This is a genomic window from Haloactinopolyspora alba (genome assembly GCF_003014555.1).
Classification (GTDB): Bacteria; Actinomycetota; Actinomycetes; order Jiangellales; family Jiangellaceae; genus Haloactinopolyspora; species Haloactinopolyspora alba.
The window spans coordinates 1-56199 of sequence record NZ_PYGE01000012.1 but is presented as its reverse complement, the minus strand read 5'-3'; the positions used below and the strand labels follow the sequence as shown (position 1 = coordinate 56199).

At 69.7% G+C, this 56199-nt stretch carries 58 protein-coding genes and 2 pseudogenes (1 of these 60 only partly in view); 23 read left to right on the top strand and 37 right to left on the bottom strand.

Annotated features, from left to right (window positions below):
• Positions 1-1410, bottom strand: partial view of an ABC transporter family substrate-binding protein gene (locus CLV30_RS16285; protein ID WP_106538289.1) — the 5' portion only. It extends 363 nt beyond the left edge of the window; the window shows 1410 of its 1773 coding nt (coding positions 1-1410); it begins with the start codon at positions 1408-1410; its stop codon lies beyond the left edge, outside the window.
• A gap of 540 nt (positions 1411-1950) precedes the next feature.
• On the opposite strand from CLV30_RS16285, the gene CLV30_RS16280 reads away from it, so the two are divergent.
• From CLV30_RS16280 to CLV30_RS16260, 5 genes are all read left to right on the top strand, one after another.
• Entirely contained in the window at positions 1951-2244 is a 294-nt protein-coding gene (locus CLV30_RS16280) for a hypothetical protein (RefSeq protein WP_106538288.1), read from the top strand.
• Positions 2244-3041 carry a hypothetical protein gene (locus tag CLV30_RS16275; RefSeq protein WP_106538287.1) on the top strand — a complete coding sequence of 266 codons (798 nt, stop codon included), beginning with the start codon at positions 2244-2246 and terminating at the stop codon, positions 3039-3041. Before CLV30_RS16280 ends, CLV30_RS16275 begins: the two co-directional genes overlap by 1 nt.
• Positions 3042-3084: 43 nt before the next feature.
• The gene (locus tag CLV30_RS16270) at positions 3085-4887 is read left to right on the top strand and encodes a fumarate reductase/succinate dehydrogenase flavoprotein subunit (protein WP_106538286.1); all 1803 of its coding nucleotides are present in this window, start codon (positions 3085-3087) and stop codon (positions 4885-4887) included.
• Between the two features lie 64 nt (positions 4888-4951).
• The gene (locus CLV30_RS16265; protein WP_106538285.1) at positions 4952-5740 is read left to right on the top strand and encodes a succinate dehydrogenase/fumarate reductase iron-sulfur subunit; all 789 of its coding nucleotides are present in this window, start codon (positions 4952-4954) and stop codon (positions 5738-5740) included.
• Between the two features lie 104 nt (positions 5741-5844).
• Positions 5845-6138: a 4a-hydroxytetrahydrobiopterin dehydratase gene (locus CLV30_RS16260; RefSeq protein WP_106538284.1), complete on the top strand. Its 294-nt coding sequence runs from the start codon at positions 5845-5847 to the stop codon at positions 6136-6138.
• Between the two features lie 21 nt (positions 6139-6159).
• On the opposite strand, the gene CLV30_RS16255 is transcribed toward CLV30_RS16260, so the two are convergent.
• Entirely contained in the window at positions 6160-6765 is a 606-nt protein-coding gene (locus tag CLV30_RS16255; protein WP_106538283.1) for a class I SAM-dependent DNA methyltransferase, read from the bottom strand.
• A 148-nt stretch (positions 6766-6913) separates the two neighbouring features.
• Between CLV30_RS16255 and CLV30_RS16250 the strand changes: the two genes are divergently transcribed.
• Both CLV30_RS16250 and CLV30_RS16245 read left to right on the top strand, forming a co-directional pair.
• Positions 6914-8641 (top strand): ABC transporter transmembrane domain-containing protein, encoded by a 1728-nt coding sequence (locus CLV30_RS16250; protein ID WP_205740998.1) that lies wholly within the window; start codon positions 6914-6916, stop codon positions 8639-8641.
• Positions 8638-10443, top strand: coding sequence for an ABC transporter ATP-binding protein (locus CLV30_RS16245; protein WP_106538281.1), 1806 nt, complete (start codon positions 8638-8640; stop codon positions 10441-10443). The genes CLV30_RS16250 and CLV30_RS16245 overlap by 4 nt, the downstream gene beginning before the upstream one ends.
• A 44-nt stretch (positions 10444-10487) precedes the next feature.
• Here the strand turns inward: CLV30_RS16245 and CLV30_RS16240 are convergent, their stop codons facing one another.
• Positions 10488-10889 carry a glutaredoxin domain-containing protein gene (locus CLV30_RS16240; protein WP_106538280.1) on the bottom strand — a complete coding sequence of 134 codons (402 nt, stop codon included), beginning with the start codon at positions 10887-10889 and terminating at the stop codon, positions 10488-10490.
• Positions 10890-10988: 99 nt separating this feature from the next.
• The gene (locus CLV30_RS16235) at positions 10989-11381 is read right to left on the bottom strand and encodes an ArsR/SmtB family transcription factor (RefSeq protein WP_106538279.1); all 393 of its coding nucleotides are present in this window, start codon (positions 11379-11381) and stop codon (positions 10989-10991) included.
• 116 nt (positions 11382-11497) lie between these two features.
• On the opposite strand from CLV30_RS16235, the gene CLV30_RS16230 reads away from it, so the two are divergent.
• Entirely contained in the window at positions 11498-12739 is a 1242-nt protein-coding gene (locus CLV30_RS16230) for an MFS transporter (protein ID WP_106538278.1), read from the top strand.
• A 7-nt stretch (positions 12740-12746) separates the two neighbouring features.
• Here the strand turns inward: CLV30_RS16230 and CLV30_RS16225 are convergent, their stop codons facing one another.
• From CLV30_RS16225 to CLV30_RS16200, 6 genes are all read right to left on the bottom strand, one after another.
• Positions 12747-13454 carry an SDR family oxidoreductase gene (locus CLV30_RS16225; protein WP_106538371.1) on the bottom strand — a complete coding sequence of 236 codons (708 nt, stop codon included), beginning with the start codon at positions 13452-13454 and terminating at the stop codon, positions 12747-12749.
• Between the two features lie 97 nt (positions 13455-13551).
• The gene (locus tag CLV30_RS16220) at positions 13552-13974 is read right to left on the bottom strand and encodes a TA system VapC family ribonuclease toxin (protein ID WP_106538277.1); all 423 of its coding nucleotides are present in this window, start codon (positions 13972-13974) and stop codon (positions 13552-13554) included.
• Positions 13971-14201, bottom strand: a complete 231-nt coding sequence (locus tag CLV30_RS16215) for a hypothetical protein (protein WP_106538276.1) — start codon at positions 14199-14201, stop codon at positions 13971-13973. The genes CLV30_RS16220 and CLV30_RS16215 overlap by 4 nt, the downstream gene beginning before the upstream one ends.
• A 121-nt stretch (positions 14202-14322) precedes the next feature.
• Entirely contained in the window at positions 14323-15417 is a 1095-nt protein-coding gene (locus CLV30_RS16210) for a class I SAM-dependent methyltransferase (protein WP_106538275.1), read from the bottom strand.
• 113 nt (positions 15418-15530) lie between these two features.
• Entirely contained in the window at positions 15531-16133 is a 603-nt protein-coding gene (locus CLV30_RS16205; protein WP_211300071.1) for a DinB family protein, read from the bottom strand.
• 83 nt (positions 16134-16216) lie between these two features.
• A complete protein-coding gene (locus tag CLV30_RS16200) occupies positions 16217-16795 on the bottom strand; it encodes a hypothetical protein (RefSeq protein WP_106538274.1) in 579 nt (192 codons plus the stop codon).
• A gap of 227 nt (positions 16796-17022) precedes the next feature.
• Here CLV30_RS16200 and CLV30_RS16195 point away from each other — a divergent pair, with 227 nt between their 5' ends.
• The 3 genes and pseudogenes from CLV30_RS16195 to CLV30_RS27910 form a co-directional block, all read left to right on the top strand.
• The gene (locus CLV30_RS16195; protein ID WP_106538273.1) at positions 17023-17475 is read left to right on the top strand and encodes a DUF2867 domain-containing protein; all 453 of its coding nucleotides are present in this window, start codon (positions 17023-17025) and stop codon (positions 17473-17475) included.
• A complete protein-coding gene (locus CLV30_RS16190) occupies positions 17465-18133 on the top strand; it encodes a TetR/AcrR family transcriptional regulator (protein WP_106538272.1) in 669 nt (222 codons plus the stop codon). The genes CLV30_RS16195 and CLV30_RS16190 overlap by 11 nt, the downstream gene beginning before the upstream one ends.
• Positions 18130-18252 (top strand): annotated as a pseudogene (locus CLV30_RS27910) (DUF2867 domain-containing protein); the annotation flags it as partial. The gene CLV30_RS16190 and the pseudogene CLV30_RS27910, both read left to right, overlap by 4 nt.
• Before the next feature lie 108 nt (positions 18253-18360).
• Here CLV30_RS27910 and CLV30_RS16180 read toward each other — a convergent pair.
• Positions 18361-18762: a VOC family protein gene (locus tag CLV30_RS16180; RefSeq protein ID WP_106538271.1), complete on the bottom strand. Its 402-nt coding sequence runs from the start codon at positions 18760-18762 to the stop codon at positions 18361-18363.
• A gap of 71 nt (positions 18763-18833) precedes the next feature.
• Here CLV30_RS16180 and CLV30_RS16175 point away from each other — a divergent pair, with 71 nt between their 5' ends.
• Positions 18834-19238 carry a type II toxin-antitoxin system VapC family toxin gene (locus tag CLV30_RS16175; protein ID WP_106538270.1) on the top strand — a complete coding sequence of 135 codons (405 nt, stop codon included), beginning with the start codon at positions 18834-18836 and terminating at the stop codon, positions 19236-19238.
• 88 nt (positions 19239-19326) lie between these two features.
• Here CLV30_RS16175 and CLV30_RS16170 read toward each other — a convergent pair whose 3' ends face one another.
• The 3 genes from CLV30_RS16170 to CLV30_RS16160 form a co-directional block, all read right to left on the bottom strand.
• Positions 19327-20046 carry a VOC family protein gene (locus tag CLV30_RS16170; protein WP_106538269.1) on the bottom strand — a complete coding sequence of 240 codons (720 nt, stop codon included), beginning with the start codon at positions 20044-20046 and terminating at the stop codon, positions 19327-19329.
• 86 nt (positions 20047-20132) lie between these two features.
• The gene (locus CLV30_RS16165) at positions 20133-21038 is read right to left on the bottom strand and encodes a S66 peptidase family protein (protein ID WP_106538268.1); all 906 of its coding nucleotides are present in this window, start codon (positions 21036-21038) and stop codon (positions 20133-20135) included.
• Between the two features lie 97 nt (positions 21039-21135).
• Positions 21136-21729, bottom strand: a complete 594-nt coding sequence (locus CLV30_RS16160; protein ID WP_211300070.1) for a TetR/AcrR family transcriptional regulator — start codon at positions 21727-21729, stop codon at positions 21136-21138.
• Between the two features lie 75 nt (positions 21730-21804).
• Between CLV30_RS16160 and CLV30_RS16155 the strand changes: the two genes are divergently transcribed.
• Positions 21805-22620: an SDR family NAD(P)-dependent oxidoreductase gene (locus CLV30_RS16155; protein ID WP_106538266.1), complete on the top strand. Its 816-nt coding sequence runs from the start codon at positions 21805-21807 to the stop codon at positions 22618-22620.
• A gap of 529 nt (positions 22621-23149) precedes the next feature.
• Here CLV30_RS16155 and CLV30_RS27905 read toward each other — a convergent pair.
• Positions 23150-23555 (bottom strand): annotated as a pseudogene (locus CLV30_RS27905) (transposase); the annotation flags it as partial.
• Positions 23551-24456 carry a LysR family transcriptional regulator gene (locus CLV30_RS16140; protein WP_165358699.1) on the bottom strand — a complete coding sequence of 302 codons (906 nt, stop codon included), beginning with the start codon at positions 24454-24456 and terminating at the stop codon, positions 23551-23553. The gene CLV30_RS16140 and the pseudogene CLV30_RS27905, both read right to left, overlap by 5 nt.
• A gap of 52 nt (positions 24457-24508) precedes the next feature.
• Here CLV30_RS16140 and CLV30_RS16135 point away from each other — a divergent pair, with 52 nt between their 5' ends.
• Entirely contained in the window at positions 24509-25732 is a 1224-nt protein-coding gene (locus CLV30_RS16135; RefSeq protein WP_205740997.1) for an MFS transporter, read from the top strand.
• 101 nt (positions 25733-25833) lie between these two features.
• On the opposite strand, the gene CLV30_RS16130 is transcribed toward CLV30_RS16135, so the two are convergent.
• The 4 genes from CLV30_RS16130 to CLV30_RS16115 all read right to left on the bottom strand — a co-directional run bounded on the left by CLV30_RS16130 (position 25834) and on the right by CLV30_RS16115 (position 28394).
• Complete coding sequence (locus CLV30_RS16130; protein WP_106538263.1) at positions 25834-26259, bottom strand: type II toxin-antitoxin system VapC family toxin; 426 nt, start codon at positions 26257-26259, stop codon at positions 25834-25836.
• Positions 26256-26489 (bottom strand): FitA-like ribbon-helix-helix domain-containing protein, encoded by a 234-nt coding sequence (locus CLV30_RS16125; protein ID WP_106538262.1) that lies wholly within the window; start codon positions 26487-26489, stop codon positions 26256-26258. Before CLV30_RS16125 ends, CLV30_RS16130 begins: the two co-directional genes overlap by 4 nt.
• 198 nt (positions 26490-26687) lie before the next feature.
• Positions 26688-27710 (bottom strand): LLM class flavin-dependent oxidoreductase, encoded by a 1023-nt coding sequence (locus CLV30_RS16120; RefSeq protein WP_106538261.1) that lies wholly within the window; start codon positions 27708-27710, stop codon positions 26688-26690.
• Positions 27711-27734: 24 nt separating this feature from the next.
• Positions 27735-28394, bottom strand: coding sequence for an NADPH-dependent F420 reductase (locus tag CLV30_RS16115; RefSeq protein ID WP_106538260.1), 660 nt, complete (start codon positions 28392-28394; stop codon positions 27735-27737).
• Between the two features lie 66 nt (positions 28395-28460).
• Between CLV30_RS16115 and CLV30_RS16110 the strand changes: the two genes are divergently transcribed.
• Positions 28461-28829 (top strand): winged helix-turn-helix transcriptional regulator, encoded by a 369-nt coding sequence (locus tag CLV30_RS16110; protein ID WP_165358698.1) that lies wholly within the window; start codon positions 28461-28463, stop codon positions 28827-28829.
• A 182-nt stretch (positions 28830-29011) separates the two neighbouring features.
• On the opposite strand, the gene CLV30_RS16105 is transcribed toward CLV30_RS16110, so the two are convergent.
• Genes CLV30_RS16105 through ychF form a run of 4 tightly spaced genes read right to left on the bottom strand, consistent with a single transcriptional unit; the run spans position 29012 to position 31171 of the window.
• Positions 29012-29491 (bottom strand): NUDIX hydrolase, encoded by a 480-nt coding sequence (locus CLV30_RS16105; protein WP_205740996.1) that lies wholly within the window; start codon positions 29489-29491, stop codon positions 29012-29014.
• Entirely contained in the window at positions 29488-29808 is a 321-nt protein-coding gene (locus CLV30_RS16100; RefSeq protein WP_106538258.1) for a HigA family addiction module antitoxin, read from the bottom strand. The genes CLV30_RS16105 and CLV30_RS16100 overlap by 4 nt, the downstream gene beginning before the upstream one ends.
• Entirely contained in the window at positions 29783-30064 is a 282-nt protein-coding gene (locus CLV30_RS16095) for a type II toxin-antitoxin system RelE/ParE family toxin (protein ID WP_106538257.1), read from the bottom strand. The genes CLV30_RS16100 and CLV30_RS16095 overlap by 26 nt, the downstream gene beginning before the upstream one ends.
• Before the next feature lie 33 nt (positions 30065-30097).
• On the bottom strand, positions 30098-31171 hold the full coding sequence (gene ychF, locus CLV30_RS16090; protein ID WP_106538256.1) for a redox-regulated ATPase YchF: 1074 nt from the start codon (positions 31169-31171) through the stop codon (positions 30098-30100).
• A gap of 119 nt (positions 31172-31290) precedes the next feature.
• On the opposite strand from ychF, the gene CLV30_RS16085 reads away from it, so the two are divergent.
• The 3 genes from CLV30_RS16085 to CLV30_RS16075 all read left to right on the top strand — a co-directional run bounded on the left by CLV30_RS16085 (position 31291) and on the right by CLV30_RS16075 (position 34434).
• A complete protein-coding gene (locus CLV30_RS16085) occupies positions 31291-32754 on the top strand; it encodes a DNA recombination protein RmuC (RefSeq protein WP_205740995.1) in 1464 nt (487 codons plus the stop codon).
• 172 nt (positions 32755-32926) lie between these two features.
• Entirely contained in the window at positions 32927-33373 is a 447-nt protein-coding gene (locus CLV30_RS16080; RefSeq protein ID WP_106538255.1) for a DUF1707 SHOCT-like domain-containing protein, read from the top strand.
• A gap of 170 nt (positions 33374-33543) precedes the next feature.
• Complete coding sequence (locus CLV30_RS16075; protein WP_106538254.1) at positions 33544-34434, top strand: class I SAM-dependent methyltransferase; 891 nt, start codon at positions 33544-33546, stop codon at positions 34432-34434.
• 77 nt (positions 34435-34511) lie between these two features.
• Here CLV30_RS16075 and CLV30_RS16070 read toward each other — a convergent pair whose 3' ends face one another.
• The gene (locus CLV30_RS16070; protein WP_106538253.1) at positions 34512-35486 is read right to left on the bottom strand and encodes a 4-hydroxy-3-methylbut-2-enyl diphosphate reductase; all 975 of its coding nucleotides are present in this window, start codon (positions 35484-35486) and stop codon (positions 34512-34514) included.
• Between the two features lie 47 nt (positions 35487-35533).
• Here CLV30_RS16070 and xseA point away from each other — a divergent pair, with 47 nt between their 5' ends.
• From xseA to CLV30_RS16055, 3 genes are all read left to right on the top strand, one after another.
• Positions 35534-36775 carry an exodeoxyribonuclease VII large subunit gene (gene xseA, locus CLV30_RS16065; protein WP_106538252.1) on the top strand — a complete coding sequence of 414 codons (1242 nt, stop codon included), beginning with the start codon at positions 35534-35536 and terminating at the stop codon, positions 36773-36775.
• Positions 36776-36838: 63 nt separating this feature from the next.
• Complete coding sequence (locus tag CLV30_RS16060) at positions 36839-37249, top strand: nitroreductase family deazaflavin-dependent oxidoreductase (protein WP_205740993.1); 411 nt, start codon at positions 36839-36841, stop codon at positions 37247-37249.
• 55 nt (positions 37250-37304) lie between these two features.
• The gene (locus tag CLV30_RS16055) at positions 37305-37529 is read left to right on the top strand and encodes an exodeoxyribonuclease VII small subunit (RefSeq protein ID WP_106538250.1); all 225 of its coding nucleotides are present in this window, start codon (positions 37305-37307) and stop codon (positions 37527-37529) included.
• A 45-nt stretch (positions 37530-37574) separates the two neighbouring features.
• On the opposite strand, the gene CLV30_RS16050 is transcribed toward CLV30_RS16055, so the two are convergent.
• From CLV30_RS16050 to CLV30_RS16000, 11 genes are all read right to left on the bottom strand, one after another.
• Complete coding sequence (locus CLV30_RS16050; RefSeq protein WP_165358697.1) at positions 37575-38105, bottom strand: DUF4245 domain-containing protein; 531 nt, start codon at positions 38103-38105, stop codon at positions 37575-37577.
• Positions 38106-38226: 121 nt separating this feature from the next.
• Positions 38227-39279 (bottom strand): sulfate/molybdate ABC transporter ATP-binding protein, encoded by a 1053-nt coding sequence (locus CLV30_RS16045; protein ID WP_106538248.1) that lies wholly within the window; start codon positions 39277-39279, stop codon positions 38227-38229.
• Positions 39279-40082, bottom strand: coding sequence for an ABC transporter permease (locus CLV30_RS16040; protein ID WP_106538247.1), 804 nt, complete (start codon positions 40080-40082; stop codon positions 39279-39281). Before CLV30_RS16040 ends, CLV30_RS16045 begins: the two co-directional genes overlap by 1 nt.
• A complete protein-coding gene (modA, locus tag CLV30_RS16035; protein WP_205740992.1) occupies positions 40079-40894 on the bottom strand; it encodes a molybdate ABC transporter substrate-binding protein in 816 nt (271 codons plus the stop codon). Before modA ends, CLV30_RS16040 begins: the two co-directional genes overlap by 4 nt.
• Positions 40891-41295: a TOBE domain-containing protein gene (locus CLV30_RS16030; protein WP_106538246.1), complete on the bottom strand. Its 405-nt coding sequence runs from the start codon at positions 41293-41295 to the stop codon at positions 40891-40893. The genes modA and CLV30_RS16030 overlap by 4 nt, the downstream gene beginning before the upstream one ends.
• A gap of 141 nt (positions 41296-41436) precedes the next feature.
• Positions 41437-42153 (bottom strand): DUF1707 SHOCT-like domain-containing protein, encoded by a 717-nt coding sequence (locus CLV30_RS26550; RefSeq protein ID WP_165358696.1) that lies wholly within the window; start codon positions 42151-42153, stop codon positions 41437-41439.
• Positions 42146-42775, bottom strand: a complete 630-nt coding sequence (locus tag CLV30_RS16020) for a DUF1707 SHOCT-like domain-containing protein (protein WP_106538245.1) — start codon at positions 42773-42775, stop codon at positions 42146-42148. Before CLV30_RS16020 ends, CLV30_RS26550 begins: the two co-directional genes overlap by 8 nt.
• Positions 42776-42884: 109 nt before the next feature.
• Positions 42885-44156 (bottom strand): ABC transporter ATP-binding protein, encoded by a 1272-nt coding sequence (locus CLV30_RS16015; protein WP_106538244.1) that lies wholly within the window; start codon positions 44154-44156, stop codon positions 42885-42887.
• Between the two features lie 27 nt (positions 44157-44183).
• Entirely contained in the window at positions 44184-45032 is an 849-nt protein-coding gene (locus CLV30_RS16010) for a carbohydrate ABC transporter permease (protein WP_106538243.1), read from the bottom strand.
• Positions 45032-45988 (bottom strand): carbohydrate ABC transporter permease, encoded by a 957-nt coding sequence (locus tag CLV30_RS16005; protein ID WP_106538242.1) that lies wholly within the window; start codon positions 45986-45988, stop codon positions 45032-45034. Before CLV30_RS16005 ends, CLV30_RS16010 begins: the two co-directional genes overlap by 1 nt.
• Positions 45985-47271, bottom strand: coding sequence for an extracellular solute-binding protein (locus CLV30_RS16000; protein WP_205740991.1), 1287 nt, complete (start codon positions 47269-47271; stop codon positions 45985-45987). Before CLV30_RS16000 ends, CLV30_RS16005 begins: the two co-directional genes overlap by 4 nt.
• Before the next feature lie 125 nt (positions 47272-47396).
• On the opposite strand from CLV30_RS16000, the gene CLV30_RS15995 reads away from it, so the two are divergent.
• Both CLV30_RS15995 and CLV30_RS15990 read left to right on the top strand, forming a co-directional pair.
• The gene (locus tag CLV30_RS15995; RefSeq protein WP_106538240.1) at positions 47397-48080 is read left to right on the top strand and encodes a spermidine synthase family protein; all 684 of its coding nucleotides are present in this window, start codon (positions 47397-47399) and stop codon (positions 48078-48080) included.
• 192 nt (positions 48081-48272) lie between these two features.
• Positions 48273-54788: a metallophosphoesterase gene (locus CLV30_RS15990; protein ID WP_129711066.1), complete on the top strand. Its 6516-nt coding sequence runs from the start codon at positions 48273-48275 to the stop codon at positions 54786-54788.
• Positions 54789-55068: 280 nt separating this feature from the next.
• On the opposite strand, the gene CLV30_RS15985 is transcribed toward CLV30_RS15990, so the two are convergent.
• Positions 55069-55863, bottom strand: coding sequence for a ferritin-like domain-containing protein (locus tag CLV30_RS15985; protein WP_106538238.1), 795 nt, complete (start codon positions 55861-55863; stop codon positions 55069-55071).
• Between the last annotated feature and the right edge of the window lie 336 nt (positions 55864-56199).

Here is a 56199-nt window from a genome sequence, read left to right as displayed (position 1 = left end):
GTCCGGCGGGGTGAAGTCCTTGATGTTGAACCCGACCTTGTCGCACTCGCTCTTCACCAGCGCCGAGAGCTGGTTACGGACCGGGTCGTCGGCGTGCATCAACCTGACGTCGATCGGCGTCTGGACACCGGACTGCTGGATCAGCTGCCTGGCACCGTCGAGGTCCTGCTCGCCGTACATGTCCGCGGGGAACGCCTGCTCGCGGGCCTGGTCGTACATCGGGTCGACCGGGAAGAACTCGCGCATGTCGAGGACGATGGCCTCCGGGTTGGCCGGCTTGACCAGGTTGTCCACGATCAGCTGCCGCGGGATGCACTTGGCGAACGCCTGGCGGATCTCCAGGGGTTCGAAGACGTCGCCCTTGCCCTGCTGCATGTCGATGTGGCTCCAGGTCAGGCTTTCGCCGGACTCGGTGGTGATTTGGCCTTGCTGGGCGAGTTGCTCCAGCTGGGCAGCCACGTCCGGGGTCGGGTTGCCCGGGTTGATGATGTCGACCTCACCGTTCTGCAGCGCCGCGACCTGCTGGGCGGGGTCGAGAAGCCGCAGAACGATCGTCTCCGTCTTCGGCGGCGTGCCGTAGAAGTTCGGATTCGCCTTGAGGGTCAGGGACTGCCCGGCGTCCCAGGAGTCGATGAGGTACGGCCCGGACGACGGGATCATCTCCGGCGGCGGGAGTTCGCCGGGGTTGAACTGCCACCCGGTGTTCCAGAACTTCGCGACCGGCTTCAACGCGGCGATGTCGTCCTCGGCGATGGCGGTGATGAGCTCCTCGGAGGTCAGCCCGCCCTGCTCGGCCGCGATGTGCGCCGGGATGGCGCCGCCCTGGAAGATCAGCTCCCAGTCGATGTACGGCTGCTCGTAGACGACCGTGATCGTCTTGTCGCCGGGCTGGCACTCCGGCTTCTGCACCAACTCGTAGCCGTTGGTCGACGACTGGTCGAAGATGTCCTCGCCGGAGCCGTCGACCATCTTGCCCGACATCGCCGCCCACTCGAGCAGGAAGTCGTCGCAGTCGATGGGCTCGCCGTCGGACCACACCGCCTTGTCGCTGTAGGTGTACTCCACCGTCAGCGGATCGTCGCTGGTCTTCTCGTACGTGCCGAACTCCTCCTCACGCACGATGGAGCCGTCGGCGCCGTACGACCAGAAATTGAGCTTGGCACCGTTGTGGACGTAGGTGTTCCAGGTGCCATTGCCTTCCGCGGTGAGGTCGTTGTAAGCGGTGTACTCCGAGTCGACGGCCACCGTGATGGTGCCGGACTGGGTGCCTTCCTCTTCCGTCGGCTCCTCGGTGCGGTTGGCACCGGGCTCTTCCGATCCGCCGCCGTCGTCGCCGCCGCAAGCGGTGAGCGCCAGGGCCCCCGCCGTCAGCACCGCGAACAACGTCGCGCCCTTGCGCTTGCTCGTCAAGGTGACTCCTCCACTGTGTCCGGATCACACGAAGATCCATGTCGAGAATTTCCTAACGACACCATCGCTGCTGACACAGACACAAGCGAGCCGCACTCGCTGTTACGGACCTGCAACCCAATCCGGGCAGGAAATGACGAAACCACAACAGAGAGGGCGCAGCCTCCCCCGCAATTCCTCCTGTTCAACGGCCGTTCGACAGGACGAAGGGAGAGCCGGAGCGTCGAGCCCCGCCGCGAGGCCCTCCACACCGGCCACCACCGACGGAGGTCGCGGGTCGGCTCGCGCCAGGACGCCGGCGGCTAACGGCCCCCGGGACGGCATCCGGGAGGTGGCATCACCAGGCGTCTGCACGCGTCACGAGGTCTGCAAGGGTGGTGACGCATGGGATTCCATGCGGGACGTGATCATTCACGCGCGGCGCGCCGGAAACGGTGGCGGCTGAGAGATAGACCTCGATCCGGGGGAAGCTCTGGATTCGTGACGCCAGCCGTGCCAAGCTGCGCCCTATCGCGACCGTCGACGTTCGCGGGAGGCAGTATGGGAGTGTCCGAGAGCCGCGCCGCGGTGGCCGAGGCCATCACGGGTCTTGACGCGGCCGTGGTCGAGCTACGCCGTCAGTACGGCGACACGCTGGGCGTGCGCCGGCTCATGACGGACACGGCGCGACTGGCCGACGACCTCGACGAGCTGGGCGATCCGCTTCCGGGGCAGCGCTCCGGCACGCAGGAGCGCCAGCATCTCGAAGTCGTCCCGGACGACCCGTACGACCCCAGCATGTGGGCCGACGCCGAGGACGAGGGCCTCGGCGCTCCCGATCGGCGCGCGCCGTAGTGGCCGCTCCGACCGGCACCCAGGCACCGTCGCGCGCCCGCATCACCGAGCGGACGCTGCGCACGGACCGCTGGTGGATCACGCCCGCACTGACCGTCACCGGCCTCGTCGCCTGGCTGGCCTACGCCACCTTCCGGGTGTTCCAGCAGGCCGACTACTGGGTCGCCGAACACCATTACCTGACGCCGTTCTCGTCGCCGTGCGTCTCCAACGGCTGCGTCGACGGGGCCGCGCACTTCGGCACGTTCCTGCCGGACCACCCGCTGCTCCCGTACGCGGCGCTGAGCCTGCCGTTGCTGCTGCTGTTCCGGCTGACCTGCTACTACTACCGCAAGGCGTACTACCGCAGCTTCTGGCTGTCGCCGCCGGCCTGCGCGGTCGCCGAGCCGCACCGGCGCTACACCGGCGAGACCCGGCTGCCGCTCATCCTGCAGAACGCGCACCGGTACACGTTCTATGCCGCGCTGATCATCACACTGATCAACACCTACGACGCCATCCTCGCCTTCGACGGCGCCGACGGCTTCGGCGTGGGGCTCGGCAACGTGATCCTCGTCGGCAACGTGGTCATGCTGTGGTGCTACACGTTGTCGTGCCACTCGTGCCGGCACATCACCGGCGGCCGGTTGCGCTCGTTCTCGCGGCACCCCATCAGGTACCGGTGGTGGACCTTCGTGTCCAAGCTGAACACACGGCACATGCAGTTCGCGTGGATCACGCTCGGCACCCTGGCGCTGACCGACTTCTACATCTGGATGGTGGCGTCGGGAACGTGGTCGGACCTGCGTTTCTTCTGACGCCAGTGGATCCAGCCGACCGAACGACAGCGTGAGGGAGTTCATGACCGACCCGAGCAGTATCGAACGGCACAGCTTCGACGTCCTGGTCGTCGGGGCCGGCGGTGCCGGGCTGCGCGCGGCCATCGCCGCACACGACGCGGGCGCGAAGGTCGGCCTGGTGTGCAAGTCGCTGCTGGGCAAGGCGCACACCGTGATGGCCGAGGGCGGCATCGCCGCGGCCATGGGCAACGTCTGGTCCGACGACAACTGGCAGGTGCACTTCCGCGACACCATGCGTGGCGGCAAGATGCTCAACCACTGGCGGATGGCCCAGCTGCACGCCCAGGAGGCGCCCGACCGCGTCCGCGAGCTCGAAGAGTGGGGCGCACTGTTCGACCGCACGCCGGACGGTCTGATCTCGCAGCGCGACTTCGGCGGTCACCGTTTCGCCCGGCTCGCGCACGTGGGCGACCGCACCGGCCTCGAGCTCATCCGCACCCTGCAGCAGCGCGCCGTCGCACTGGGCATCTCGGTGTTCATGGAATGCACCGTCACCCAGCTACTCAAAGAGGGCGACCGGCTGTCCGGCGCGTTCGGCTACTGGCGCGAGTCCGGCCGGTTCGTCGTCTTCGAGGCACCCTCGGTGGTGCTGGCCACCGGCGGCATCGGCAAGTCGTACAAGGTCACGTCGAACTCGTGGGAGTACACCGGCGACGGCCACGCGCTCGCGCTGGACGCCGGCGCGGACCTGGTGAACATGGAGTTCGTCCAGTTCCACCCGACGGGCATGGTCTGGCCGCCGTCGGTCAACGGGATCCTGGTCACCGAGTCGGTCCGCGGCGACGGCGGGGTGCTGCGCAACAACGAGGGCCGCCGGTTCATGTTCGATTACATCCCGGAGTTCTTCAAGGCCGAGACCGCCGACTCCGAGGACGAGGCCGACCGCTGGTACGACGACAAGGCCAACAACCGCCGCCCGCCCGAGCTGTTGCCCCGCGACGAGGTCGCGCGCGCCATCAACGCCGAGGTGAAGGCCGGCCGCGGCTCGCCGCACGGCGGCGTGTTCCTCGACATCGCCTCCCGGCGATCGCCCGAGTACATCCAGCGCCGGCTGCCGTCGATGTACCACCAGTTCAAGGAGCTGGCCGACGTCGACATCACCGCCGGCCCGATGGAGGTCGGCCCGACCTGCCACTACGTCATGGGCGGCGTGGCCGTCGACCCGGACACCGGCGAGTCCGGCGTGACCGGGCTCTACGCCGCCGGTGAGGTCGCCGGCGGCATGCACGGGTCCAACCGGCTGGGCGGCAACTCGCTGTCCGACCTGCTCGTCTTCGGCCGCCGCGCAGGGCTGAACGCCGCGTACGCTGCGGCCCGCGTCCGTTCCGCCCCGGCGATCGCCGACGACGACGTCCGCAACGCGGCCACGGCAGCGCTGGCCCCGTTCGACGGCACCGGCGACGAGAACCCCTACACCGTCCAGCACGACCTGCAGGACGTCATGCACAAGCTGGTCGGCATCATCCGCAACGCCGACGAGATGCGCGACGCGCTCGACAAGCTGGTCGAGTTGCGTGAGCGGACCACACGGATGACGGTGGAGGGACACCGGCAGTACAACCCCGGGTGGCACCTCGCGCTCGACCTGCCCAACATGCTGCAGGTGTCCGAATGCATCGCGCGGGCGGCGCTCGAACGGACCGAGAGCCGTGGCGGGCACACCCGCGACGACTTCCCGGGCACCGACGACACGTGGGGCTCGGTCAACCTGCTCTGCCACCTCGACGACGACGCCGTCGCCGTCCGGCGGCAGCCGTTGCCGTCGATGCCCGACGAGTTGCGCCGGCTTTTCGACGAGACATGAGACGTCAGCGGCACCGTGCGCCGGCCGGGCCGGTGACGACACGAACGATCGCCGAGGAGGCGTGATGGGATACGACCTCGACATGAAGGTATGGCGCGGTGACGCGTCGGGTGGTGAGCTCGTCGACTACACCGTGCCGGTCGAGGAGGGTGAGGTCGTCCTCGACGCGCTGCACCGCGTGCAGGCCACCCAGGCAGGCGACCTCGCGGTCCGGTGGAACTGCAAGGCCGGCAAGTGCGGGTCGTGCAGCACCGAGATCAACGGGCAGCCGCGGCTGGCCTGCATGACCCGGCTGTCCACGTTCGAGCCCGGCGAGACGGTGACGGTCACGCCGCTGCGGACGTTCCCGGTGATCCGTGACCTCGTCGCGGACGTGTCGTACAACTACGAGGCCGCCAAGAAGGTCCCGACCTTCGCGCCCGAGCCGCGCGGCGCCGACGGCGAGTACCGCATGCAGCAGGAGGACGTCGAGCGCGGGCAGGAGTTCCGCAAGTGCATCGAGTGCTTCCTGTGCCAGACGGTGTGCCACGTGATCCGTGACCACGAGGAGAACAAGCAGTCGTTCTCGGGCCCGCGCTACTTCCTGCGCTACGCCGAGCTCGAGATGCACCCGCTGGACACGAACGACCATCGGCAGCTGGCCAAGGAACAGGCCGGCATCGGGCTGTGCAACATCACCAAGTGCTGCACCGAGGTGTGCCCCGAGGGCATCAAGATCACCGACAACGCGATCATCCCGGTGAAGGAACGCGTGGTCGACCGCTCCTTCGACCCGGTCACCTGGCTCGGCCGCAAGATCTTCCGCCGCGACCAGCTCCCCGAGTCCCAACCCCCCGACCAGCCCCAGGAATGATCACGTTCACCATGGAATTCCCTGCGTCACCACCCTTGCAGACCTGGTGACGCGGGGACGATCCTGGTGATGGCAGCCGCCGTGGCCCGCGAACGGAGGCACCGATGACACTGCTCGACACCGACGACATACGCTCCGCGCTCGACGGCCTACCGGAGTGGAGCGGCGACACCTCCGGCATCACCCGCACCGTCGAGGCTCCGGACTTCCCGACCGGCATCGCCGTCGTCGACGACGTCGCCGAGGCAGCCGAAGCCGCGGATCACCATCCGGACATCGACATCCGCTGGCGCACCCTCACGTTCGCGCTCGTCACCCATTCGGCCGGCGGCGTGACCAGGGCGGACGTCGACATGGCCCACGCCATCGACCGGATCGTCGCACGGCACACGGAGTAGCCCGCCCGGCACCGCTGCCGATCACCCCGCAGCGTGCCGCAGCACCGTCACCGCGAAGTCGGCCTCGTCGTGCCACGCACGCAGATCCCACGTCGCGAACCGGTGCTCCACCCGCAGCCCCGCCGCGGCGACGCACCGGTCGAACTCGTCGAGCGACAGATGCCGGTCGACGTGGAAGCCGACGATCACGAACCCGTCGCCGGCGACGTGCGCGCCGACGCGACGTAGCACCTCGGTCTCGGTGCCGGGCGCGACGAAGACCATCACGTTGCCGGCCACGACCGCGGCGTCGAACGGCTCGGCGACACCCTGTGCTGGCAGGTCGAGCTCGGCCAGGTCGGCGACCAGCCACCGCGGACCGGGGTGGTCGGCGACGGCGGCGTCGATCAGTACCGGGTCGGCGTCGACCCCGACGAGCTCGTGCCCGCGAGCGTGCAGCTCGGCGCCGATGCGGCCGGTACCGCACCCCGCATCGAGGATCCGTGCCTTCCGGCGCACCATCGCGTCGACGAGCCGCGCCTCACCTGCGAGGTCGTCGCCCTCGGCAGCCATCCGGCGGAACCGCTCGACGTACCAGTGCGAGTGGCCGTCCTTGGTGTCGGTCTCCCAGCGGGTCGGTTCGGCCACGCGACTCACTGTACTGCGGTGACCGCGGCGTCATGCCTCCGGCCCATCGGTGACGGGCAGCTCGACCGCCATGCCGTCCCGGGCCGCCAGGACAGCGGCACAAAACCGGTTGCCCGTTCCGGGGGCAACGTCTACGGTCTTGACTTCCGTGCGCCAGTTTCCTGACCCGGACCCTGGGCAACCAGATCTTCGGTCCCCCGGTAGCTACCTCACCCGCCTCGCCGGCGCCAACCGCGTCATCGTCGCCCTGGGCGTCGTCTACTCGACCGTCAGCGTCGTCGCGAATGCGCTGATCCCCGCGGCCATCGGCCGCGCCGTCGACGACGGGCTCACCGAACGCGACCAACGGGCCCTGTTGCTGTGGGGCGGGGCCGTCCTGGCGCTGGGAATCCTCCAGGCCGTCACCGGCATCCTGCACGACCGATGCGCGCTGACCGCCTCCCTCGGCGGCAGTTTCCGCACGCTCCAGTTCGTCACCGACCACGCCACCCGACTCGGCGCGAGTCTGCCCCGGCGCGTGTCCGCCGGCGAGGTCATGAGCGTCGGTGTCGCCGACGTCGGGCAGATCGGCAACGCGCTCGCCTTCGTCTCCCGTGCCGTGGGCGCCGTGGCCGCGGTCGTCGTGGTCGCCGCGATCATGCTGGTCACCTCGTGGCAGCTGGGACTGGTCGTGCTGGTCGGCGTGCCGGTGATGGTCGTCGCGACGACGCTGACGCTGCGTCCGCTGCATCGGCGCCAGGTCGGGCTGCGCGCCGTCCAGTCCGAGCTCACCTCGAGCGCCGTCGACATCGTCGGTGGTCTGCGAGTCCTGCGCGGCATCGGCGGCGAGCAGATGTTCGCCGACGGTTATCGCAGCGAGTCGCAGCGGGCGCGACGCGCCGCCGTCCGGGTTGCCCGCGTCGAGGCGGTGCTCGACGGCGCCAAGGTGCTGCTGCCCGGATTGCTGGTCACGGCCGTGGTGTGGCAGGGCGCTCGATACGTGCTGGACGGCCGCCTCACCCCCGGCCAGCTCGTGGCGTTCTACGGTTACGCCACGTTCCTGTCGATTCCGCTGCGCCGGCTGACCAACGCGGCCGGAGCGGTCATGAAGGGCGTTGTCGCCGCCCGCCGGGTGACGACGCTGCTCTCGTTGCAACCGCACGACACCGGCGGAGCATCGCCGACCGGCGACTCCGGCGCGCCGCCAACCGCCGCCGGTGCCGGGTTCCACGACCCGGTCTCCGGCCTGCGGATCGAGCCCGGCCGGCTGACGGCGGTCGTGTGCGCGTTCTCCGACGACGCCGGGCCGCTGGCCGACCGGATCGGCCGCTATGCCGACTCCGACGTGACGTTCGGCGACGTGCCGCTGCGTCAGCTCGACATCGACGACGTCCGCCGCCGCATCCTGGTCGTCGACAACGCCGCGCACCTGTTCTCGGGCTCGTTGCGCGTCGAGCTCGACCCGGCCGGCCGCGCGGCACGGGTCCCGGACGTCGTGCACCGGGCCGTTGGCACGGCGTCCGCGCACGACGTCCTCGCCGGGCTGCCCGCAGGGCTGGACACCGTCGTCGCCGACGCCGGACGCGAGCTGTCCGGTGGCCAGGGCCAGCGGCTCCGGCTGGCGCGTGCCCTCACCGTCGATCCCGAGGTGCTGGTCCTGGTCGAACCCACCAGCGCCGTCGACGCCCACACCGAGTCGCGGATCGCGGCCGGACTGGCCGCGGCCCGCGACAGGCGCACGACCGTGGTCTTCTCCACCAGCCCGATCCTGCTGGACTGCGCCGAGCACGTCGTCTTCGTCGAGGCCGGCAAGGCCGTGGCCGAGGGCACGCACGCCGAACTGCTCGCCGACGACCGCTACCGAGCCGTCGTGGCTCGCGAGGAGGACCCGGCATGACCGGCCTGCCCGTCGCCTCCGCCACCCGGGCCCGGGCGCACGCACGCCGGCTGGCGCTGCGGCACCCCGCCGAGCTCGGCCGCGTCGTGGTGCTGCACATCCTGGCCGCGGCGTCCGGTCTGGTCGTCCCGTGGCTGCTCGGAAGGCTCGTCGAGGACGTCGCCCGCGGAACGGACACCGTCGACCGGGTCGCCGTGCTGATCTGCGCGTTCGTCGTGACGCAGGCGGCGCTCACAGGCTTCGCCATGCTCGCCTCCGCTCGGCTCGGCGAGAAGGTGCTCGCCCAGCTGCGCGAGGAGTTCGTCGACGACGTGCTCGCGCTGCCGCAGTCGACGGTCGAGCGGGCCGGGACCGGGGATCTGGTCACCCGGACCACGCGCGACGTCGACCTGTTGTCGCGGGCGGTCCGGCACGCGATTCCGGAGACGCTGATCAGCGCGGTGACGATCGTGCTGACGCTCGGCGGGCTGGTCCTGCTGGGACCGTTGCTGGCGTTGCCCTGCCTGGTCGCGGTGCCGATCCTGTGGGCGGCGACCCGCTGGTTCCTCGCTCGTGCCCGCGACGCGTACCTGCGTGAGAACGCCTCGTACACGCGGATCGCGGCCGGGCTGAGCGAGACCGCCGATGGCGCGCGCACCGTCGAGGCGCTGCGGATCGGCGCTCGTCGCCGGGCCCGCGCCGACGACGACATCGCAGCCGCGGACGCGGCCGAGCGCTACACGATGCGGCTGCGGACCGTGTTCCTGCCGATCGTCGACACCGCGTACGTGCTCCCGGTGGTCACCACACTGGTCATCGGCGGTGCGTTCCATCTCAACGGGCTGGCGTCGCTGGGGGCGGTCACCGCCGCGACCCTGTACGTCCAGCAGCTGCTCACGCCGGTGGACACGTTGCTGTTCTGGCTGAACGAGCTGCAGCTCGGCAGCGCCGCGCTCGCCCGACTGCTCGGGGTGCGCCGGCCGGACCAGCCGACCTGCGACGACGATGCCACCACCGGACCGGCGTTCCCAGGGCCGTCGCGCTCGGCGCCGCTGGTACTGGCAACGCCGGTTTCCGCGGCCGGCGACCGAGCGGGCATCGCCGCACACGGTGTCAGCTTCGGCTACCGCGACGCGGTGGACGTGCTGCGCGACGTCGATCTCGAGGTCGGCCCCGGCGAGCGGCTCGCGATCGTGGGTGCGTCCGGCGCGGGCAAGTCCACTCTCGGCCGGGTGCTCGCGGGTGTCCACCGGCCGCGTGCCGGCTCGATCACCGTCGACGACGTCGACGTCGGCGGTCTCCCACTGGAGCAGCTGCGGACCGAGATCACGCTGGTCACACAGGAGCACCATGTGTTCCGCGGCTCGCTGCGCGACAACGTCGTGCTGCCCGTGCCGGACGCGGACGATGCCGCCGTCGAGCACGCGTTGCGGGCCGTCGACGCCTGGGATTGGGCGGCGGACCTGGGGCTGGACGCCCGTGTGGGCTCCGGCGGGACTGCCCTGTCACCCGCGCAGGCGCAGCAGCTGGCGTTGGCGCGGCTGACTCTGGCCGACCCGCACACGGTAATCCTCGACGAGGCGACGTCGGTGCTCGATCCGCGGTCCGCGCGGCACGTGGAACGCTCACTCGCTGCCGTGCTGGCCGGGCGCACCGTGATCGCCATCGCACATCGCCTGCACACCGCGCACGACGCCGACCGGATCGCCGTCATGGAGGAGGGCCGGATCGTCGAACTCGGCTCGCACGACGATCTCCTGCGTGCCGGCGGTGCGTACGCCGCGCTCTGGAACTCGTGGCACGGCCACCCCGACCGCCCATGATCATCAACGTTTTGCCGGGTCATGGTGTGGTGCGTCGTTGATGATCACCGGAACAGCTGCAGGCGCACCCACCGCGGACTCGGGTTCGTGTGCGCCTGCCCGCCGACGACGACGGTGGGCACGGTCTCGTTGCCGGAGTTCACCGACCGGACGAATCGCGCCGCATCGTCGTCCCAGATGTTCACCCACATGACCCGCCGCGCGCCCGACGCCAGCGCCATCCGAAGACGCATGCAGTAGGTGCATCCCGGACGCCAGAGGATCAGCGGGACACCCCGGGCGGACGCGATGTCGCGTGCCTGCTCGAACGGGACGCCCCGCGGGAAGAACGCCGGCGACAGCGTCCATGCGAACACGACCATCGCCGCGGCGATCACGACTGCGCTCCACCCGTCGCCGTCGAGCAGCCCGGCCGCCGCCACCACCAGCGCGGCGCCCGCCACCATCGCCGCCGTTCTCTAGCCACGCACGACGCCGCCGCGTGTCACCGCGACTCCGGGTCGGGGCCGAGCACGGCGCGCCGGCCACCGGTCACCACGCAGACGTCAGGCATGCGGCCGCCAGTCGGCGATCAACCGCAGCAGCCCAGGGAACCGGGCCTCGAGGTCTTCGACACGCAGCTGGTTGCCCCGCGTCAGGCCGTACTGCCGCTGCCGGATGAGCCCGGCGTCGCGCAACGTGCGGAAGTGGTGTGTCAGCGACGACTTCGGCCGGTCCAGTCCGAACCACCCGCAGGGGTGGTCGATCCGCTCGGCCTCGAGCAGCAGCTTGCGCACGATGAACAGCCGCAACGGATCACTGAGGGCGGCCATCACGATCTCGAGTCGCATCTCGTCCCGGGTCGGCTCGGGTAGCGGCTCGGGAAGTCGGTCGTCTTCGGTGAAGGTGCGGAACCGCGGCGGCGTACCCGTCGCGGTGTCCGTTGCCGTCGGTCCCATGGTCGCTCCTCCTTGTACGACTTGCATCGTACAACAGAGATGCTGTACGACTCTTCTCGTACTTGTGCGCCTTCACTCGAACTTCAGCCCACCTCCGTCCCGCCCAGGAGCGACGCATGACCACCGACACGGACACGTCCCGCGCGTGCGGCCAACCGCCCCGCCCGGACCCGCATCCGCCGACGTCACGCCGGTGGATGTGGTTCGCGGCCTGGCCGGTCGTGGTCGCGCTCGCCCTGTCCAACGAGCCGGCGCCGCTGTACGTCGTGTGGCAGGACCGGCTCGGCTTCTCCGCCGCCACCCTCACCCTGATCTACGCCTTCTACGTCGTCGGGTTGCTCGGCACGCTGATCGGCGCGGGCTCGCTCGCCGACCGGATCGGCCGACGGCCGGTTCTGCTCCCGGGACTGGCGCTGGGCATCGTCGCCGCGGCGCTGTTCGCCACCGCCGATTCCGTGCCGGCACTGGCACTGGCGCGGACGCTCAGCGGCGTCACCGTCGGCGCGTTCCTCTCGGCCGGCCTGGCCGCCGTGTCGGATCTCGCGCCGGCCGGGAGCAAGCGGCTCGGCGGGCTCGTCGCGTCGGCCTCGATGGTCGGCGGCGCCGCTCTCGGTCCGATGCTCTCCGGCATCCTGTCCGAGACCTTGCCGGGGCCGACGGTCGGCGTCTTCGTCCTGCAGATCGCCCTGCTGGTCACGGCCTTCCCAGTGGTCTTACGGATGCCGCTGCACCGTCCCGCCGCGCACGTCGCCGGGACCGGCCGCCCGCGCATCCCTTCAGCGCCGCGACCGCACCGGCGCGGTCTGCTGCTCGGCCTCGGCGTCTTCGCCCCGGCCATCACCGCCACCGGATTCGTGCTCTCGCTCGGTCCGTCGTTGCTCGCCGACCTGCTACACACGAGCAACCGAACCGTCGCAGGCGGGACGATCTTCATCCTCTTCGCCGCGGCCACAGGTGTCCAGTTCGCCGCGCGCGGCCTGACGGTTCCCACGCTCTTCCGGCTCGGCGCCACGCTCACCGTGTCCGGCATGACGACGCTGATCCTGGCCGTGCCGACCGGCTCCGTCACGCTGGTGCTGGTCGCGGCGGTGCTGGCCGGCTTGGGCCAGGGCTCCGCCCAGCTGGGTGCCTTGGGCACGCTCAGCTCGCGGATCCCCTCCGCCCGGCTGGCCGAAGCGAACGCCGCCCTCACGGCCGGCGGCTACCTGATGGCCGGGGCGCTTCCCGTCGGCGCGGGCTACCTCAGCGACGCGGTCGGGCTGGCGGCCGGGACCACGGCGTTCGGCGTCACCGTCGCGATCCTGGTCACGGCGGGCGCCGTGGCCGCCACGACGGGTTCGCGGGCCACGGCGTCGTGAGCCGTCGTCAGCGGTGGAACCCGCCCTCGCTGTCGATCGTCTGCCCCACCACCCACCGGGCGTCGTCGCTGACCAGCCAGGCGATCAACCGTGCCGGGTCGTCGGGCTCACCGAGACGCCCGGCCGGGAACCTCGCCCGCAACGTCCGGACGAACTCGACCGACCGATCGCCATCCTGCTCGTCGAGGTATCCGGTGTTCACCGGCCCGGGGTTCACGGTGTTCAACGAGATGCCCTGGTCGATGAGCCCGTCGGCGACCGAGGCGGTGATCCCGGCCAGCGCCGCCTTGGAGGTGGCGTAGGCGATCTCGTCGCGCATCGGACCGAGCTGCTGCCCGGAGGTCATCCAGATCACCCGCCCGCCGTCGCGGCCGTCGTACTGCGCCGCGAACGCGCGCGTGGCCAGCAGCGTCGAGCGAGTGTTGACCTGCCAATGTCCGTCGAGAGTGGATGCGGTCATCGCCACGAGCGTCCCGTCGGAGCCGCTGCGCGCGTGGTTGCACACGAGGATGTCGAGGTGACCGAAGGCACGCCGCGCGGCGTCGATGAGCGTGTCCGCGCCGTACGGCTGGGCGTCGTCGTGCGGGACGAAGTGGTGCACGTACAGGCTCGCACCCATCGACGCGAGCCGCGCGGCGACGGCGAAGCCGATCCCCCGGAACCGACTGACCCCGGTGACGACGGCCACCCGGCCCGCGAGGGGAAGCTGGTCCATGATCACGACTCCAGACGAACGCAGCCGACGACCCGCGACGGGCACACCTCGCGACGTGACCGTGAAAGGCACCGCATCACAACGTCGAGTAGCCTTGTCAGCTTTGCGGCACCAACACACACCACGTCGAGTGGCGGACCGCGAGCGCGCGGTCGAACGTCGCGAGTCGACCGACCACGCGCTCGGACGCCAAACCGACGAGGTAGGAGTCCGTTACTTGCCGATGGCCGTAGACGCCCTTCATATCGAGGTCACTGTACGAGACGTTGTCGCTCCAGAACTCGCATCGCGGCATGTTGCGTATCGCGCTGATCGCTTCCTGGGCCACAACTGCCGACTCGCCCTCGCGCAGCAGAAACCGCACGAGCGCGCCCTCCGTAATCGGGCATAGAGCTATCTGCCCGACGCCGGCGAGCCATCGGTGCGCTGCTTCGTGCGCCGTGTGATCGCGCACAGCAAGCGCGATGAGCACGTTGGCGTCCAGCAGATAACTGAGTTCAGCGGACGACGATTCGCTCATTCGTCATCCCACAACGTCGCCACGTCTTCGGCATCGACGCTGTGTCCCACGCTCACCGTGGGGAATCCTGTCGTGTGATGGGCGATCAACTGCTGCTCGTCTTCGGCCGCCGCCAACCCTCGCAGTGCGAGGTCAGCCACGACACTCGACAACGATCGCCCACTACGTACAGCGATCTCTCGAGCGCGCCGATGCGCGGCAGGCGGAAGGTCGACCGTCGTTCGCATAACTGCATCATAATGCGATGCGAGAACCGATGCAACGATTGCACCGGCCGACGAGCGCACGGCAGGGGCACGACGACGGTGGTCACCGGACCGTCGACCGTGCGACGGCGGTCCGGGCTGCTCAGCCCTTGCGCGCCACGTAGTAGTAGTTGAGTATGTCGGCCTCGATCTCACCGACGGCCACGTCGGTGAATCCCGCGTCGTGCAGCATCGACTCGGCCAGCTGACGCCCCCAGGCCGTCCCGAGTCCGGCGCCGTCCAGACCGAGCGAGACACTCATGCAGTGCAGCGTCGAGACCGTGTAGAAGAAGGTGCCCAGGGGCGAGTCCACGTTGTCCGCGACGTTGCTGGACGCCTTGATGTCCACCATCAGGAACGTGCCGCCCGGCCGCAGCGCCCGAGCGACCGCCGCCAGCACACCGGCCGGGTCCGCCTGGTCGTGCACCGAGTCGAACGCCGTGACGAGGTCGTACGAGTCCGCGTCCGTCATCGTGGCGACGTCGACGACGTCGAACGTCGCGTTCGTCAGTCCGAGCGCCCCCGCCTCCTCGCGGGCGTGCCCGATGGCCTCGTCGGAGAAGTCGTAGCCGGTGAACCGGCTGGCCGGGAACTCCTGCGCCAGCAGGTTGATCGCGTGTCCCTGTCCGCACCCGATGTCGAGGACGTCCGCGCCGGCACGCAGCCGATCGGCGACGCCGGGGGCCATCGGCAGCGTCACGTCGAGCAGGGAGGCGTCGAAGACCTGGGCGCTGTTCTCCGCCATCAAGCGATGGAACCGCGGGTACGCGGAGTACGGCAGACCGCCGCCGTTCCGGAAGCACTCGACGATCGCCGGCTCCACCTCGCCGAGCATCGACACCATCTGTGTCAGCGTCGCCAGGTTGTCCGGGCCCGCGGCCCTGGTCAGCGACGCCGCATGCTCGGCGGGCAACCGGTAGGTGCCCTCGTCCGGGTCGTGGTCGACGATCTTGGCGGTCGTCATCGCGCCGAGCCACTCGCGGACGTAGCGCTCGTTCACCCCCGCGGCCCGCGCGATCTGCTCGCTCGTCGCCGGCCCCGTACCGGCGAGGACGTCGAACAGGCCGGTCTGGTGGCCGATGCTGATCATGAGCGCGGCACACGCATCGGTGAAAGTCGTGAGCATCCGGCCGGCGAAGGCTTCCACCTTCTCCTGATCGAGCGGGCTCTGCTCCGGCGCGAGATCGGTTGCCGTCATGGTGTCCCCCCATACGTCGCTGTACCTTCCGGCACACGCTAGGGCGCCGGGTGGGCGGCCACATCCGCAGAATTAACCATTCCGGCGGGGGCGGGCCGACGACGACGTAGCCGCTATCCGGACGCCTGCTCGGCGGTGCGCCGAAGCGTCTCGACGTAGTCGGCCCACCACTGCTTCTGGTGGTCGGGGATGTTGGTGTTGCCGGCCCACAGCCCGATCTCGCCGTCGATCTGCTCACGCAGGATGTCCGCGTGCCCGGCGTGCCGGGACGTCTCCACGATCATGTGCACCAGGATCTGGTGCAGCGTGACGTCACGTCTCGCCGGGCGCCACCACGAGACGTGCCCCGCGGCGTCCAGGTTCAGCGCGTCGATGGTGGCGTCCGCGTGCGCCCACGAACGGCGGTAGAAGTCGACCACCCACTCGCGGGACTGATCCGCCGTCGCCCACATGTCGGCGTTGTCCTCGGCCTCGTCGGCCAGCCACGGCAGCGGCTCGGGAGACGGCCGGCCGAACACCCCGCCGAAGTAGTCGAACTCCATGCTGCCGACGTGCTTCACCAGCCCGAGCAGGTTCGTCCCGCTGGGTGTGTGCGGCCAGCGGAGGTCGCGCTCACCGAGCCCGTCGAGCTTCCACAGCATCGCTTCGCGCTGGGCCTGCAGGTAGGACTTCAGGGTCTCTTTGGCCCCGGGCATGGCCGTCACCGTGTCTGGCATGTCGGTACCTTATGGATGCACGCGGTCTCCGAGCGAGCCGATTTCGCCGTCCGCCGGTCCGTCCGCGTCGCACGACGGCACGTTCACGCGGCGGACGTTGCCTCGTGACCCATTGCACCGCTTCCGCCCCGGGTCGCGGCCGCCCGCCGACGGCGGTAGTTCAGCGCGACAGCGACGAGCAGCGGCCCCCACGCCCCCAGCGGGAGGTACAAGACCGCGACTCCGGCTCCCGGCGGTGCATGGTCGCCGCTCGCTCTGCCGGTCAGCACCGGGCCCTGTTCCACCCAGCCGAACGCGTAGTTCAACGTCCCGTAAAGGAAGATCGCCATCACCAGGCAGGCGCCGGTGATCGCGGCGCCGGTGGCGGCACGGACCGGCACACGCCTTCCACCGACCACCGGGATCCATCGCGGCACGATCTCGCCCCACCGCTGTACCAGACCCGATGTCAGCAGACCGAAGCCCAGGCTGAGCCCGCTCAGCACGATCAGGTACCAGCCGCCGTCATCGACCAGCCGGTGCCGGACACCGCCGCTGAACAGATCGTCAGCGGTCCACAGTTCGGTGACCCGCCAGACACACGACGGCAGAATGGTCAGCGGCACCAGCCAGGCGGCCACCACGGCCCATCGAGGCGGTGCGGGTGTGTGTTCGGCACTCATGCACGACAGCGTCGCTGCCGTTCCCGTGTGCTCGCCTCCCTCGCGCAGGGGAAGCGTCTCACCCTCCGGTGGCCGCGGCCGGCCGATCCGACCGGGGCACCCCCGAAGGTGTGGCCGTGATCCCTCCTGTGGGGGAAGCCGGTCGGGCGCCACGCCGGCGACCCTGGCTCACATACAGACATGGACGTATGTCGTTGCAGGGTTTCGGTACGAGGAGGATCCGCGACATGAAGGACGAGACCGCACTCCGGACGCGCCGAGTCGAGGTAACCGACCCGATCGCCACCGCTCGCCGGTACGACTACACCGACGCGTTCGAGGTCCGGTTGCCCGCACCGGACCCGCACCCACCGGAAACGTGGCTACGCGGCGGCATATCGGAGTCGCCGCCGTGGGCGCGGCGGATCACCTCCATGCTGGGCTTCAGCGAATGGCAGGTGATCGAGTCCGGTCCGGACGTCGTCCACCTCGAGATGTCGTTGCCGCTGTCGCACGTGGTGCTCGTGGGACGCAAGGTCGAGCCGACACGGCGGACGCTCACGACCGCGCTCACCCACCAGCGTCCGGTGCTGTCGCGTCTCGTCTGGGCACTGATCGGGCCGGCCCACCGGCGGTCCGCACGGCAAATCGTCACCAGTTCCCCCGACCGCGGCGAGAACCCGGGGCACCATGCCGCCTGACGACGATGCCGGTCCGGCGGATCCCCAGCGTTGCTTACCCGGGCGGCGCACCCAGGCCGAACGCCGGGCACGCACGCGTGACAAGCTCCTCGAGTCGGCGGCACGCGGCCTCTCCCGCTACGGCTACGGCAACCTGGTTCTCGAAGAGGTCGCCAACGACGCCGGCTACAGCCGCGGGGCGCTTTACCACCTGTTCAAGGACAAGCAGGACTTGACCCTGGCCGTCGGCGACTGGGTCCTCGAGACCTGGGCGCACGAGGTGGGCAGGTTCGTGGATCAGGAGGCCGACCCCGTCGCCGCGCTGCTGACGCTGGCCCGCGGGCACGCCGTCTACTGCCGCCGCGACATCGCGCGGGTGGCGATCGCGCTGCGGCTCGAGTTCTCCGGGCAGGACCATCCGATCGGGCGAGCGATCGAAGAGGGGTACGAACGACTCGTCGAGCAATGCTCACGCCTCATCGATGCCGGACAGGACGCCGGCACGATCCCGTCCGGTGCACCAGCACGAACCCTCGCGCTCGCCTTCGTCGGCGCCCTCGAAGGAACCGTGATGTCGCTGGCCGGCGATGCACCGCACGACGAGGAGCTCGCGGCGCACGCCGTCGCCGGCGTCCTCGGCCTCGAACCCGGCACCGAAGGACGGAGACCGACGAGATGAAGCTTCCGTACTCCGCGTACTCCGGTCGGCCGTGGCGCATCCACGAGATCGCCCCCGACTTCAAGCTCTACGACGTGTGGGCATTGCCGACGCCCGGCGGACCGGACGACTTCGGCCGACCGTCGACGTCGGCAACTGAGCCACCGTCGTCATGCCGCATGATCGTAGGTGTGCACGGCGGGCGGGTCCACACCGCGCCTCGCGGCCGCAACGAGCCGATGCGAGGGTCAGCCGGCCGCCGGTTCCGTGACCCGCTGCACCAGCTGGATCGGGTGCCCGTCGGGATCCTCGACGAACGCGACCCGGAGCTTCCCGTCCAGGAACGGATGCGGCCCGGTGTGATCAGCGGCTCCCTCACGCAACGCCACCGCGTAGGCGCCCTCGACGTCGTCTGTCCAGAGCGTGATGCACGCGCGGTGCCCGGACGTGACGGGCACGATGCCGTGACTGTCGGCAGCAGGTCCCGGAAGCGCCAGGCCGAGACCGAACCCGCCGAGCGTCATCTCGATCTTCACCGGCGCCTGCGGGCTCGAGCGGAACGTCTCCTCGAAGCCGAACAGGCTGTAGAAGCGTGCCGCCGCTTCACAGTCGGCGACGAAGAGGATCACCTGCGGGTCCGCGAACTCCATCCGCGCAGTCTAGCCAGCGAGATGCCACCCCGATACTGTCGAACTCCACGTTCGAGCAGTAAGGACGATCCGTGACCAGGTATGTGATCGACGCCGGGGTCGCTCTCCGGCTCGCGGGCGACGAGGTCGACCCTCCGGGCGAGCACGAACTGCTCGCCCCGACCCTGCTGCGCTCGCAGACACTGTCGCTTCTGCACGAAGCCGCCGAACGCGGCGAGCTGACCAAGGCTACGGCCGACCAACGGCTCGCCAGCATCAGAGCGATGCGGATCAGGCTGCTGGGAGACCGCGTCCTGCAGAACGTCGCATGGCAGATCGCCGACCAGCTCGGGTGGCCGAGCACGTTCACCGCCGAGTACCTCGCGCTCACCCGGCTTCAGGCGGACGCGTTCGTCACCCTGGACGCCGGCCTCGCCCGCGCCGCGCGGGACGTGGTGGACACCGCTCCCGCCGACGTGCTGTACCCGCCGGCCTGACGCCGACACTGCCGAACAGGGCATCCTGCTCATGGAAGACTGCCCGGCATGACTGCCGACGTCCTCAATGCTCCAGGCGGTGGGGGTGTCACGCCTGTTGCCGGGGCGGATCCAGCACACAGAACTCGTTGCCGGAAGGGTCAGCGAACACCCGCCAGGGCAGGCCCTCGTACCCGCTGAGCGTGCTCGCACCCATCTCGACGAGGCGCTCGGTCACGTCACCCTCGTCGGCACTGCGGCGCACGTCCAGATGCACGCGGTTCTTACCCGACTTCGGCTCGGGCTCAGGGCAGAACTCCAGGAGCGGTCCGGCGCCGGAGGGGTGCCGCAACGTCGCCACACCGTCGACTCCCGCCCACGGGACCCAGCCGGTGATCGCCGCCCAGAACGCGGCGTCTCGGTCCGGATCGGCGCTGTCCAGTGGCAACGCCGCGACGGGCCCGGTCGCCTGATAGGCCGCCCGCTCCTCCATGACGCAGAACGCGTTGCCTTCGGGGTCGGCGAGCACCACCCACGGCACCTCACCCTGTCCGATGTCGGCATGCTCGGCACCCAACGACAGCAGCCGCCCGACCACCTCCTGCTGCCGTGCACCGCCCCGGAGGTCAAGGTGCAGCCTCGCCGGTGACCGCGACGGTTCCGCGACGCGCTGGAAGCACAGGTCGAGGAAGGCCTCGTCGGTCAGCATCATCCGGGCTTCGAAACCCTCGGGCTCGTCCGTGAACGGCTCGGCGCCGAGTGCCGACGCCCAGAAGGTTCCGAGCCGGTGCGGGTCACGCGCGTCCCAGACGATGTTCTCGAGCAGCACCCTCAAACCACCTTTCCGAACGTGACCAGGTTCCGGACACGAATCCACGGCGTCCGACGCCGTCGTGCCGGCGGAAGTGCCGTTTCTCAGGGCTGAGTCGGCCGCTCACACGTCAACGTTCCAGCGTCGGCGTCGACCGTACAGCCGACACCCAAGGGCACTGTCCGCGGGTCGGCGCCGTGACCCAACGGGAGGCCGGCGAGCACCGGGACGTCCAGCACCGCGAACCGATCGCGCAGCAGGTCGATGATGGTCCAGCCCCGGTCCTCGTGCGCCTCGAAGCCCGACAGCCGACCCAGAGCGACCCCGGTGATGCCCTCGAGCGACCCGGACATGATGAGCTGGGTCAACGCGCGGTCGACGTTTCCGAGGCCGGCGGTCTTGCTGATCTCCAGCAGCAACACATGGCCACTGAGGTCGAAGTCCAACACGCCGACGCTACGGGCCAACAGCTCCAAGGCGCCGCCGGTCAGCGGACCTGACGCGCGACCCCGGGTTGTGAGTTCCGCCCCGAACTGGGTGGGGTCGGCTTTCACGGGTCCGGGTTTCCCACCCAGCAGGAGATCGCGCACGTCCTCCGCGTGCGCTCCCGCCACGGCGCCGTGCAACGACGCCGTCCCGGCGAGATGCCAGACATGGTGCAACGACGTGACGTCGCTGAATCCGACCAAGGGCTTGGGGTCGGCCCGGAGGGAATCGACGTCGACGCCGTGAACGAGCCGGAAGCTGCCGCACCCGCCTCGCAGGGTCACGATCGCGCGAACGTCCGGGTCCCGGATCGCGTCGTTGAGGTCGGCGAGCCGGTCCTCGTCCCGACCCGCGAGGTAGCCACGCTGGTCGCGGGCATGCACGCCCAACCGTGGTCGCAGCCCCCACGAGTCGACCTCGGCCACACTCCACTGGACCCAGTCGTCGTCCGACCAACTGGCAGGGGATATCAGGGCGACCGGGTCGCCGGCGGACAAGGCGGGCGCGAGGCGGAGCGGACCCATGCCCGTACACCACCACGCGACGTTGCCCGCAGCGTTCCCGACACTCGGATACGTCTGCGATGGCCGAACCGGTCCCTACAGCTGCGGCAGACACGCCCTACTCCTGCAGACCCCGCAGCAGGAGTTCGATCAGGCCGACAGCAGACTGCTTCCAGTTCTTGTCGGGACTGACGTTAGCGATACCGCCGATAGCCCTGAGGAGGTCGAGTGGCTGGATGTCGGCCCTCAGGCTGGACGCTTCCTCCGCGTTCCGTACCAGGGTTTCGACCGTCGCTGCGAGGCGATCCGAGGATTCGCGAAACAACGGCTCCGGCCCTCGTATGAGGGTGCCAAGCACCTCGGACATCCCCTGCTTGACCTCTAGGAAGTCGACAAACAGCAGCAGCCACAGACGCAACGCCTCGATCGGCTCCCGCTCTCTCGCCAGATCCGAAGCCGCCCCGACGAGCGAGTCGACCTCTTCCCGATACACCGCCTCGATCAACACGTCCCGTTCTGGGAAGTGTCGGTAGAGGGTGGCGATGCTGACGCCGGCTTCGCGAGCCACGCGCTCCAAACTGGCCGTCGCTCCCTGTTCGGAAACAACCTGCTTGGCAGCGGCGACAAGTCGCGCACGGTTGCGCGCAGCGTCGGCTCGCTGCTTCCGTCCCGGCGCCGCCGCCGTCGGTCCCGCCACGCCTGTCCTTGCCACCCGACGAGTATAAGCGTAGGCTTCCTCCGGATCTTTTCCGTAGGGCTCCTACGTTTAATTCGAGAGGACCGAGCGATGCCCGCAGAACGCGTAGTCCTGATCACTGGATCAACTGACGGCGTCGGCCGCCTGCTTGCCCAGAGGCTCGCCGCACCCGGGACCCACGTACTCATCCACGGCCGCGACAGCGCCCGCGGAGATGCTGTCGTTGCCGCTACCGAGCGCGCCGGCGGCACGGCGACGTTCGTCGGCGCGGACCTCGCATCACTGTCCGAGGTTCGCCACTTGGCCGATGCCGTTACGAGCGAGCACGACCATGTCGACATACTCGTGAACAACGCCGGAATGTCGATCCCCGACGGCCCGCGCCGCGAGAGTCCGGACGGGTTCGAACGGCACTTCGCCGTGAACTACCTCGCACCGTTCCTGCTCACCCGCCTTCTGCTACCGAGCCTCGGCGCCAGACGGTCATCGCGCGTGGTGAACGTCATCTCAGCGGGGCAAAGCGCAGTAGACCTCGACGACCCGATGTTGGAACGCGGCTACGACGGCTACCGCGCGTACGGCCAAAGCAAGGTCGCGCTCGCCATGCTGACGTTCGACCTGGCCGAGCAGTACGACGCCACCCGTCTCACCGCCAACTGCCTCCACCCCGGCACCCACCTCGACACCACGATGGTTCGCGCCGCCGGCATTCGACCGGCCGGCACTGCCGACCAAGGAGCGGACGCAGTGCTCACCCTCGCCACTTCCGACGCTCTCGCGGCGACGACCGGACGCTACTTCGACGGGAAGCGCAAAAGCCGCGTCCACCCCCAGGCGTACGATCCGGCAGCTAGAGCGCGACTGCGCTCAATCAGTGAGCGTCTCACGGCTCTGACGCCACAGTAGCCACGACGCCGACCGACTCGATAGCGTCCGACACGATGACGGGTCCGATCGACTCCATGACGGCGTATCTCGACGGCCGCTCACCGAGTCCGAGCGTGCCGGCCCGGTCAGCCTCCTACTGGACATCTCCGGGTGGAGGTGACACGCCGAGCGCAAGGACCTGGCGTCCGGCTGGCTACCCACGCCGGCACACGACCCTGACGTGCTGCCGCTCATCACTACCGCACGGTCGCTGAGGCAGGGATCTCGAGACTCGGGCCGTACCTCGGCGCCGGCTGGGATCTACGTCCGATCGCCCGGATCGTGTCAAGGTTCACGGCCACTGTGCCTGCACGCTGCGCATACGAACAACGCAGGGGTGCCTTTGCGGCCGCTGGTGCGGTGACAGCGTTCTCGCCGTCACCGCACCAGCGAGGGGACTGTCCGACGACTGGTGTAACTGGTCGGTGTTCAGTTGGTGGTTGAGGGGACGATGCGTCCGGGGAAGGTGATGGCGAAGGCGTTCAACGCCGGTTTCCAGCGCATCGCCCACCTCGCCGGTGGTCAGTCCGCGCGCGGTGAGCGAGAGCACGATCGCGTCGATGCCCGACAGCCGCCGTTGCCGCTCCTTGACCAGCTGCGGCTCGAAGCTGCCGTCCCGGTCACGTGGCACCCTCGATCTCGACCGGCCCGATCTCGGTGGTCACCGCCTTCGACCGGGTCCCGTTGCGGGAGTTCCCGCTGTGATGCCCGGCCGGGTCATGAGGCTCATAGCCCAGGTGCTCGCTCGTCTCCGTCTCCAGAGCGGTCCCCCGGGCACCTGCTTGGTCGACCCGGTCAGCATCCCATCCGGGCCCACACAGTTCCACACCCTCACTACGGGCGGACTCCACGAACTGCTGAGCAGTACTCGGCGACGGCAGACACGGTCGTATTCGTGCGAGCGCTACGTCAATAGGCCGCGAGCAACCGCTCGAGAAGCGCCGTAGCCGCCTCGCCGGGCGAACTACGGGTGACGACGTTGAACTCCCAGTCGATACGTTCGGCGAGGCGGACGGTCGTGATGCCGTCGTTCGGCGGGATGAGCAGTTCGGGCAGAAGGGCGATGCCAAGGCCGGTGGCGACGAAGACGGGAATCGCACTCGTCTCGGTCACCTCGGCGCGGATCTCGCGCACGATGCCGCGCGCATTGAGCGCCGCGTCGAGGACGTCCCGATTCCCGAACCCGACGGGCGCGTCCACGAAGCGCTCGCCGGCGAGATCCTCCAGCCGCAGCTCGGTGCGCTGCTCCAGTTCGTGGCCGGTCGGGAGAAGAACACGGTAGGGAGTGGTCGCGAGGCGGTGTACGGCCAGGCCGGGTGCCGATGCGGCCGGAAGCCCGAAGAGGCTGAGGTCGAGCCGGCCACGCCGGACCGCGTCCGCGAGTTCACCTGAGCCGCCGGATGCCGCCCGCAGCCGCAGCTCCACGAGGGGATGGTCGCGGTGAAAGTCACCAATGACATGTGGGATCGCGAGATAGCTCACGCTGGAGAAGACCCCGATGCGCAGCTCGCCGCGCAGCTCGCCCCGCGGGTCGGCGGCGGTTCTGGCGCGCGCCTCGGCAGCAACGAGTTCACGCAGCGCAGGCAGAACCGCCTCGCCTGCGGGCGTGATCCGCACGCCGCGTTGATCGCGCTCGAAGAGCGTGGCACCGAGTTGTCGCTCCAGCGCTCGGACGCCGGCGGAGACGGTCGACTGCCCGGTGTAGACGCGCCGCGCCGCCCGGGTGAAGCTCAGCTCGTCGGCGACCGCGATCACGTACTCGATCAGTCGGGTGTCCATCTTCCTGCTCACTCCATCGCTCACGTCGATGACCACGAGCAAGAGTATGCGTTGGACGCGATGGAGTGGGTCACCGAGCATGAAAGTCATGACGACGACCGCACCGCCTACCCAGACTCCTGCTCAGACCCCTGCCAGCGGACAGCTCCCACATGGGGCGGGGTTCTGGATCATCGCGCTCGCCTTCGCCACCCAGATGGCCTTCTGCGCCGTTCCGACGCCCCTGTACGCGATCTACCAGCAGCGCGACGGATTCCCCACGATCGTCCTCACGGTCATCTTCGCGGCATACGCCGTCGGGGTCATGGTGAGCTTGTACCTCGCAGGCCACATCTCCGACTGGCTCGGGCGCCGACGTGTCATCCTCGGCTCGCTGCTCATCAACCTGTTCGCCGCGATCCTGTTCCTCGTCTGGAGCGATGTCGCCGGCCTCGTGATCGCCCGCTTCATCAGCGGACTCGGCATCGGCATCCTCACCGCGACGGCAACGGCACACCTTTCCGAGCTCGGGGCGGCCGCCAACCATGCGAAGGGCCGCGTCGCGCTCGTCTCGACCTTCGCCAACCTCGGCGGCATCGGCCTCGGCCCCCTGATCGGCGGGCTCATCACGACGTGGTCCGCGCGGCCACTGATCGTGCCCTACGTCGCGTTCGCCGTCATCCTGGCCGTCGGGGCCATCTTGGTGGCGTTCGTCCCCGAGACGGTCGAACGCCGTGAGGAACGGCCCGCGTACAGGCCGCAGCAAGTCGCGGTCCCGGCGGCAGGGAAGGGCGCGTACTGGGCGGCCGGAGCCGCGGCGTTCGGAGCATTCGCGGTCTTCGGCACCTTCATGGGACTCTCCTCGACCTTCCTCGTCGGCCTCCTCGGGCTGAACTCACACCTGCTCGCCGGCCTGGCACCTTTCGTCGTGTTCATGGCCGCGGCTCTCGCGCAGATCGTCACCGTGCGCCTGGCGCTGCGTCGTCAGATCGTGCTCGCCGTCGTACTAGCCGCGCTCGGACTCCTGAGCATCGGCATTGCGGCCATCGTCACCTCGCTTCCGCTCTTCCTCGTCGGCGGCGGAGTAGCGGGCGCGGGTATCGGCATCCTGTTCCGAGCCGCACTCGGTACGGTCGCCGCGGTCGCGGATGCGGAACGCCGCGGTGAGGCGCTCGCCGGCATCTTCCTCATCGCCTATGCCGGCATGACGGTGCCCCCGCTGCTCACGGCAGCTGCTCTCAGCCTGTGGCCCATCGGCGCTGTCGTCGTCGGCCTCGTCGCCCTCGCCGCGATCCTCGTCGTGACCTCGGGGTCTCGGATGCTTCGTCGCTGAACTCGGGACTGCTGAACGACCTTGACGCTGAACTCCACCGCAGCTCCGGAGGAGAGGGCCGCCTGCGCACGAGCGCAGTCGGCCCTCAGACGCTCACCACGTCACAACCGCGGCTTCCACGGGTCGAGCAGATCGACTCCGGTGTGCGCGAAGTCCGTGACGTTCCGAGTCGCGCAGGTGGCGTTGCGCACCCGGCAGATCGCCGCGATCTGCGCATCGGCCGTACTGATTGGCATCGCCGCCGCCTTTCGCGCGACGAGGACGTCCGCGAATTGCTCGGCGGCAACGGTATCGAAGGAAAGCACGGAACGATCGTTCCGGTAGGGTTCAACCGCTGCCTCGACGCGCAAAGACAATGCCTTCTTGCGTCGGCCATCGGGGAGGCGACGTACGCCAGCCAGTAGTTCCGCAAGCGTCACAGCGGTGATGGCGACGTCTCCGGTGAGCGACTCGAGCCACGCGACGACGTGCGCGTCCGGGTGCGGACGGAAGATCTCCGAGATGACGTTGGTGTCGAGAACGATCACTCGAAGTCCACGGCTCGCGCGACGTCGCTTCGCTCGGGGATCGGGAGATCGTCGACGCCTCCGGCGTCCTGCGCCGCGTGCATGAGCGCCAAGCCGATATGTGGTCTGCGCGCGGCCTTGGTGAGGATGTCGCGGACCTCAGCTTCCATCGAGCGCCCGTGCTCCTTCGCCTGCGTGGCGAGCTCCTGCTTCACGGACTCGTCAAGCCCTCGGACGATAATGGACGACATGTGGGACCACCTCCCTGACTGCTATCAATGATGATAGCAGTCAGGCGAGGATCAGTCGACCGGCAGGCACCGCCAGGCTCGCCCCGCCTGTGCGCCTAGGACGATCGCGATGTCGCCGGGCCGGACGGAGACGGACCCGCAGCGCGCCGTGTGGCCCGGGAAGGATCCGATCGACCGGCGCCATTCCCGATAAGCGACTCAGGCCGCCGTTTCGCGCCGGACGACCGGAGCGACTTCGGTCATGAACAGCTCGATCGAGTCGTTGACCATCCCGAACGGCAGGTTGCCAACGTCGATCTGGCCCAGCCAGCGAGTAATGCCCAGCAGTTCGACGCGCTTCATGATCTCGTCGATGACCTGCTGCGGACTGCCGACGGGCAAGCCGCGCTCGATCGACTGCTCGAACGCTCGCCGGGGAAGCGGAGCTCCTCCGGTCAACCCCATCTGACGGATGTAGTCGGAGTAGTACGGAAAGAACGCGTCGCGCGCCGCCTGGGAGGTCTTTCCGACGAACATGTGTCCGCTCGCGCCGAGACGAAGGGCGTCCGGAGCATGCCCCGCCTGCTCAGCAGCACGGCGGTAAAGCTGGACGTGGGGAACGAACTGCTCGGTGCCACTGAAGAACCCGATGAGCATCGGCAGCCCGAGCGTGCCGGCTCGGACGCCGGAGGCTGGATTGCCTCCGATCGCCACCCACACCGGGAGCGGCGACTGCGCCGCCCGCGGCGTAACCGACGCGGCGTCGAGGGACGGACGGTGCCGACCGCTCCAGGTGACGGACTCCTGCTCGCGGATCTGCAGCAGCAGGCGCAGCTTCTCGTCGTAGAGCTCGTCGTAGTCGTTCAGGTCGTATCCGAACAGCGGGAACGACTCCGTGAACGCCCCGCGCCCGGTCACGATCTCCGCGCGGCCGTGGGACAGGTGATCGAGCGTCGCGTACTGCTGGTAGACGCGCACGGGGTCCTGACTGGAGAGCACCGTGACGCCGCTCGTCAGGCGGATCCTCTCGGTCTCCGCCGCCATCGTCGCAAGCACCATCTCCGGCGCGGACACCGCGAAATCGGGACGGTGATGCTCGCCGAGCGCGACCACGTCGAGGCCGCCCTCGTCGGCCGCGCGCGCCAGCGAGACGAGCCCATCCAGGCGCTTGCCGACGTCGGTCGTCGCCTCACCGTTGCTGTATTGGTTGACCTCGCCGAACGAGTAGATGCCGATTTCCATGTGACGTTCCTTCCGTGGTGCGCATCAGGCCTGCGCGATGGCGGACAGACCGAGTTCTGCTTCGAGGGCGGACCGTGTGAATGCGTCGTTGAAGATCGCCGTGCCGGGCTCGAACCTCCGCCCCGCGCTCAACGGGCCAGCAATGACCGGATCGAACCCGAAGCGATCGATCATCGTCGCGACCTGGCCGGCCGCATCCTCGTCATCGCTCGCAACGGCCAGAGCGCGGCGCTGCGAGGCGCCCGGCGCGGCATCCTGCTCCAGCTCGTGGTACCCGATGTGGTTCAGCGTCTTGACGAGCCGCGACCGGCCGAGGTGCTGAGCGACGACCTCGCTGCTCGACGCGTCGCCGTCGAAATCCTCGAGGTGCCCGTCGACGGGCGGCCAGTAGTTCATGATGTCGACGACGACCTTCCCGACGAGCATCTCCGGGTCGACGGAGCGGAACTTGCCGAGCGGAACCGCGACCACCACGATGTCCGCGTCGCGCACTGCGTCAGCTGCCGTCGTCGCCCGCGCGCCGGGGATCGCCACGTCGACGAGCAGCGCGATGCGATCCGCGCCGCCGGACGACGCGACGTTGACCGAGTAGCCGGCGCGCAGCGCCGAGCGGGCGACGACCGTGCCGACGCGCCCAACGCCGAGCACGGCGACGATGCCGGTGGAGTCATTCTCTGTGCTCATGCCTCAACCGTGGGATCACCGAACATCGTTGACCAACAGCGCATTAGCTACTTACTATTGGTGAGCGTGACGACGACCCACAGCCATCAGGGGCCGGGGTCCCGGCGGCCGAACCAGATAGACGACGAGGACTGCCGCGTATTCCAGGTCGCGGTCGAGCTGGCCGGCAAGAAATGGAGCGCCGCGATTCTCCTCGCCCTTGCGAGAGGGGCGACGCGCTTCTCCGAGATCCGAACATCCGTCGACGGCCTCTCCGACCGCCTCCTCGCCGCACGCCTGCGCGAGCTCGAGACGAACGGCCTCGTCGAGCGCGAGGTCATACCGTCGTTCCCCGCTCAGATCCGGTACGGCCTCACCCAAGCCGGCATCGAACTCATCCGGACCCTCCGGCCACTCGTAGCGTGGGCCGAACGCTGGAAGGTCGGCGCGTCATGAAGACCGATCGGGAGCGGGAGCCGCGCGTTTCCTCCTGACCGGAGCACTCACGGATCCTGTCCTACGCCTCACGGTGCAGACCGTACGCCCGAGCGCACGAGGTGTCTCAGCGCACGCGGGTCACACGTTGAACCGGAACTCCACTGCGTTCCGGCACGTAGAACCATCACGGAGAGGTCGAACTATCCACCCTCGACCGTCGTACCATCGCTGGCCCCGAGAATGATCTCGCCGAGTCGCGCGCCGAAGCCGTTACACAGCACGTGAGCCTGCTCCAGCGGTATCCACTGACACGTCCACCACTGCGGGGCCCCTCCGTCGGATGGCAGCTCCTCCCCTGCGCGCCACCGTTCCGCCAAGCTGTCACCACGTGGCGCGAGCTGGAAGAAGTAGCGCTCGTGCAGCTCCGGCTTGGAAGGCCACATATCGTACTGTTCGACACCCAGTGCGCGGACGATACGGACGTCGACCCCAGTCTCCTCCCACACCTCGCGGGCCACCGCAGCCGCGGGCTGCTCGCCTGACTCGATGGTCCCTGCCGGAACCTGGACGCCGGTGACCTCGAGGGGGAAGTCGTCATGCGTGAACACCAACAGCCGACCGTCACTGACGACGTAGCCGACGACCTTCTGCACCCGCCGGCGCTCTGGACCGACGCTCACGCGACCTTGAGCGGGGTGATCGCCGCGACCTTGTCGCGCAGCGCCCGGCGCTCGAGCCGCAGCTCGTAGTTCGACTGCAGGTTCATCCAGAACTCCTCCGAGGTCCCGAAGTACCGCGCCAGACGGATCGCCGTGTCCGCGGTGATGCCCCGCTTGCCGTGCACGATCTCGTTGATCCGGCGCGGCGATACAGCGATCGAGGTGGCCAGCTTGTTCTGCGTGATCTCGAAGCCCTCGATGAAGTCCTCCATCAGGATCTCTCCCGGATGGATCGGCTCGATCAGGTCAGCCTCAGTGGTAGTCGACGAGTTCGACATCTTCCGCACCTCCCTCTCTCCAGACGAAGCAGATCCGCCATTGCGCGTTCACCCGGATGCTGTGCTGCCCGCGACGGTCGCCGACGAGGCGCTCCAGCCGGTTGCCTGGCGGAACCCGAAGATCCTCGACATCCTTCGCCGCATGGATCAGCTCGAGCTTGCGCAGGGTCGCCCGCTGCACCGTCCGGTCGACGCGCTTGACGTACTGCTCATGCCAGATGCGCTCGGTGTCCTTGCTGCCGAACGATCTGATCATACGACCAGTGTATAACGGAGTGCGTCATTAACGCTAGACGTTAAACCGGAACTCCACCACGTCGCCGTCGGCCATGACGTAGTCCTTGCCCTCGATCCGGACCAGGCCCTTCGCCTTGGCCTCGGCCATCGAGCCACACGCCACCAGATCGTCGTAGGACACGATCTCGGCCTTGATGAAGCCCTTCTGGAAGTCGGTGTGGATGACGCCGGCGGCTTGCGGGGCCGTCGCTCCCTTGGGGATGGTCCAGGCCCGGGCCTCCTTCGGCCCGGCCGTCAGGTACGTCTGCAGACCCAGCGTGTCGAAGCCGACGCGGGCGAGCATGTCCAGCCCGGACTCCTCCTGGCCGGTCGATTGCAACAGCTCGAGCGCCTCGTCGTCGGACAGCTCCGCCAGCTCGGCCTCGATCTTCGCATCCAGGAAGATCGCCTCGGCCGGAGCGACCAGCGCGCGCAGCCGGTCCTTGAGACCGTCGTCGGTCAGCTCGTCGTCGTCCATGTTGAACACGTACAGGAACGGCTTCGCCGTGAGCAGGTGCAGGTCACGCAGCGGTTCGATGTCCAGCCCGGCCTCGAACACGGTCCGTCCCTGCTCGAGGACGGCCTTCGCCTCCTCGATCGCGGCGACCGTCGCCTGCTTGTCCTTGGCCATCCGGGCTTCCTTGGCCAGCCGCGGTAGCGCGTTCTCGATGGTCTGCAGGTCGGCGAGGATGAGCTCGGTGTTGATCGTCTCGATGTCGCGACGCGGCGCCACCTCGCCGTCGACGTGCACCACGTCCGGGTCGTCGAACACGCGGATGACCTGGCAGATGGCATCGGCCTCGCGGATGTTGGCGAGGAACTTGTTCCCCAGGCCCTGCCCCTCGGACGCGCCGGTCACGATGCCGGCGATGTCGACGAAGCTCACCGTCGCCGGCAGCTCGCGCGCGGACTCGAAGATGCCGGCCAGCGTTCCCAGCCGGTCGTCGGGCACCCCGACGACGCCCACGTTCGGCTCGATGGTGGCGAACGGGTAGTTCGCCGACAGCACATCGTTCTTGGTCAGGGCGTTGAACAGGGTGGACTTGCCGACGTTGGGCAGGCCGACGATACCGATGGTGAGACTCACGGTCGTCAAGGGTACGCGTCACCGGAGCCCGGCCGTGGCACACGGGCATCGGCAACTCGTACCAGCAGGTCACGCCGCGCCTTCGACGATGTGTCTGAGGCGGAAGGCACAGTGGACACATGGATGCCACCGGTCTGGTCGTAGCGGCACTCGCCCTGCTCGTCGGGTTCGCGCTCGGGGCGCTGACCGTCCGCGGCCGCACCGCCACGCTGGCGGCCGAGCGCAACGCCGCCCGCGCCGAACGCGACACCATCCGTGGTGAGCGCGACACCGCACACGCCGAGCTCGACGACGCCGAGCAGCACCTCCGCCAGGCCCAGGCCGACAAGGCACGGCTCGAGGCCCAGATCGAGCACACCCGCAACAGCGCGGACGAGAAGCTCGCCCTGCTGCGCACCGAACAGGAACGGCTCACCCAGGAGTTCGACCGGCTGTCCAACGACGCCCTGCGCCGCAACCGCGCCGAGTTCCTCGAGCTCGCCACCGAGCAGTTGAAGGGCTCCGAGGAACGCACCAAGACCGAACTCGAGCATCGCCGCGCCGCGGTGGAGGCCATGGTCAAGCCGCTGAACGAGCAGCTCGCCAAGGTCACCGAGCACGCCAACGAGCTCGAGCGCGCCCGGTCCGCCGCCTACGCCGAGCTGCGCACCCAGGTCGAGAGCATGGGCCAGAACTCCGAGAAGCTGCGGCTCGAGACCCAGCAGCTGGTCACCGCGCTGCGCGCGCCCCAGGTCCGTGGGCGCTGGGGCGAGCTGCAGTTGCGCCGCGTCGTCGAGGCCGCCGGCATGCTCGAGCACGTCGACTTCGTCGAGCAGGCCACCGCCGACACCGCCGACGGCAAGCTGCGGCCGGACATGCTCGTCCATCTCGCCGGCGGCAAGCGCGTCGTCGTCGACGCGAAGGTGTCGTTCAGCGGTTATCTCGAAGCGCAGGAGGCGCGCGACGACGCCACCCGCAACGACCGGCTGGCCGCGCACGCCCGGCACCTGCAGGCGCACATCGACTCGCTCGCCGGCAAGCAGTACTGGGCGCAGTTCGCGCCGACGCCGGAGTTCGTCGTGATGTTCGTCCCGTCGGACGTGTTCCTCGACGCCGCGCTGCAGCAGGATCCGTCGCTGTTCGAGCACGCCTTCGAGCGCAACGTCGTCCTCGCCACCCCGGCGACGCTCGTCGCGCTGCTGCGCACGGTCGGCTACACCTGGCGCCAGGAGGCGCTGGCACGCAACGCGCAGCAGGTGCTGCAGCTCGGCCGGGAGCTGCACACGCGCCTGTCGACCATGGGCAGGCATGTCGGCAAGCTCGGCCGGCAGCTCGACAACGCCGTCAAGGCGTACAACGAGACGGTCAGTTCTCTCGAGAGCAGAGTCCTCGTGACCGCCCGGAAGATGACCGAGCTCGAAGTCGTCGACGACGAGCTCGAGAGCCCCGCGCAGGTCGAGCGGACGACGCGGCAGATCCAGCCGGCCGACCTCGCCGCCGCTCCGGACCAGTCGTTGCTCGCGCTCGACGACATCGACGCCGACCCCAGGTACGGCGTCAACGCCGCCGGCGCGGACACCGAGCGCGACGGCACCAACGGATAGCCCGGCGGCACGTCGGCAAACCGTCGGGACGTCGGATCGCGAAGGCGTGAGACGCCGCCGGCGCCGCCGTGTCGGCGTTCGGGCTGTCTCGTTCGGATAGCTCGAACGGGTTCCGTAGCCGCCGATCGGTCGTATCCTGGGACGAACCGGGCATGCCGGAGGGGAGGCGGTCATGAGCGACGACACCATCCACCGTCCCGAGTACCGCGCGTCCGACGACGATCGCGACGTCGTCGCCGGTGATCTCCGCGACGCTTTCGGTGAAGGGCGCCTCGACCAGGACGAGTACGAACGCCGCCTCGACGCCGCGTGGCAGGCACGCACCTACGGCGAGCTCGACCTGCTCACCGCCGATCTCCCCCAGCCGTTGGAGCGGCAGAGGGCACAGGTGCGCGCCGAACAGCAGCGCAAGGCCGACGAACGGCAGCGGCGCGAGATGGCCCAGTACTTCGGCGAGTGGAAGGCCTGGCTGGGCGGCGCCGTCATCATGATCGGCATCTGGGCGATCACCGGCGTCGCGTCCGGCGAGGTCCAGAACTTCTGGCCCGGCGTTCCGCTGGCCATCTGGGCCGTCGTCCTGCTCGCCGGTGGCCTTGGCGGCCGCTGCGCCAAGGACTGAGCACACCGGCGGACTCTCCGCGACCAATCCGCTGCGCCGGTGATCGATGCGCCGCCATCACCAGGCGTGTCTACGCGTCACCAGGCCTGCACGCCTCGTGACGCATGCAATTCCATGCTGGGCGGAAATTCGGTAGCCCGGCTCTTCGCCCTCATCTACGGTCAGTCTCCATGATCTACCAGGACCCCCTGGCCTTTCTGATCGGCCTCGAAGGCGTCGCACTGCTTGACGGGTGGGCCGGTGATCACGATCGCGAGTTCACCGATGCCCGGCTTGCCGAGATCCGCCGATTGCTCGACGACGAGAAGTTGCGTGACCGCGGGGTGCACGCCGGGTGGGCGGGCCCGGCCGACATCTACCAGCAACGCTCCGCCAGCTATGACGCACAGGCAGGCGGCGGGCTGTTCGACGTCGACGTGCCGTTCGTCACCGAGTTTCTGAGTGACCGGAAGCCCGGCGTAGCGCTCGACGCTGCCTGCGGGACCGGCCGCTTCGCCGAACTCCTCGCCGAGAGCGGGCACCAGGTGATCGGCGTCGACAGCTCACCCGACATGCTCGCTCACGCTCGCCAGCGTGTCCCCGACGGCGAGTTCCACGTCGGGGACGTGGAACGGCTGCCACTGCCGGACGACTCGGTCGACGTCATCGTCTGTGCACTCGCCCTCGTCCACGTCCCTGACCTCGCTCCTGCATTGGCAGAGTTCACGCGCGTGCTGCGTCCCGGCGGCGACTTGGTGATCTCGGATGTGCACCACGAACTCGTTACCCGCGGCTCGGCGATCAAGGGATCGGACCCGGGAGGCGAACCGCGCATCGTGACCACCTGCCGCCACCAACTCGGCGACTACCTTCGCCCGGCCTTGAGCCTCGGTCTGCAGGTCAAGCGGTGCGAGGAGCCACACAGCAACCGTGCGGCCGGACCACTACCCGAACCAACGACCGAAATCGGAGACTGGCAAGACTGGCCATGGTCGCTGATGGCCTACATGCCCTCGGTGGTCCGGGCGGCCAGCGGTCGACCCTCGCTGGTCATCTGGCACTTCCAACTCCCCGACCCGTGAAGCGGGCGCCACAAGCTGCCCGCGGCACTGTGCGCCGAAGACTGAGCTCAGAAGACTGAGCCCACACGACTACATGATCATTCCGAGGCAGCAGACGACTTGAGGTCGCGGCGGAGTTCGCGGGGCAGCGAGAAGATCAGCGACTCCTCGGTGGTGCGGTGCTCCTCGACCGTCGGGAAACCACGCTCGGCCAGCCAGTCGATCACCCCGGCGACGAGGTCCTCCGGGACCGATGCGCCGCTGGTCAGCCCGACCGTGCGGACCCCTTGCAGCCACGACTCGTCGATCTCGTCAGCGTTGTCGACCCGGTGAGCGTCGTCCGCGCCGGCCTCGAGCGCCACCTCGACCAGGCGCACCGAGTTGGACGAGTTCGACGACCCGACCACCAGCACCAGCTCTGACTCGGCGGCGATCTCTTTCACCGCGACCTGGCGGTTCTGCGTCGCGTAGCAGATGTCGTCACTGGGCGGGCTGATCAGGTCCGGGAACCGCTCGCGCAACCGGTCGACGGTCTGGAACGTCTCGTCGACCGACAACGTCGTCTGCGACAGCCACACCACCTTGGACGGATCGCGCACCTCGACGTTCTCGACGTCGTCCGGGCTCTCGACCAGCTGCACGTGCGACGGGGCCTCACCGGCGGTGCCCTCGACCTCTTCGTGGCCGTCGTGGCCGATGAGGACGATGTCGAGGTCGTCCCTGGCGAAGCGCCGCGCCTCGTTGTGCACCTTGGTCACCAGCGGGCAGGTGGCGTCGATGGTGCGCAGCTCACGCTTGGCGGCCTGGTCGTGCACCATGGGCGACACACCGTGCGCGGAGAACACCACGAGTGCGCCCTCGGGAACCTCGTCGAGCTCCTCGACGAAGATCGCGCCGCGCTCCTCCAGCGTCTCGACCACGTGCTTGTTGTGCACGATCTGCTTGCGGACGTACACCGGTGGCCCGTAGTGGTCGAGCGCCTTCTCGACCGTGATGACAGCCCGGTCGACACCCGCGCAGTACCCGCGCGGTGCCGCCAGCAGGACACGCCCCTCAGCAGTCATGGGACCCATCGTATGTGCGACGGCGCCCTGCTCGCCCGAGCACGTAACGTGTCCCCGTGGCCTTGGACACATCCCCGGAGAAGCCGGCGCCGGTGCGGGTGATCTCGCAGCTGATCGGGCAGTGGATCAGCCGCCTCGGCGCGGTGTGGGTCGAAGGGCAGGTCGCCCAGTACTCGCGCCGGCCGGGAACGTCCACCGCGTTCCTGACGCTGCGCGACCCGTCGGCGGAGGTCTCGGTCACGGTCACCTGCCCGACCCGGCTGCTCGACGCCATGGAGGCGCCGCCCACCGACGGTGCACGGGTCGTCGTCCACGCCAAGCCGTCCTGGTACCACACCCGAGGCACCCTGTCGTTGGCGGCGGACGACATCCGCCCGGTCGGCCTCGGCGACCTGCTCGCGCGGATCGAGCGGCTGCGCAAGATCCTCGCCGCCGAAGGTCTGTTCGCGACCGACCGGAAACGTCCGCTCCCGTTCCTGCCGCGCGGGGTCGGGCTGATCTGCGGGCGCGACTCCAAGGCCGAGCACGACGTGCTCGAGAACGCCCGGCGCCGGTGGCCGGGCGTGCGTTTCCGCGTCGAACCGGTCGCCGTTCAGGGCGTGAACGCGGTGAGCCAGATCCTCGAGGTGCTACGCGCACTGGACCGTGACCCGGACGTCGACGTGATCATCATGGCTCGTGGCGGCGGTTCGGTCGAGGACCTGCTGCCGTTCTCGGACGAGTCGCTGGTCCGAGCCGTCGGCGCCGCGTCCACCCCGGTCGTCAGCGCCATCGGGCACGAGAGCGACACCCCGCTGGTCGACCTGGTCGCCGACTATCGTGCGTCGACGCCGACGGACGCGGCCCGCCGCAGCGTCCCGGACGTCCACGAGGAGCTCGAGCGGGTGGCGCGTGCACGCGAGCAGATCCGGGCGACGATGCGCCGCTGGCTGGAACGCGAGCGCGCCGGCCTGGACTCGATGCGCTCGCGCCCGGCCCTGGCGAACCCGCACCACGGCATTCGGCTGCGCACCGACGAGCTGGCCGGACTGGTGCAGCGGGCCCGCCGGTCCGTGCGCCACCTGCTGGACCGCGCCGCGTCCGACGTGGAGCACACCCGTGCCCGTGTCCGGGCGCTCTCGCCGGCGGCCACCCTCGACCGCGGCTACGCCGTGGTGCAACGCTCCGACGACGCCGTCGTCCGCGACCCGTCCGAGGTCAGCGCCGGTGACCGGCTACGACTCCTGGTCAGCGGAGGCGAGATCGCCGCCACCGTGGACGAGCCGCCGTCGGCGGACTCCGCACCGGACACGGAATAGTTCATCGACGGTCATCGCTGAAGATGGTCCATCACCTCAGCGCAGACCGACAGGAGCACCCCCGTGTCGTCGTTCAACGAGAACATCATCACCGAGTTCCGCTCAAACGCCGGACAGGTCGGCGGACCGTTCCAAGGCGTGCCTCTGCTCCTGCTCACCACCACGGGACGACGCAGCGGGCGCGCGATCGTGACCCCGCTGGCCTACACGAGCGTCGACGAGCGGATCGTCGTGGCCGCTTCGAACGGCGGCTCCGACGACGACCCGGCATGGTTCCGCAACGTCCAGGCGGACCCGGACGTCACCGTCGAACTCGGTGACCGCACCATCTCCGCGACGGCCGTGGTGCCGGACGGCACCGAGCGCGACCGGCTCTGGGCGGCGCACACCGAGGCGATACCGGACTTCGGCGCCTACGAGGAGCGGACCGACCGCACCATCCCCGTCGTCGTCCTCGAGCCTCGGCCGGCGTGACGGATCGGCGCCCGCCGGTCGCGGGAGCCGGTACGCCGCGACTAGGGTGCCGTCCATGACCGACGCCGAGCCGACGTACGAGGAAGCCCGCGACGAACTGGTCCAGATCGTCGCGAAGCTCGAGGCGGGCGGCACGACGCTCGAGGATTCGCTGGCCATGTGGCAGCGCGGCGAGGAGCTCGCGGCACTGTGTGAGCGCTACCTCGAGGGTGCGCGCGAACGGCTGGACGCGGCGAGCCAGCAGGACGCGCCGAGCCAGCAGAACTCCCAATCGGAGTGATCACCAGGGGACGACGTCCGCCCCGGCGACAGTGCGCCCTGACGATCACCGGAGCCGCGCGGTGAACTGCTCCAGAGACGCGTACGACATCGTGCCCATGACGATGGTGATGGCGCCGTCGTGCACGCGGACCAGCGCACGGTCGGGTGCGTTGCCGTCCTCGATCATCCGCGTCCAGCGGGTGCCGTCGACCGTGCTCTCTCCGTCGGCGGTGAACCCGTCCAGGTGCTCGTCGCGATACGCCTCGATCTCGCCGTCGGACTGACGCAGGCCGACGTACTGCTCGTCCTCGGTGAGAAAGCCCAGCCGCCACCGGTCGCCGCCGGCCTCCTGCGCGAAGTCGACGCTGGTGGCGCGCCAGCCCTGGGGAAGATCTCCGGGCGCCAGCACCGGGTAACCGTACTCCGCTCGCGCCACCTCGAGCGCGGCGGAGTAGTCGACCGGTTCGGGCAGCCGCGGTTCGGACTCGTTGAGCAGGTTGAACACGACCGCGACGACGGCCAGCGCACCGCCGAGCACCAGGACGCTGCGCAGGATGTCGCCCAGCGACGGGTTGCCTCGGCTCGAGCGTGCCATGCCTCTCATGGTCCCAGCCGCACGGCGCCCGGACGGAGCCGCCCCCGCCCGCGTGCGGGGCCGCTCCGACCGCCGCACACGGCCCGGCCGGACCGCCGTACACGGCCCGGCCGGAGGGCGTTCACGCCGGGTAGGCGCTGATCTCGCCGGCCTTGACGGACGCCCAGGCCCGCACACCCGGCGCCAGCCCCAGGTCCGCGACCGCCAGCGGCGTCACGTCCGCCAGCACCGGAACCGGGCCGTCGGCCGTCACCCGCACCAGGTCGCCGTGCGCCTCCAGATCGCGGACCGTGACCGGCCAGGCGTTGCGCGCCGAACCCTGTGGACGCTCCGGGCTGAGCACCACCGCGACCGGAGGGAACGCGATGTGCACCGGGCCGTGTGCGTCGTGGGCGAGCGTCACCTCCGCGCGGTCGCCCACCTCGGCGACGCGTCCCCGGGCGGTGCCGCGGAGCAGGTTGAGGCCCACCAGCCGAGCGACGTAGTCGGTGCGCGGGCGCCGCGCCACCTCGTCCGGTGCGCCCTGCTGCACGACCTGCCCGCGCTCGACGACGACGATCCGCTCCCCGAGCACCATCGCCTCCAGCGGGTCATGCGTGACGATCACCGTGCAGCCCTCGTAGCCGGCAAGGTGCCGGCGCAGCTGAGCTCGGACGATCGGGCGGGTTCCGGCGTCCAATGCCGCGAGTGGCTCGTCCAGCAGCAGCAGCCGCGGTTCGACGATCAGCGCCCGGGCCAGCGCGACCCGCTGCGCCTGGCCGCCGGACAGCTCGCCGGGTCGCCGGCGCTCGTGCTCGCCGAGGTCCATCCGGTGCAGCCACTGCCGCGCGTGTTCTCGGGCGCAGCGGCGCGTCTCACCGCGGGCGCGCAGCCCGAACGCCACGTTCTCGAGCACCGTCAGCCCCGGAAACAGCAGATAGTCCTGGGCGACCAGACCCACCCCGCGGTGGCGCGCCGCGGTGCGCCGGCCGTGAGCGACGTCGTCGAGGACCGTTCCGTCGAGTGCGATCCGCCCGGCGTCGGGAGGGAGCAGCCCGGCGAGTACGTCAAGAAGTGTCGACTTGCCCGCCCCGTTCGGGCCCAGAAGGGCAACCACCTCCCCCGCACCGACCTCGAGATCCACCTGCAGCCGCAACTCGCCGCGGTCCACCTCCACCCGCGCTGCCAGGCCCATCACGCACCGACCCAGCGCCGTCGCATCGCCACGAGCACGGCGACCGACACCGCGATCATCAGCAGGCTCAGCACGATGGCCGTGTCCGTGTCGCCCGAACCGATGGCCACATAGGCCTGTAGCGGCAGCGTGCGGGTGGTGCCCGGGAAGCTGCCCGCGAATGTCACCGTCGCGCCGAACTCGCCGAGCGCACGGGCCCAGCACAGCACCGCTCCGGCCAGCACGCCCGGCGCCACGGACGGCAGCGTCACCCGCCGGAACGTCGTCCACGCCGAGGCACCGAGCGTCGCCGCGACGTCGTCGTAGCGGCGGTCCGTCGTCCGCAGCGCGCCCTCCACCGAGACGATCAGGAACGGCATGGCGACGAACGCCTGCGCCAGAACCACCCCCGCCGTCGTGAACGGCAGGCTCACCCCCAGGGCCTCGTCCAGCCAGCCGCCCAGCACGCCACGCCGGCCGAACACCATCAGCAGCGCGATCCCCCCGATGACCGGCGGCAGCACGAGCGGCACCGTCACGACTCCGCGCAGCAGCGAGCGGCCGGGCATCCGCGTGCGGGCCAGCAACCAGGCCACCGGTACGCCACACACCAGCGACAACGCCGTCGCGGCCGTCGCCGTCGTCAGCGACAGCCGCAGCGCCGTGAGCACCGCGTCCGACGACAGGATGTCCGGCAGCCGCCGCCACGGCGCGCGCAGCAGGAGCCCCACCATCGGCAGCACCAGCACGGCCACGCCGAGCACCGACGGGACCAGCAGCGCCACCGGCACCCGCCCGTCCGTCCGCCGCCGGTGGCCGGTCATGGCTCGAGGAAGCCCGCCTCGGCGAGGACGTCCCGGCCGAGCTCGCCCGTCACCGCGTCGACCACCGCGTGCGCACCGTCCGGGTTCGGCGCGTCGGCCATGACGGCGACCGGGTAGTCGTTCACGACGGCGCCGGCCCGCGGAACGTCCACGGTCTCGACCGCATCGCCCGCCGCCGCGGCATCGGTCAGGTACACCAGGGCCGCGTCGACCTCGCCCAGCGAGACCAGCGACACGGCCTCCTTGACGTCCGTGGTGAGAGTGTCCGGAGCGGCCTCGACCCCCGCCCTGTCCAGCAACGCCTCCGCCGCGGCGCCGCACGGGACCCTGGGCTCGCAGACGGCGACGCGCAGCTCGTCGCGCGCGAGGTCGGCCGGGCCGGTCACGTTCCCCGGGTTGCCCGCCGGGACGGCGAGCGCCAGCGTGTTGCGGGCGAACACGCGCGGCGTCCCGTCGACGACGCCCGCCTGCACCGCCGTGTCCATGGTGACGGTGTTCGCGGTCGCGAGGACGTCGGCCGGCGCACCGGCGGCGGCCTGCTCGGCGAGTCCTGAGCTGGGCCCGAACGAGAACGTCACCTCGAGGTCCGGGTACCGGTCCGCGAGCCGCTCTCCGAGCGTTTCGAACGGCTCGGTCAACGACGCGGCGGCCAGGACCGTCACCTCGCCCGAGATCCGCGCGCCGGAGCCGTCCGCCGGCGAACCGTCAGGATGCGAGGCGCCCTCCGCGTCGCCACCGCAGGCGACCAGCAGGCCCGCCACGCCGATCGCCTGGACGAGCATGCCGACGCGCCGCGCACCTGCGTCCCTCATGACCACGGCTCCGGGAGGTCGACGACGACGTTGGTGGCCTTGACCGACGCGATGGCCGCGACGCCGACCTCGAGCCCCAGCTCGTCGACCGCCTCGGCGCTGAGCAGCGACACCACCCGGTGCGGGCCGGCCTGGATCTCGACCTGGGCCATCACCGGGTCCCTGCGGACGCCGACGACGATGCCCGGGAAGTGGTTGCGCGCGGACTCGCGCGGCATCGGCAGCGCGGTCTCGGCCGGCACGATCTCGCGTGCGACGCGCGCGAGCTCGACGCCGTCGACGACCTTCCGTCCGGCGTCGTCGCGGTACAGCTCGACCTTTCCCGCTTCGGCCCACCGCCGCAACGAGTCGTCACTGACGCCCAAGATCCGGGCGGCCTCGGCGATCCGAAAACACGGCATGAAGTCGAGAATACTCCCGCATCTGCGGTGAGTATCCGCTGAACTGTCACGATTTGCGGTACACGGTCGACGGCGGTGATCATCGGCAGTTCCATGACCCGGAAAGTGCCGATGATCATGGGAAAGGACGGACGTTCCCGATCAGCGCCGCGGCGCGCGCACGACGACCTCGCCCAGCACCACGAACCCGCGCACCCGGTACACCGGCCCGCCCTGCACGGCGGCCGAGCGCAGCCGCATCTTCCGCTCGCCCAGCACGTTGGCGCCGTGCTCGAGACGGACGTCGGCGCCCTCGGGCGCGATCAGCGTCACGCTGCCGAGGACGACGCCGACCTGGATCTCGACCTCCGGCGAGCGCACCACCGCGTCGGTGAGGTCGATGACGATCTCGCCGAGCACCGTCGTGAGATCGAGCCGCGCGGGCACCTCCCAGCGACCCTTGCGCTTCTCGGTGCTGAGGATCCCGGTGATGCGTTCCGGGGGCGGCGGAGGGCCGTCGGGGACGGGCGTCTGGTGACGGGCCGGCGCGCCGGACCCGTTCGGACTCGCCGCTCCGGCCGCTCCCGCCGTGGTGTCGGGCTGCCACTGCGGCGCCGGCGCGGCGCCCGGGACCGGGTACGGCCCCTGCGGCAGGTCCCGTGTGATGGGTTGCAGGTCGCCGTAGGTCCGCGCCTGGAACGTGGCGTCGATGCGCTCGTCCAGTTCGGTCAGGGTCAGCCTGCCGTCGGTGGCCGCCTGGCGAAGCGCCTCGGCCACCCGCTCGCGGTCGACGTCCGAGCAGCGCAGATCGGCGCCGCTGCGCACGTCGGGCAGGTCGGCCTCCGGCCCGCGACGCGGCTGCTCCTGGCCCTCAGCCATCGTCGCCGTCCCCCTTGCGCTGCACACTGACGCCGCCGAAGACCGCCCGGCCGTAGACCTTGACGACGGGCGGGTCACCCGACGGCTGCCGCTTGCTCGCGTCGTCGGAGAAACCGCCGAACACGCCGTCACCGTCGACGATCACGTACACGTCCTCGGGGACGACGATGTTGACGCCGCCGAAGACGGCCTTGACCCGGATCTCGACCTCGTCCGCCTCCAGTTGGGCCTTCCGCAGGTCGAGCTCGGCGCCACCGAAAACGGCCTTGACCTTGTAGCACCTGGGCACGACCCACTCGCCGCGTCGCACCAGCCCGGCGAAGACGGCCTTGCCTTCGGAGCGGCCCGCTCGACCGCCCACCCGGCCGCCCGGCACCGCTTCGCGGCTGGTGGCCGCCGGTGACGAGGAAGGTTCCGGAGCGGTCGGCGTGGCTCCGGGAAGGTCCTGCGCCACGGGTTCGAGATCGGCGTAGGTCTTCGCGGCGTAGAGCGCGTCGATCCGCTCGTCCAGCTCGGTGAGGCTCAACCGCCCGTCGGATGCCGCCTGCCGGAGGAGGTCCGCGACGCGCTCACGGTCGGCGTCGGACGCCCGCAGCGCACGTTGATCGCGACTCTCTTCCACAACACATGACCTTAGCAACCAACGTGCCGTCCGCAGGGAGGAGAAGTCCCCGACATTCCACCCCGGGGACGGTACGCCGCCGGCCGCGCGGGGCCCGGCCGGAGCCCGGTCATGGCGACGGATTCTCGTCAGCGGCCGGCGACGGCTCCGGTGCGGACGCGTCGGACGTGGCGCCGGCGCCTTCCGACCCCGCCGCGCCGTCCGACCCTGCCGCGTCCGCCGCAGCCACGCTGAGGTTGCGCCCGGTGGCCGGGTCCAGCACGTGGATCTTGCGCAGGTCCAGCCACAGCTCGGCCGTCGTCCCCTCGGGTATCCGGCTGGTCGCGTCCAGCGAGACCACCAGCTGGGTCCGCATCGCCTCACTGTCCAGCTCGCGCTCGAGATCGGCCAGCTGCGCGCGGATGTCCTCCGGCGCCTCGTAAGGGACGTAGGCGTACTGCTCGTTGCCCAGCCACTCGATGACGTCGACGTTCGCGTCGAACACGACACCGTGCTCGCGGATCGTGTCCGGCACCACCGACGAGTCCTCGAACGACTCCGGCCGCGCCCCGAGCAGCACGATGTCGTGCCCGCCGAGGTCGGGCCGCCGGGACTCCGGCAGCCGCCACTCGCCGAACGGCGTGTGCAGCTCGCCGTCGCTCACGGTGGCGGGGATGAAGTTCATCGGCGGCGAGCCGATGAACCCGGCGACGAACAGGTTGACCGGGCTCGTGTACAGGTCGCGTGGTGTCGCCACCTGCTGCAGCTCGCCCTTGCGCAGCACCGCCACCCGGTCGCCGAGCGTCATCGCCTCGATCTGGTCATGGGTGACGTAGACGGTCGTGATGCCGAGCCGCTTCTGCAGCCGGGAGATCTCCGCACGCATCTGACCGCGCAGCTTGGCGTCCAGGTTCGACAGGGGCTCGTCGAACAGGAACGCCTGCGCCTGCCGGACGATGGCGCGCCCCATGGCGACCCGCTGGCGTTGGCCGCCGGAGAGGTTCGCCGGTTTGCGCTGCAGGTGTTCGTCCAGCTCGAGCAGCTCGGACGCCTGGTGCACCCGCCGGTCGACCTCGGCGTCGCCGAACTTCGCCAGCCGCAGCGGGAACGCGATGTTCTCGTAGACCGTCAGGTGCGGGTACAGGGCGTAGTTCTGGAACACCATCGACAGGTTGCGGTCACGTGGTGCCTTCTCGTTCACCCGTTCGCCGCCGATGAGCATGTCGCCGCTGGTGATGTCCTCCAGTCCGACGATCATGCGCAACAACGTCGACTTGCCGCACCCGGACGGGCCGACCAGGATGACGAACTCGCCGTCGGCGATGTCGAGGTTGACGTCGCGGACCGCCCGGTAGCCGTCGCCGTACTGCTTCGTGATGTTCTTCAGCGTGATATCGGCCATGGGGTTCTCCTACGGACTTCGACGACGTCAACCCTTGACGGCGCCCTGGGTGAGGCCGGAGACGATCCGGCGTTGGAACAGCAGCACCAGCACCACGACCGGAATGGTCACCACGACGGCCGCGGCGGCGATCGCGCCGGCCGGGTCGACGAACTGGGACGCGCCGGTGAAGAACGCCAGCGCGGCAGGCACCGGGCGCGCCGCCTCCGTCGATGTCAGCGAGATGCCGTAGACGAAGTCGTTCCACGCGATGAAGAACGAGAGGATCGCGGTGGTGAAGACGCCTGGCGTCGCCAGCGGCACGATGACCTTGCGAAAGGCCTGCCAGGTGGTGGCGCCGTCGACCTGGGCCGCCTGTTCGAGCTCCCACGGGATCTGCCGGAAGAACGCCGACAGCGTCCAGATCGAGATCGGCAGCGTCAACGACAGGTACGGAATGATGAGCCCCGGCCACGTGTCGTAGAGGCCGATGTTGCGCCACAGGTTGAACAGGGGCGTGACGATCGAGATCACCGGGAAGATCGCCACCGCCAGCGCCGTCGTCAGAATCACCCGTTTACCGGGGAAGTCCAGCCGGGCTATCGCGTAGGCGGCGAACGTCGCGAGCACGACGGAGATGAACGTCGCGAGCAGCGAGATGCCGACGGAGTTCCGCAGCGCGGACAGGAACAGGTCCTGGGCGCCGCCGGCGAGAATGTTCTCGTAGTTCTCCCAGACCCACGTGGTCGGCAGGAACCGGTTGCTGCCGAGGTCACTGGGCGTCTTGAAGGACACCGACACGATCCAGGCGACCGGGAAGAGCGCGTAGGCGATCACGACCACACCGGCGATCCACCACAGCGAACGGTCCCGCCTCGAGACCTTCCCCTCGTCCATCACCGCTCACCTCTCGCGCTGGCCAGGTCGACCTTGAACAACTTGATGAACGTGAAGCTGATCAGCACGACGCAGAGGAACAGCAGCACCGACACCGCGGACCCGAGCCCGATCTCGAGCCTGCTGATGGTCTGCCGGTACGCGAGGAACGACACGACCTCGGTGTTGTTCGCCCCTTGGGTCATGATGAACACGTTGTCGAAGATCCGGAACGCGTCCAGCGTGCGGAACAGCAGCGCGACCATGACCGCCGCTTTCATGTTCGGGATCGTCACCTTGTACATGCGCTGCCACCAGGTCGCACCGTCGACCTTGGCCGCCTCCTGAAGATCGTCCGGGACCTGCGCGAGCCCGGCCAGCAGCAGCAGCGAGATGAACGGGGTCGTCTTCCAGATCTCCGAGGCGATGATCACCGTCACCGACGTGCCGAACTCGCCGAACCAGTTGGTGTCCGCGCTGATGCCGGGCAGCCAGCCGAACCACGAGTTCACGAAGCCGGTGCTGATGTCGAATGCGTAGAACCACGCGAACGCGGACACCACGGTGATGATCGCGTACGGGACGAGGATCACGGTGCGCAGCAGCGGACGCAGGGCGCGCAACGCGCGATGCATCACCAGTGCCAGCGCGAAACCCAGCACCGCCTCGACCGCCACGGTGATGACCGTGATCAGCACGGTCACCCCCACGGCGCTCCACCACACGCCGTCGGTGAGCACCACGCCGTAGTTCGACAGGCCGATGAACTCGCGAGCTTCGGGGTCGGTGAGGCGGTACTGGAACAGTGACTCGTAGAACGCCTGCGCGATCGGATAGGCCGTGACCAGGAGCATCACCACGAACGCGGGACCGGCCAGCCACCATCCGAGCCTCCGCTCGGCCCGTGCTCGTTCACTGACCGACGCCGGCACCTCGGCCTGCTCGGCGGCGATGTCCGGAACGGGGGTCGTCGTCATAGCAACCTCTCCCCTTGCAGCACCTCGGTGATGAAGGTGGCTGCCTCCTGCGGCGTGGAGTCCGGCCGGACCGAACTCGGCGGGTGCCATGTGTTCTGCAGACCGGTGGACACCTCGTTGTAGTACGGCGTCTTCGGTCGTGGCCCGGCCTGCTCGAGCGACTCCCGGATCAGGTCCGCCATAGGGAACGTCTCTTGCACGTCCGGGTCCTCGTATGCCTCGGTGTTCGACGCCGGGTTGCCGTTGGACACCATGTAGTAGGCCTGGTTCTCGACGCTGACGATGCACTGCGCCGCGTCCATCGCGAGGTCGACGTGCTCGCTGAACGCCCCGATTCCGAGGTTGATGCCGCCGTACGGAGGACGTGACGGCTCGCCCTCGACCATCGAGGGGTACTGCGCCCACCCGATGTCGTCGATCAGTGACTGGTCCAGCGTTCCTTCCTCGACGCCCGCCAGCGTCGCCGCCCAGACGAACGGCCAGTTCACCATGAACGACCCGTTCTCACCCTGGAACTGCAGCATCGACGCGTTCTCGTCCTCGTTGGAGAACCCGGGCCCGCCGAGACCTTGACGGGCGATGGTCCCGATGATCCCCGCGGCCTGCCGGCCGGCCTCGGACTGCAGGCCGAGCTCGACATCCTCCACCGGCGCCTCCGGGTTGGTGAGGACCTCGCCGCCCGCCGAAGCGACCAGCGCGTTGATCCACACCGTCAGCGCCTCGGCGCGGATGCCCTGCACCCCCAGGTACTTGTCCTGCTGTGCCGCCGCGTCGATGAGTTGTTGCCAGGTCACCGGCTCGTTCGCCGGGTCGAGGCCGGCCGCCTCGGCCACCGACTTGCGGTACCAGAGCAGCTGGGTGTTCGCCCAGAACGGGACGGCCACCAGCTCGTCCTTCCAGGTGGCGCCGTCGATGGCGCTCTGGACGACGTTCTCGGTGACGGCCTCGGCCACGTCGTCGGGGATGTCCGCGAGGAACCCTGCCTCGGCGAACTCGGGGATGAACGGCGGATCCATGCTGATCAGGTCGATGGACGAGTCCTCGGCCGCGAGCCGCCGCGCCAGCTGCTCGCGCTGCGCCGACGCCTCGCGAGGCAGCAGCGACGTCTCGATGCGGTACTCGCCCGCGGCCTGTTCGCTGCAGCGGTCGGCGATCTCCGCCTGGCCCCCGGCGTCGGGGTTGATGTACCAGGTCAGCGTGGGCGGGCCGGAGTCGCCTCCGCATGCGGGCAGGCCCAGGGCCAGCGTCACCGCCACAGCCAGTGTTGCGCTTCGTCTGCTCACGTCGCCTCCAGGAGCAGTCATGCGCCGCCCCTGGTGACCGCCACGTCATCGGAGCGCCCAACTGTGATGAAGATTACGTGATCAGTACCCGCCGGCCAACCGAAATCGACTCGTACGCTGCTGCTGTGTTGGATGGACTGGAGACCGTCGAGCGCGTCGACGGGGTCGGGGGCGAGGTCGTGGTCCGGCGGCGAGCGGGCACCGACGGCGCCGACGTCTACGAGCTGATCGTCAACGGCACGTTCCTCATGGACACCGCCGAGACCTCGACCGAGCGCCTGCTCGCGACCACGTTCCTCGACCGGCACGACGCGCCGGGCCGGGTGCTCGTCGGTGGGCTGGGGTTCGGGTTCACCGTGCAGGAGCTGCTGGCCGACGCCCGGGTTCGCCGCGTGGACGTGATCGAGATGGAGCCGGCGCTGGTGCGGCTGCTGCGCGCCGGAACGGTGCCGGGGGCCGACGTCGTCGTCCGCGACCCGCGGGTGCACGTGTCGGTCGACGACATCCGGTCGGTCATGCGCGCGGGCACCGCGGAGTCCTACGACGGCATCCTGCTCGACGTCGACAACGGGCCGGACTTCCTCGTCCACGAAGCCAACGACGAGGTGTACCGGCCACCGCTGCTACGTGCCGCCGCGCACCGCCTGCGCCCGGGCGGGATGCTCGCGGTGTGGTCGTCGGCGCCGTCGGCGCGGCTGTCGTCCGACCTCACCGACGTCGTCGGCGACGTCGAGGAGCTCGTCCGCACCGTGCGGCGCGAGGGCCGCCACGTCGACTACCACGTCTACGTCGCGAGCCGGCCGCACTAGACCGGCGCCCTCGCGCCGGTCTAGTGCGGCCGCACTAGACCGGCGCCCTCGCGCCGCGGCGCTCACCGCACTGCCGATCCGGCCAAGGCCTGTTTTCTGCCTATTCATGCCGATCTCCGTCGACGGCCACACTGCGCGCCTAGCGTGTCGAGCCCAATGTCCGTCGAGGAAGGGCTTCGCGTGAGGATGTCGTTGGCACGGATTCTGACCGCAGTGACGCTGGCCGGGGCGGTTCTGGTTCCGCTCGGCAGCCCACCGTCGCCGGCCACGGCGACCACCCAGCAGCCCTCGGCGTCCGAAGGCCTGGACGGGAGCGGCACGGCGTCCGACCCGTACCTGATCGGAACCGAGGCCGACCTGGTGCAGTGGGCCGAACTGCTCAACGCCGGCGACCCGGACTACACCGGCGCCAAGACGTTCCAGCTCACCGCGGACATCGCGCTCACCGGTCCGGTGCCGATGGTGCGCGACTTCGACGGGGTCCTGGACGGCGCCGGTCACACCGTCTCCGGCTACACCGCGGACGTCGACCTCCCCGCGACCGACCCCGCGGCCTTCCGCGCCGGGTTCATCCTCCGCAACGACGGGACGATCCGGAATCTCACGCTCGACGATCTCGACGTCACCTGCTCCGGCAGCAACGGCGCCGAGACCGGGCACACCTGCGCCGGGCTGGTCGCCGACAACCACGGCGCCATCGTCGCCAGCGCGGTGCACGGCACCGTCGACGCTCCCGGCTTCGAGAAGGTGGCCGGGATCGCCGGCGGCAACTACGGCGGCACCATCCGGGACACCGTCTTCACCGGCGAGGTCACGGCGAAGTTCATGCCCGGCGGGATCGCCTCGTACAGCAACGGCGGCGCCGTCGTCGAACGGACGGTCGTCGACGCGGATCTCGTGGCCACGTCGACGGAGCCCACGGCGGGCCGCGACGGGCAGCGCGGCAACGACGCGGGCCTCGTCGTCGCGTACTCGAACGGCATCACGGTCCGCGATAACGTTGTCACCGGTGGTTCGATCAGCTACGCCTATCCCGGCGAGACCACCGGCTTCTACGGGCGCATCTCCGGGTACGACGGGTACAGCAACGACCTCAGCGGTAACCACGCCTACGCCGACGTGCTGATCAACGGCGACACGGTCACCGGCACGGCGACCGGCCAGAACGGCGCGGACGTCTCCGCCGACACCCTGCGCGACCAGGGCTTCTACGCCACCCTCGGGTTCGACTTCGAGACGGTGTGGCAACTGGACCCGGACACCGGTCTGCCGGTCCTGCGCGAGCCCGTCAGCACCGAGCCGGTCCCGCCGCTGCAGGGGTCCGGCACGGCCGAGGACCCGTACCTGATCACCACCGAGGCGGAGTTCCACAACTGGGCCGCCCTCGTGAACGACCCGACCAACATCGGCCACTCCGGCGAGCGGCACTACCGCCTCGCCGCCGACATCACGCTGACCCGGCCGTTCGCCATGGTCAACGAGTTCCGCGGCACGTTCGACGGGGCCGGGCACACGATCAGCGGGCTGACTCTCGACACCGACCTGTCCACCCGCAGCGTCGCCGCGATGGTCGTCGAGAACTCCGGCGTCATCGAGAACCTGGTGCTCACCGGCGTCGACGTGACCATGTCCGGCGACCGCGGACCGGTCACCGGACCCACCGCCGCCGCGCTAGTCGCGCGCAACCACGGTGACGGCGTCGTGCAGTCGGTCGCCGTCCAGGGCCGGATCGAGGCGCCGGGCGCGGAGAAGGGCGCCGGCCTCGTCGGCGAGAACCAGGGCGGCACCATCCGCGACTGCTCGTTCGAGGGCACGGTCCGGGCGAACCTCATGGCCGCCGGCGTCGTCGCGTACAACAACGGCAACGGCACCGTCCAGCGCTGCCTGGTCGACGCCGACGTGCACACCATGTCGACCGAGCCGGTCGAGGGCCGCGACGAGCAGCGCGGCAACGACGCCGCCCTGGTGCTCGCGTACCCGAACACCGGCACCGTGCAGGCCAACGTCGCCTACGGCGGCTCGATCAACTATGCCTACCCCGGCGAGACCAGCGGTTTCTACGGCCGGATCACCGGATACGACGGCTACAGCCGCATCCTGCGGGACAACCTCGCCAGCCAGGACATCACCATCAACGGCGAGACGGTGTCCGGCCTGGCCACCGATCCCAACGGGGCCGACCGCACCGCCGCCCAGCTGGCCGAGCGCGGCACCTACGAGGACCTCGGCTGGGACTTCGGCTACACGTGGGGGTGGAACGCCGAGCGGTCCCGGCCGGTTCTGGAGTACGCCGACACCTCGATGCGACCGGACCGGATCACCGTCACGTTCAACGGCGACGCCGGGACGCGGAAGGGCTTCAGCTGGTACACCCGCGACGAGGCGGCCGAGCCCGTGGTCCGCCTGAGTACCGCTCCGGACCTCGCCGACGCCGTCGAGATCGCCGCGGACACCGAGGTGCTCCCTGACGGTGTCCGTTACACGGCGCTCGCCGACGGGCTGGTGCCCGGCGCCACCTACTACTACCGGGTGGGCGACGCCGCGACCGGCAACATCAGCGCCGTCGGCACGTTCCGCACCGCTCCGGACGAGGGTGCGTTCTCGTTCGTCAGCCTCACCGACACCCAGTCGCAGAACACCGCCGAGGCGCAGGTCTCCGCGGAGACGATGGCCAAGTCGCTGGCGACCGTCCCGGACGCTGCCTTCATGCTGCACGGCGGCGACGTGGTCGAGGACGGCACCAACGAGAAGATGTGGAAGGACATGCTCAACCTCGCCGGCGGCAGCCTGACGCGCACGACGGTTGCCCCGGCCCCGGGCAACCACGACGCCGGCGCGGGAGCTTTCGTCGACCACTTCAACCTGCCGCACCACGGCGACACCACCGACGGGACGTACTACTCGTTCGACTACAGCAACGCGCACGTCGCCGTGCTGAACACGAACGAGGACCCGGAGACGGGCGTGTCGCAGGAGCAGCTGGACTGGCTGCGCGACGACGTCACCGCCGCTCGCGAGCGTGGCGCCGAGTGGATCATCGTCACCATGCACAAGGGCCCTTACACCACCGGCGTGCACCTGGACGACCCCGACGTCGTCGCGATGCGCGACACGGTCGTGCCGCTGATGGACGAGCTCGACATCGACCTGGTGTTGCAGGGCCACGACCACATCTACTCGCGCACCGAGCACCTCGCCTACGACCCGGAAGGCGTGGCCAACGCCCGCCCGGTGGAGACGAGCCGCTACACCGAGCTGGTGGGCGGCAAGCGGATCGAGTACTCGGTCAGCCCGGACGGCACCCGGTACCTGCTGCCGAACACCGCCGGCGCCAAGCACTACGACCAGGCCACCGACCCGAACGGCATCGACATGGATGCCTACCTCGGCCTGTTCGACCGCTCCGACCAGGGCAGGAAGAACACCGCGTCGGAACGGAACGCACAGTACTTCGCCGGTGTCAGCGTCGACGGCGACCGGCTCGAGGTCATGATGTACCAGATCAAGGACCGCGCCCAGCCGTTCGCGCTCGAAGGCTTCGGCATCGACCGCGAGGTCACACCGGTCGTCGAGGCCATCGAGGCCCTCCCGGATCCGGCCGACGCCACCAGCGCGGACCAGCCGGCCGTCACGGCGGCCCGCACCGCCTACGACGAGCTCAGCCGTGGCCAGCAGAGCGCGGTCACCAACGCCGGCCGGCTGGCCGCGGTCGAGCACGCGCTCGCCGCGGTCGACGGCGCGGTGCCGTGGCACGTCGACGGCGCCGGCCACCGCCAGAGCATCGCCGTGCGCAACACCACCGGCAGCGCCGTCGAGGACACGCCGGTCCTGCTGCGCCTGGATGACGTCCCGCCGGGGACCGCCGCCGGCGAGCTGCAGCTCGTCGACGCCGTCGGGCATCCGGTGCCGTACGAGATCGAACACTGGGATCCGGCCGGGACCAGCACCGTCTGGGCCCGGATGGCCGACGTCGGTGCGGAGTCGGCGAGTCACCTGTGGGCGTACTACGGCGCCGCGGCCCCGTCGAACGACCCCGCCGATGTCTGGCGTGGTGACCACCTGCTGGTCGAGCACTTCGACCGGTCCACCGCGCCCGGAGAACGGCTCACCGACTCCACCGGCCGGCGCACCGGTACCGTCCGCGGAGCCGGCCTGACCGCGCACACCACTCCCGGCGGGACTCGTGCCGCCGACTTCGCCGGGACGAAGGTCCGCTACGGCGACGTGGGCGGCGGGCTGGACCAGATCACCGTGAGCGCCGTCGTCCGTCCCGACTCCGAGCAGCCCGCGGACCTGTCCGCGATCGTCGCCAAGGACATGCTGGGCAACGGCGGCAACGACACGTTCCGGCTGGGCCTGGACGCCGCGCAGCAGAAGCTGCTCGCCACCCACGTCGGTGTCTGGTACTCGTCGAACAGCACTGCCCGGCGTGGCTCCGAAGGCGCGGTCGAACTGCCGGGTGACGGCGAGCCGCACCTGCTGACGCTCAGCTACGACGGCATGACCTTCACCGTCTTCCTCGACGGCGAGCTCGTCCACCAGAACTTCGCCGAGTACCGCACCACGCTCGGCGGCCCGGACACACCGACCACCATCGGCGCGTTCTCCGACCCAGGCCGGATCCGCGGCGGCTTCTCCGGCACCATCGACGAGGTCCAGCTGACCGGCAACCGGACCAGCCCGGACCTCGAACGGTTCCGGTACGGCACCTGGTTCGGCGACGCCGTCGGCTACGGCGCCGTCCGGGAACGATCCGACGACGCCGTCGACCTGGGCGTGTCGCTGCCGATGGCCGGCAGCGCCGCCGACGCCGGACCGGTCACCGTCGACGGTGTGCTGACCGAGGACGCTTCGCTGACCGCGACGGTCGACGGGCGCGACCACGACCTCGGCACCGTCGGCGCCGGCGAGTTCACCGTCGACGTTCCCGTGTACGCCGTCGGTGAGCAGGCCGTCACGCTGACCGCGTCGTCCGGCGACGGTGACACCGACACCGCCGAGGTGACCCTCGAGGTGACCGACACGGCGGCGCCGTCGACGCCCGAGGTCTCGGACACCTCCGTCGACGGCGTCGTGGTTCCCGGTCACGACGAGGCCCGGCTCGACGCCGAGGTGGACGCCGGCACCGGTGAACCCACGTCGGTCCAGTTCATGCGCAGCCGGGCGGTGCAGCTGGACGCCGATCAGGTCACCATGCGGTCGGGCACCACCGACGCCCGGTTGCCCGACGACGTCCGCCCCACCGACGGCGAGGTGTCCGGCGAACCGTTCACGACCACCGAAGGGAACGGCGTCACTCCGTACCAGGTCTTCGACGTCGAGCTGACCCGGAAGCAGCAGGTCCGCGCCGAGTCGTACCGGCTGAGGTGGACCGGCAAGGCCGAGCGCGAGGTCACCGCCTACTACTGGGACCACGCGCAGGGCAGCTGGGTCGAGGCGGGCTCGGCGTACGGGCCGGACGGCGAGACCGCGTCGATGGACATCGACATGCCGCGCAAGACCGCACTGCGGGACGGCGAGCTGACGCTGCTGCTGTGGCGCGGGCTCGACGAGGACCCGGCCGAGCGCGACAGCTACGACCCGCGGCCCGGTGAGTTCGACTTCAGCTACGCGATCATCCCGGACACCCAGCTGTACGCGCAGAGCTACCCCGGGATCTTCCGCCAGCAGACCGAGCACATCGCCGAACAGGCGGACGTCAACAAGACCGCGATGGCCCTGCATCTCGGCGACGTGGTCAACCGGCCGTGGCTGTCCGAGGAGTACCAGTGGCGCGCCGGCGACGCCGCCATGGACGTCCTCGACGACGCCGGTGTCCCGTACGCGATCACCTGGGGCAACCACGACTACGACAACGGCACCAACAGCCGCATCCTGTACGAGCGCTGGTTCTCCGCCGACCGGCTGCGTGAAAGCGCCGGTGAGATGTGGGGCGGCTCGAAGGGCATCGACGACGCGTACTACCTGATGGAGCGCAACGGCGCCAAGATCATGGTGCTGACCGTCGGCTACTTCGCGAACGACGAGGACCTGGCCTGGGCAGCCGAGGCCATCGAGGCGCACCCCGACCACTCGGTCATCCTCGTCACCCACTCCTACACCGGCACCCCGGGCGGGCTCTCCGGCGAGGGGCCGCGGCTCCGCGACACCCTGGTCGCGCCGTACGACAACGTCAAGCTGATCCTCAGCGGTCACGTCAGCGGCGTCGGCATGCACTACGAGGAGATCGACGGCCGGCCCGTCTACGGCGTGCTCACCAACTACCAGGGCCTGCCGTTCGGCGGCCTCGGTTTCCTGCGGCACCTGAAGTTCGATGTCGAGAACGATCTCGCCTACTTCACCACGTACTCTCCGTACACGGGCGAGACGACGTCGCCGTACGGCGACCGGCAGATGACCGGGCCGGGCGGGTACCACCAGCGCGACGCCGACAACTTCGTCATCCCCGTCGATCTCGGAGGCACGTCGGTGCGCACGCTGACCACGTCGTCGCTGAGCCTGGCGACGGAGCCGGACGAGCCCATCGGCGACCCGGTTCAGCTGGTCGGCCCGGACGTCGCGTCCGTCGAGCTGCGCCGACCGGACCTGCGGCCGCGGACGAGGGTGCGCTGGTACGCGGAGGTCACCGACGCGGCCGGTCACCGGACGGTCAGCGAGCACCGATCGTTCGCGGTGGAGCGGTACCGGCCGGGGCTGCCGCGGGAGTGATCCCCGCGAACCGCCACCCCTGGTGCGAGCTGTGTGTTCCGCTGCCACTCACAACGGCAGCGGAACACGCGGCTCGTACTGTCACCTGATCGTCGTTTTGTCACCTGATCAACTCGGCGCCGACGATCAGGTGACACAGACCCGACAGAACCCGAGGTGACTGCGCCGGAGCAGTCACCTGATCACCTCCGTCATGTGGACGCCAAACGATCAGGTGACCGTGGAGCGCCCTCCGGCGCACAAACGTCACCTGATCATTTGGCGTACCGCGACCGCGGCGTCAGGCGGGGATGGCGCGGGCGTCGAGGGCGTCCTCGACGATGGTGAGCCCGGCCAGGCCCGGCATCTTCTGGATGTTGCCGTCGATGATGCGGGCGGCACGACGGCCGTCCGGCCCGCTCATCAGGTGTCCGAGGACGTGCCGGACCTCGGACTCGGCCATCACTCCGGTTCCGACCGGGCCCCAGGACTTCCGCAGTGCGAAGCGCGCCAGCTTCTGCGCCTTCTTGCTACGCTCCAGCCGCTCCCGCGCCTGGGTGGCGTAGAAGGCGACGTGCCGCGCCTCCTGCTTGGCGATCCGCTTGAGCAGTTCGGCCAGGACCGGGTGGTCCTGCAGCTCGGCGAGACGGTTGTACGCGGTGATGGCCGACCACTCGTTCGCGGCACCCCAGATCATGTGCACCGCCACGAAGTCGACGCCGACGATGTTCGCGAGCATCGACTGCTTGATCGGATCGAACTTGTCCCGCCAGCCCATCTTCAGCCGTACCGCCTTCAGATGGTCGTAGTCGACGCTCACGCCGTGGATTCCGAGGACGTCGGCCAGCGCCTCGCCGTGCCAGAACTCCTCCATGTTCCACATCGTCATGAAGGCCGTGACGTCCGGATCCTTGTGCGACGGCGTGACCAGCATGTCGCGCAGGTAGCAGACCGTGTGGTACTCGACGTCGCACATGTACCGCAGGGTGCGCAGGGTTTCGGGAGGCAACGGATTGTCGAGGAACTCGTCCAGCGGCAGGTCCTGCCACTTCACGCCTTGGGAGTTCCGGGTGTACTCGCGGATGTCAAAGGCCATTGACGGTAGCAACGAGGCACCGGATCGCGGCCGCCCCGCCGCGTCCCCCTCTCCAGTGTGACCTAAAACGAAGGCTCATTCTCTATGAGAAGAGTATGCCCACGTCCGATCGATCACGGCAAGGTGACGAACGGCACATTCGTGCACCGACCCGTCACCCGAGGGCGGCTCGCCGGCAGGGGCAGGGCAGCCCCCGACCACACCGGACGGCCGTCACCAGGCTTCTTCACGCATCACCAGGGGTGGAATCTATCGGTGTAAGCAACGCCTAGTGGAGAGGGTGTTGTGATTGCCGAGGGCGTTGCCGTATGAGGTGCGTGAGGGGTTCTTCGCGCT

Bases quoted from the DNA above. Each gene is read 5' to 3' on its own strand.
- CLV30_RS16070 (WP_106538253.1), bottom strand. From the start codon at position 35,486: ATGGGTCCCATGACTGCTGAGGGGCGTGTCCTGCTGGCGGCACCGCGC.
- CLV30_RS16180 (WP_106538271.1), bottom strand. From the start codon at position 18,762: ATGGAGTTCGCGGACCCGCAGGTGATCCTCTTCGTCGCCGACTGTGAA.
- CLV30_RS16075 (WP_106538254.1), top strand. From the start codon at position 33,544: ATGATCTACCAGGACCCCCTGGCCTTTCTGATCGGCCTCGAAGGCGTC.
- CLV30_RS16030 (WP_106538246.1), bottom strand. From the start codon at position 41,295: ATGCCGTGTTTTCGGATCGCCGAGGCCGCCCGGATCTTGGGCGTCAGT.
- CLV30_RS16055 (WP_106538250.1), top strand. From the start codon at position 37,305: ATGACCGACGCCGAGCCGACGTACGAGGAAGCCCGCGACGAACTGGTC.
- CLV30_RS16125 (WP_106538262.1), bottom strand. From the start codon at position 26,489: ATGTCGTCCATTATCGTCCGAGGGCTTGACGAGTCCGTGAAGCAGGAG.
- CLV30_RS16135 (WP_205740997.1), top strand. From the start codon at position 24,509: ATGACGACGACCGCACCGCCTACCCAGACTCCTGCTCAGACCCCTGCC.
- CLV30_RS16045 (WP_106538248.1), bottom strand. From the start codon at position 39,279: ATGGGCCTGGCAGCGCGGGTGGAGGTGGACCGCGGCGAGTTGCGGCTG.
- CLV30_RS16270 (WP_106538286.1), top strand. From the start codon at position 3,085: ATGACCGACCCGAGCAGTATCGAACGGCACAGCTTCGACGTCCTGGTC.
- CLV30_RS26550 (WP_165358696.1), bottom strand. From the start codon at position 42,153: ATGGCTGAGGGCCAGGAGCAGCCGCGTCGCGGGCCGGAGGCCGACCTG.
- CLV30_RS16265 (WP_106538285.1), top strand. From the start codon at position 4,952: ATGGGATACGACCTCGACATGAAGGTATGGCGCGGTGACGCGTCGGGT.
- CLV30_RS16050 (WP_165358697.1), bottom strand. From the start codon at position 38,105: ATGGCACGCTCGAGCCGAGGCAACCCGTCGCTGGGCGACATCCTGCGC.
- CLV30_RS16115 (WP_106538260.1), bottom strand. From the start codon at position 28,394: ATGAGCACAGAGAATGACTCCACCGGCATCGTCGCCGTGCTCGGCGTT.
- CLV30_RS15985 (WP_106538238.1), bottom strand. From the start codon at position 55,863: ATGGCCTTTGACATCCGCGAGTACACCCGGAACTCCCAAGGCGTGAAG.
- CLV30_RS16210 (WP_106538275.1), bottom strand. From the start codon at position 15,417: ATGACGGCAACCGATCTCGCGCCGGAGCAGAGCCCGCTCGATCAGGAG.
- CLV30_RS16155 (WP_106538266.1), top strand. From the start codon at position 21,805: ATGCCCGCAGAACGCGTAGTCCTGATCACTGGATCAACTGACGGCGTC.
- CLV30_RS16280 (WP_106538288.1), top strand. From the start codon at position 1,951: ATGGGAGTGTCCGAGAGCCGCGCCGCGGTGGCCGAGGCCATCACGGGT.
- CLV30_RS16200 (WP_106538274.1), bottom strand. From the start codon at position 16,795: ATGAGTGCCGAACACACACCCGCACCGCCTCGATGGGCCGTGGTGGCC.
- CLV30_RS16165 (WP_106538268.1), bottom strand. From the start codon at position 21,038: ATGGGTCCGCTCCGCCTCGCGCCCGCCTTGTCCGCCGGCGACCCGGTC.
- modA (WP_205740992.1), bottom strand. From the start codon at position 40,894: ATGAGGGACGCAGGTGCGCGGCGCGTCGGCATGCTCGTCCAGGCGATC.
- CLV30_RS16120 (WP_106538261.1), bottom strand. From the start codon at position 27,710: ATGGAAATCGGCATCTACTCGTTCGGCGAGGTCAACCAATACAGCAAC.
- CLV30_RS16015 (WP_106538244.1), bottom strand. From the start codon at position 44,156: ATGGCCGATATCACGCTGAAGAACATCACGAAGCAGTACGGCGACGGC.
- CLV30_RS16245 (WP_106538281.1), top strand. From the start codon at position 8,638: ATGACCGGCCTGCCCGTCGCCTCCGCCACCCGGGCCCGGGCGCACGCA.
- CLV30_RS16040 (WP_106538247.1), bottom strand. From the start codon at position 40,082: ATGACCGGCCACCGGCGGCGGACGGACGGGCGGGTGCCGGTGGCGCTG.
- CLV30_RS16220 (WP_106538277.1), bottom strand. From the start codon at position 13,974: ATGAGCGAATCGTCGTCCGCTGAACTCAGTTATCTGCTGGACGCCAAC.
- CLV30_RS16230 (WP_106538278.1), top strand. From the start codon at position 11,498: ATGACCACCGACACGGACACGTCCCGCGCGTGCGGCCAACCGCCCCGC.
- CLV30_RS16260 (WP_106538284.1), top strand. From the start codon at position 5,845: ATGACACTGCTCGACACCGACGACATACGCTCCGCGCTCGACGGCCTA.
- CLV30_RS16205 (WP_211300071.1), bottom strand. From the start codon at position 16,133: ATGCCAGACACGGTGACGGCCATGCCCGGGGCCAAAGAGACCCTGAAG.
- CLV30_RS16100 (WP_106538258.1), bottom strand. From the start codon at position 29,808: ATGTCGAACTCGTCGACTACCACTGAGGCTGACCTGATCGAGCCGATC.
- CLV30_RS16095 (WP_106538257.1), bottom strand. From the start codon at position 30,064: ATGATCAGATCGTTCGGCAGCAAGGACACCGAGCGCATCTGGCATGAG.
- CLV30_RS16195 (WP_106538273.1), top strand. From the start codon at position 17,023: ATGAAGGACGAGACCGCACTCCGGACGCGCCGAGTCGAGGTAACCGAC.
- CLV30_RS16080 (WP_106538255.1), top strand. From the start codon at position 32,927: ATGAGCGACGACACCATCCACCGTCCCGAGTACCGCGCGTCCGACGAC.
- CLV30_RS16215 (WP_106538276.1), bottom strand. From the start codon at position 14,201: ATGCGAACGACGGTCGACCTTCCGCCTGCCGCGCATCGGCGCGCTCGA.
- CLV30_RS16235 (WP_106538279.1), bottom strand. From the start codon at position 11,381: ATGGGACCGACGGCAACGGACACCGCGACGGGTACGCCGCCGCGGTTC.
- CLV30_RS16010 (WP_106538243.1), bottom strand. From the start codon at position 45,032: ATGGACGAGGGGAAGGTCTCGAGGCGGGACCGTTCGCTGTGGTGGATC.
- CLV30_RS16190 (WP_106538272.1), top strand. From the start codon at position 17,465: ATGCCGCCTGACGACGATGCCGGTCCGGCGGATCCCCAGCGTTGCTTA.
- CLV30_RS16085 (WP_205740995.1), top strand. From the start codon at position 31,291: ATGGATGCCACCGGTCTGGTCGTAGCGGCACTCGCCCTGCTCGTCGGG.
- CLV30_RS16225 (WP_106538371.1), bottom strand. From the start codon at position 13,454: ATGGACCAGCTTCCCCTCGCGGGCCGGGTGGCCGTCGTCACCGGGGTC.
- CLV30_RS16240 (WP_106538280.1), bottom strand. From the start codon at position 10,889: ATGGTGGCGGGCGCCGCGCTGGTGGTGGCGGCGGCCGGGCTGCTCGAC.
- CLV30_RS16005 (WP_106538242.1), bottom strand. From the start codon at position 45,988: ATGACGACGACCCCCGTTCCGGACATCGCCGCCGAGCAGGCCGAGGTG.